Annotated in this window: 37 protein-coding genes and 1 pseudogene (1 of these 38 running past the window's edge); 15 read left to right on the forward strand and 23 right to left on the reverse strand. The window is 69.5% G+C overall.

Annotation, left to right across the window (positions count from 1 at the left end):
- On the forward strand, window positions 1–8,781 hold an 8,781-nt coding region (locus AC5Y5V_RS25945; RefSeq protein WP_499940825.1), incomplete at its 5' end, for an amino acid adenylation domain-containing protein.
- A gap of 44 nt (window positions 8,782–8,825) precedes the next feature.
- Window positions 8,826–11,861: an MMPL/RND family transporter gene (locus AC5Y5V_RS25950; RefSeq protein WP_499940886.1), complete on the forward strand. Its 3,036-nt coding sequence runs from the start codon at window positions 8,826–8,828 to the stop codon at window positions 11,859–11,861.
- Window positions 11,862–12,956: 1,095 nt separating this feature from the next.
- On the opposite strand, the gene AC5Y5V_RS25955 is transcribed toward AC5Y5V_RS25950, so the two are convergent.
- Window positions 12,957–14,192, reverse strand: coding sequence for an HNH endonuclease signature motif containing protein (locus AC5Y5V_RS25955; protein WP_499940826.1), 1,236 nt, complete (start codon window positions 14,190–14,192; stop codon window positions 12,957–12,959).
- 223 nt (window positions 14,193–14,415) lie between these two features.
- The gene (pks2, locus tag AC5Y5V_RS25960; RefSeq protein WP_499940827.1) at window positions 14,416–20,616 is read right to left on the reverse strand and encodes a sulfolipid-1 biosynthesis phthioceranic/hydroxyphthioceranic acid synthase; all 6,201 of its coding nucleotides are present in this window, start codon (window positions 20,614–20,616) and stop codon (window positions 14,416–14,418) included.
- Between the two features lie 152 nt (window positions 20,617–20,768).
- On the opposite strand from pks2, the gene AC5Y5V_RS25965 reads away from it, so the two are divergent.
- The 3 genes from AC5Y5V_RS25965 (at window position 20,769) to AC5Y5V_RS25975 (ending at window position 26,683) form a co-directional block, all read left to right on the forward strand.
- Window positions 20,769–22,499 (forward strand): AMP-binding protein, encoded by a 1,731-nt coding sequence (locus tag AC5Y5V_RS25965; protein WP_499940889.1) that lies wholly within the window; start codon window positions 20,769–20,771, stop codon window positions 22,497–22,499.
- Window positions 22,500–22,563: 64 nt separating this feature from the next.
- Complete coding sequence (locus AC5Y5V_RS25970; RefSeq protein WP_499940828.1) at window positions 22,564–25,188, forward strand: helix-turn-helix transcriptional regulator; 2,625 nt, start codon at window positions 22,564–22,566, stop codon at window positions 25,186–25,188.
- Window positions 25,189–25,252: 64 nt separating this feature from the next.
- Window positions 25,253–26,683 carry a cytochrome P450 gene (locus AC5Y5V_RS25975; RefSeq protein WP_499940829.1) on the forward strand — a complete coding sequence of 477 codons (1,431 nt, stop codon included), beginning with the start codon at window positions 25,253–25,255 and terminating at the stop codon, window positions 26,681–26,683.
- Here the strand turns inward: AC5Y5V_RS25975 and AC5Y5V_RS25980 are convergent.
- From AC5Y5V_RS25980 to AC5Y5V_RS26000, 5 genes are read right to left on the reverse strand one after another with little or no spacing between them, the layout of a single operon-like run.
- Window positions 26,632–27,531, reverse strand: coding sequence for an NHL repeat-containing protein (locus AC5Y5V_RS25980; protein ID WP_499940830.1), 900 nt, complete (start codon window positions 27,529–27,531; stop codon window positions 26,632–26,634). The genes AC5Y5V_RS25975 and AC5Y5V_RS25980 overlap by 52 nt on opposite strands.
- Before the next feature lies 1 nt (window position 27,532).
- Window positions 27,533–28,765, reverse strand: a complete 1,233-nt coding sequence (locus AC5Y5V_RS25985) for an SLC13 family permease (protein ID WP_499940831.1) — start codon at window positions 28,763–28,765, stop codon at window positions 27,533–27,535.
- Between the two features lie 4 nt (window positions 28,766–28,769).
- Window positions 28,770–29,690, reverse strand: coding sequence for an MBL fold metallo-hydrolase (locus AC5Y5V_RS25990; protein WP_499940832.1), 921 nt, complete (start codon window positions 29,688–29,690; stop codon window positions 28,770–28,772).
- Window positions 29,690–30,460, reverse strand: coding sequence for a LamB/YcsF family protein (locus AC5Y5V_RS25995; protein ID WP_499940833.1), 771 nt, complete (start codon window positions 30,458–30,460; stop codon window positions 29,690–29,692). The genes AC5Y5V_RS25990 and AC5Y5V_RS25995 overlap by 1 nt, the downstream gene beginning before the upstream one ends.
- A gap of 38 nt (window positions 30,461–30,498) precedes the next feature.
- Window positions 30,499–31,206 carry a sensor domain-containing protein gene (locus AC5Y5V_RS26000; protein WP_499940834.1) on the reverse strand — a complete coding sequence of 236 codons (708 nt, stop codon included), beginning with the start codon at window positions 31,204–31,206 and terminating at the stop codon, window positions 30,499–30,501.
- A gap of 78 nt (window positions 31,207–31,284) precedes the next feature.
- On the opposite strand from AC5Y5V_RS26000, the gene AC5Y5V_RS26005 reads away from it, so the two are divergent.
- A complete protein-coding gene (locus tag AC5Y5V_RS26005) occupies window positions 31,285–32,364 on the forward strand; it encodes an Rv3575c family transcriptional regulator (RefSeq protein WP_499940835.1) in 1,080 nt (359 codons plus the stop codon).
- Between the two features lie 4 nt (window positions 32,365–32,368).
- Here AC5Y5V_RS26005 and kstR read toward each other — a convergent pair whose 3' ends face one another.
- Window positions 32,369–32,968, reverse strand: coding sequence for a cholesterol catabolism transcriptional regulator KstR (kstR, locus tag AC5Y5V_RS26010; protein ID WP_499940892.1), 600 nt, complete (start codon window positions 32,966–32,968; stop codon window positions 32,369–32,371).
- Between the two features lie 283 nt (window positions 32,969–33,251).
- Here kstR and AC5Y5V_RS26015 point away from each other — a divergent pair, with 283 nt between their 5' ends.
- Window positions 33,252–35,345: an acyl-CoA dehydrogenase family protein gene (locus tag AC5Y5V_RS26015; RefSeq protein ID WP_499940895.1), complete on the forward strand. Its 2,094-nt coding sequence runs from the start codon at window positions 33,252–33,254 to the stop codon at window positions 35,343–35,345.
- Window positions 35,346–35,441: 96 nt separating this feature from the next.
- On the opposite strand, the gene AC5Y5V_RS26020 is transcribed toward AC5Y5V_RS26015, so the two are convergent.
- The 4 genes from AC5Y5V_RS26020 to AC5Y5V_RS26035 form a co-directional block, all read right to left on the reverse strand.
- Entirely contained in the window at window positions 35,442–35,975 is a 534-nt protein-coding gene (locus tag AC5Y5V_RS26020) for a hypothetical protein (protein WP_499940836.1), read from the reverse strand.
- A gap of 189 nt (window positions 35,976–36,164) precedes the next feature.
- On the reverse strand, window positions 36,165–36,437 hold the full coding sequence (locus tag AC5Y5V_RS26025; protein ID WP_499940838.1) for a chorismate mutase: 273 nt from the start codon (window positions 36,435–36,437) through the stop codon (window positions 36,165–36,167).
- 49 nt (window positions 36,438–36,486) lie between these two features.
- Complete coding sequence (locus AC5Y5V_RS26030) at window positions 36,487–37,764, reverse strand: aminotransferase class I/II-fold pyridoxal phosphate-dependent enzyme (RefSeq protein WP_499940840.1); 1,278 nt, start codon at window positions 37,762–37,764, stop codon at window positions 36,487–36,489.
- A 347-nt stretch (window positions 37,765–38,111) separates the two neighbouring features.
- Window positions 38,112–39,197, reverse strand: a complete 1,086-nt coding sequence (locus tag AC5Y5V_RS26035; protein WP_499940842.1) for a 2Fe-2S iron-sulfur cluster-binding protein — start codon at window positions 39,195–39,197, stop codon at window positions 38,112–38,114.
- A 261-nt stretch (window positions 39,198–39,458) separates the two neighbouring features.
- Here AC5Y5V_RS26035 and hsaA point away from each other — a divergent pair, with 261 nt between their 5' ends.
- The 5 genes from hsaA to AC5Y5V_RS26060 are packed head-to-tail and all read left to right on the forward strand — an operon-like array spanning window position 39,459 to window position 43,854.
- Window positions 39,459–40,643 carry a 3-hydroxy-9,10-secoandrosta-1,3,5(10)-triene-9,17-dione monooxygenase oxygenase subunit gene (gene hsaA / locus AC5Y5V_RS26040; RefSeq protein WP_499940844.1) on the forward strand — a complete coding sequence of 395 codons (1,185 nt, stop codon included), beginning with the start codon at window positions 39,459–39,461 and terminating at the stop codon, window positions 40,641–40,643.
- Complete coding sequence (gene hsaD / locus AC5Y5V_RS26045; protein WP_499940846.1) at window positions 40,640–41,515, forward strand: 4,5:9,10-diseco-3-hydroxy-5,9,17-trioxoandrosta-1(10),2-diene-4-oate hydrolase; 876 nt, start codon at window positions 40,640–40,642, stop codon at window positions 41,513–41,515. The genes hsaA and hsaD overlap by 4 nt, the downstream gene beginning before the upstream one ends.
- The gene (gene hsaC / locus AC5Y5V_RS26050; RefSeq protein WP_499940848.1) at window positions 41,512–42,423 is read left to right on the forward strand and encodes an iron-dependent extradiol dioxygenase HsaC; all 912 of its coding nucleotides are present in this window, start codon (window positions 41,512–41,514) and stop codon (window positions 42,421–42,423) included. The genes hsaD and hsaC overlap by 4 nt, the downstream gene beginning before the upstream one ends.
- Before the next feature lie 2 nt (window positions 42,424–42,425).
- Window positions 42,426–42,992: a 3-hydroxy-9,10-secoandrosta-1,3,5(10)-triene-9,17-dione monooxygenase reductase subunit gene (gene hsaB / locus AC5Y5V_RS26055; protein WP_499940850.1), complete on the forward strand. Its 567-nt coding sequence runs from the start codon at window positions 42,426–42,428 to the stop codon at window positions 42,990–42,992.
- 37 nt (window positions 42,993–43,029) lie between these two features.
- Entirely contained in the window at window positions 43,030–43,854 is an 825-nt protein-coding gene (locus AC5Y5V_RS26060) for a CHAD domain-containing protein (RefSeq protein WP_499940852.1), read from the forward strand.
- A gap of 65 nt (window positions 43,855–43,919) precedes the next feature.
- Here AC5Y5V_RS26060 and AC5Y5V_RS26065 read toward each other — a convergent pair whose 3' ends face one another.
- The 5 genes from AC5Y5V_RS26065 to AC5Y5V_RS26085 form a co-directional block, all read right to left on the reverse strand.
- Window positions 43,920–44,327: a hypothetical protein gene (locus AC5Y5V_RS26065; RefSeq protein WP_499940854.1), complete on the reverse strand. Its 408-nt coding sequence runs from the start codon at window positions 44,325–44,327 to the stop codon at window positions 43,920–43,922.
- Window positions 44,328–44,418: 91 nt separating this feature from the next.
- A complete protein-coding gene (locus AC5Y5V_RS26070) occupies window positions 44,419–44,562 on the reverse strand; it encodes a hypothetical protein (RefSeq protein ID WP_499940858.1) in 144 nt (47 codons plus the stop codon).
- A 154-nt stretch (window positions 44,563–44,716) separates the two neighbouring features.
- Window positions 44,717–45,130 (reverse strand): CDGP domain-containing protein, encoded by a 414-nt coding sequence (locus AC5Y5V_RS26075; RefSeq protein ID WP_499940860.1) that lies wholly within the window; start codon window positions 45,128–45,130, stop codon window positions 44,717–44,719.
- A 75-nt stretch (window positions 45,131–45,205) separates the two neighbouring features.
- A complete protein-coding gene (locus tag AC5Y5V_RS26080; RefSeq protein WP_499940862.1) occupies window positions 45,206–45,649 on the reverse strand; it encodes a YybH family protein in 444 nt (147 codons plus the stop codon).
- Window positions 45,650–45,658: 9 nt separating this feature from the next.
- Window positions 45,659–48,865 carry a Kelch repeat-containing protein gene (locus tag AC5Y5V_RS26085; protein WP_499940864.1) on the reverse strand — a complete coding sequence of 1,069 codons (3,207 nt, stop codon included), beginning with the start codon at window positions 48,863–48,865 and terminating at the stop codon, window positions 45,659–45,661.
- Window positions 48,866–48,971: 106 nt separating this feature from the next.
- On the opposite strand from AC5Y5V_RS26085, the gene AC5Y5V_RS26090 reads away from it, so the two are divergent.
- Entirely contained in the window at window positions 48,972–49,814 is an 843-nt protein-coding gene (locus tag AC5Y5V_RS26090; RefSeq protein ID WP_499940866.1) for an arylamine N-acetyltransferase family protein, read from the forward strand.
- Here AC5Y5V_RS26090 and AC5Y5V_RS26095 read toward each other — a convergent pair.
- Genes AC5Y5V_RS26095 through fadD3 form a run of 5 tightly spaced genes read right to left on the reverse strand, consistent with a single transcriptional unit; the run spans window position 49,779 to window position 55,489 of the window.
- Window positions 49,779–50,945 carry a pyridoxal phosphate-dependent aminotransferase gene (locus AC5Y5V_RS26095; RefSeq protein ID WP_499940868.1) on the reverse strand — a complete coding sequence of 389 codons (1,167 nt, stop codon included), beginning with the start codon at window positions 50,943–50,945 and terminating at the stop codon, window positions 49,779–49,781. The genes AC5Y5V_RS26090 and AC5Y5V_RS26095 overlap by 36 nt on opposite strands.
- Window positions 50,942–51,922: an acyl-CoA dehydrogenase IpdE2 gene (gene ipdE2, locus AC5Y5V_RS26100; protein WP_499940898.1), complete on the reverse strand. Its 981-nt coding sequence runs from the start codon at window positions 51,920–51,922 to the stop codon at window positions 50,942–50,944. The genes AC5Y5V_RS26095 and ipdE2 overlap by 4 nt, the downstream gene beginning before the upstream one ends.
- The gene (locus tag AC5Y5V_RS26105; protein WP_499940871.1) at window positions 51,889–52,821 is read right to left on the reverse strand and encodes an acyl-CoA dehydrogenase family protein; all 933 of its coding nucleotides are present in this window, start codon (window positions 52,819–52,821) and stop codon (window positions 51,889–51,891) included. Before AC5Y5V_RS26105 ends, ipdE2 begins: the two co-directional genes overlap by 34 nt.
- A complete protein-coding gene (locus AC5Y5V_RS26110; protein ID WP_499940874.1) occupies window positions 52,822–53,958 on the reverse strand; it encodes an acyl-CoA dehydrogenase family protein in 1,137 nt (378 codons plus the stop codon).
- Between the two features lies 1 nt (window position 53,959).
- Window positions 53,960–55,489 carry a 3-((3aS,4S,7aS)-7a-methyl-1,5-dioxo-octahydro-1H-inden-4-yl)propanoate--CoA ligase FadD3 gene (gene fadD3 / locus AC5Y5V_RS26115; protein WP_499940876.1) on the reverse strand — a complete coding sequence of 510 codons (1,530 nt, stop codon included), beginning with the start codon at window positions 55,487–55,489 and terminating at the stop codon, window positions 53,960–53,962.
- 106 nt (window positions 55,490–55,595) lie between these two features.
- On the opposite strand from fadD3, the gene ipdE1 reads away from it, so the two are divergent.
- Both ipdE1 and ipdF read left to right on the forward strand, forming a co-directional pair.
- Entirely contained in the window at window positions 55,596–56,750 is a 1,155-nt protein-coding gene (gene ipdE1 / locus AC5Y5V_RS26120; protein WP_499940880.1) for an acyl-CoA dehydrogenase IpdE1, read from the forward strand.
- On the forward strand, window positions 56,747–57,535 hold the full coding sequence (ipdF, locus tag AC5Y5V_RS26125; RefSeq protein ID WP_499940883.1) for a (5R,7aS)-5-hydroxy-7a-methyl-1-oxo-2,3,5,6,7,7a-hexahydro-1H-indene-carboxyl-CoA reductase: 789 nt from the start codon (window positions 56,747–56,749) through the stop codon (window positions 57,533–57,535). The genes ipdE1 and ipdF overlap by 4 nt, the downstream gene beginning before the upstream one ends.
- Window positions 57,536–57,555: 20 nt before the next feature.
- Here the strand turns inward: ipdF and AC5Y5V_RS26130 are convergent.
- Window positions 57,556–57,671: pseudogene (locus AC5Y5V_RS26130) on the reverse strand (hypothetical protein); its annotated part runs 574 nt beyond the window's last position; the annotation flags it as partial.

Here is a 57,671-nt window from a genome sequence, read left to right on the forward strand (position 1 = left end):
GAAGCCGACCCCGTCGATGCCCGCACCGCGCTGGGCCAGCGGCTACCCGGCTACATGGTCCCCGCCGCGCTCGTCGTCCTGGACGCCCTGCCCGTCACCCCCAACGGCAAGCTCGACAAACGCGCCCTGCCCGCACCCGAATACGCCGCCGGCGAATACCGGGCCCCGTCCAACACGGTCGAGGAGATCCTGGTCGGCATCTACGCCCAGGTCCTGGGCGTCGAGCGGGTCGGCGTCGACGACTCCTTCTTCGACCTCGGCGGGGACAGCATCTCCGCGATGAAGCTGATCGCGGGCGTCAACGACGCCCTCGACGCCGACCTCGCGGTCCGTACCGTCTTCGAGGCGCCCACCGTCGCCCGGCTGGCCCCCCGCATCGGCGAGGCCGCCGGCCGGCTGCCGCGACTGGTCGCCGGTCCCCGGCCGGCCGTCGTCCCGTTGTCGTTCGCGCAGAACCGGCTCTGGTTTGTCGACCAGCTGCAGGGTCCGTCGCCGGTCTACAACATCGCGTCCGCGTTGCGGCTGCGCGGGCCCCTCGACCCGGCAGCGCTGGGCGCCGCGCTCGGCGACGTCGTCGGACGGCACGAGAGCCTGCGCACGCTGCTCACCGCGCCCGACGGCGTACCGCAGCAGGTCGTGCTGCCCGCCGAGCGGGTCGACGTCGGCTGGCGGGTCGTCGACGCCGCCGGCTGGCCCGCGGACCAACTGGACCAGGCCATCGACACCGCGGCGAGCCACGCGTTCGACCTCGCCACCGAGATCCCGCTGCGGGCGACGCTTTTCCGGGTCGCCGAGGACGAGCACGTGCTGGTGGCCGTGGTGCACCACATCGCCGCCGACGGCTGGTCGCTGCGGCCGCTGGTACGGGATCTGGGGATGGCGTACGCCAGCCGTTGCGCGGGCGAGGCGCCCGGCTGGGCGCCGCTGGCGGTGCAGTACGTCGACTACACGCTGTGGCAGCGGGCCCAGTTCGGGGACCTCGCCGACCTCGACGACGGGGACAGCCCCATCGCCACGCAGCTGGCCTACTGGCAGGACGCCCTGGCCGGCATGCCCGAACGGCTGCCGCTGCCCACCGACCGCCCCTACCCGCTGGTCGCCGATCAGCGCGGCGCCAGCGTGGATGTGGCTTGGCCCGCCGAGATGCAGCGGCGGGTGGCCCGGGTGGCGGGAGAGCACAACGCGACCGCCTTCATGGTCGTGCAGGCCGCGCTGGCGGCGCTGCTGTCGAAGATCACGGCCAGCCCCGAGGTGGCCGTCGGCTTCCCGATCGCCGGGCGCCGCGACCCCGGCCTCGACGATCTGGTCGGCTTCTTCGTCAACACCCTGGTGCTGCGCGTCGACCTGGCCGCCGACCCCAGCTTCACCGAACTGCTCGCCCAGGTCCGCGCCCGCAGCCTGGCCGCCTACGAAAACCAGGACGTGCCGTTCGAGGCGCTCGTCGAGCGGCTCAACCCCACCCGATCCCTCAGCCACCACCCGCTGGTGCAGGTCATGCTGGCCTGGCAGAACTTCGCCGGACACACCGGCGATCCGGCCGCCGGGTTGGGCCTGGGCGAGCTGGACGTGACGCCGCTGCCGATCGACACCCAGTCGGCCCGCATGGACCTGGTGTTTTCGCTGGCCGAACGCTGGACCGAGACTGGCGAACCCGCCGGCATCGGCGGCCGCGTCGAGTTCCGCACCGACGTGTTCGACGCGGCCAGCATCCAGACGCTGATCGAGCGGCTGCACCGCGTGCTGGCGGCGCTCACCGCCGACCCCGCCCGGCCGCTGTCTTCGGTGGACCTGCTCGACGCGCCGGAACACGCCCGCCTCGACGCGATCGGCAACCGGGCCGCGCTCCGCGCCCCGGGAATGTCGCAGTCGATCCCCGAACTGTTCGCCGCCCAGGTCGAGCGCACCCCCGACGCGGCGGCCCTCAGCTGCGGGGACCGCACACTGACCTACCGCGACCTCGACGAGGCATCCGACCGGTTGGCGTGGTCACTGGCCCGCCGCGGCGCCCGCCCGGGCCGGTCCGTGGCGCTGCTGTTGTCCCGGTCGGCCGAGGCGATCGTCGCGATCGTCGCGGTGCTCAAGACCGGTGCCGCGTACCTGCCGATCGACCCGGCGCTGCCGTCGGCGCGGATCGGCTTGCTGCTGTCCGATGCCGCGCCGCTGGCCGTCGTCACCACCGCGGAACTCGCCGACCGGCTCGAGGGCCAGGACGTGCCCGTCGTCAACCCGGATGACACGGCGCCCGCCACGGCGCTGACCGCCCCGGCGCCCGACGATCTCGCCTACCTGATCTACACCTCGGGCACCACCGGCATCCCCAAGGGCGTCGCGGTGACCCACCGCAACGTCACGGGACTGCTCGCGTCGGTCGGCGCCGATCTGCCCCGCCCGGCGGTGTGGTCGCAGTGGCATTCGCTGGCGTTCGACGTGTCGGTGTGGGAGATCTTCGGCGCCCTGCTCGACGGCGGGCGGCTGGTGATCGTGCCGGAGTCGGTGGCGGCCTCGCCGCAGGACCTGCATGCGTTGCTCGTCGCCGAACGGGTCGGCGTGCTGAGCCAGACCCCGTCCGCGGCGGCGATGCTCGCACCAGACGGGCTGGAGTCGACGGCGCTGGTGGTGGCCGGGGAGGCCTGCCCACCCGAGCTGGTGGACCGCTGGGCCCCCGGCCGGGTGATGCTCAACGCCTACGGCCCGACGGAAGCCACCATCTACGCGGCGGTCAGCGCGCCCCTGACCCCGGGGCCGGTGCCGATCGGTTCGCCGGTGCCGGGGGCCGCGTTGTTCGTGCTCGACGCCTGGCTGCGGCCGGTGCCGCCCGGAGTGGTCGGCGAGCTGTACGTGGCCGGCGCCGGGGTGGCGGCGGGCTATGCGCGGCGGGCCGGGCTGACGGCCGCGCGGTTCGTCGCCTGCCCCTACGCACCGCCCGGACAGCGGATGTACCGCACCGGCGACCTGGTCTGCTGGCGGCCCGACGGGCAGCTCACCTACCTGGGCCGCGCCGACGAGCAGGTCAAGATCCGCGGCTACCGCATCGAGCTCGGTGACGTCCAGGCCGCGCTGGCCGCGCTGGACGGCGTCGAGCGGGCCGCGGTGGTCGCGCGCGAGGACCGCCCCGGCGACAAGCGTCTCGTCGGATACGTCACCGGCACCGCCGAGGGACTAGACCCCGCCCAGGCGCGCGCCGCGCTGGCGCAGCGGCTGCCGGTCTATATGGTCCCCGCGGCCGTCGTGGTGCTGGACGCTCTGCCGCTGACGCCCAACGGGAAACTCGACAAGCGCGCGCTGCCCGCGCCGGAGTACCGGGACGCCGACCGCTACCGCGCCCCCGCCGGCGCCGTCGAGGAGACCCTGGCCGCCATCTACGCGCAGGTGCTGGGCCTGGACCGGGTCGGCGTCGACGACTCCTTCTTCGAACTCGGCGGCGACAGCATCCTGTCGATGCAGGTCGTCGCGCGGGCGCGGGCCGCCGGCCTGACGTGCCGGCCGCGGGATGTGTTCGTCGAGCAGACCGTGGCCCGGCTGGCCCGGGTGGCCGAACTCGCCGCGGGGGCCGCTGAGGGTGCGGCCGGCCCCGCCGACGAGGGCGTCGGGCCCGTCACCGCGACCCCGATCATGCGGTGGTTGCAGGAAGTGCCCGGCCCCGTGGACCAGTTCAACCAGACGGTGCTGCTGCAGGCGCCCGCGGGAACCACCGAGGACGACGTGGCGGTCGTGCTCCAGGCGCTGCTCGACCGGCACGGCATGCTGCGGCTGCGGGCGGATGGCGGCTTTACCGTCCCCGAGCCCGGCTCGGTGGACGTCCGCTCCTGCCTGCACACGGTCGACGCCCTGTCCGACGAGGCGGTGATCGCGGCGCGGTCGCGGCTCAACCCGGCCGACGGGGTGGTGCTGAGCGCGCTGTGGAGCACCGACACCGGCCAACTCGCGCTGATCGTGCACCACCTGGCCGTCGACGCGGTGTCGTGGATGATCCTGCTGGAAGACCTCAACGTGGCCTGGGTCCAGCATCGCGCGGGCCTCGAGGTCGCGCTGCCGACCACCGGTACGTCGTTCCAGCGGTGGGCGTCGCTGCTGACCGAGCACGCCCACGCCCCGGCCGTCGTCGCCCACGCACAGGCGTGGCGGCACTTGGCGGCGACACCCGCGCTGCTGCCGCCGGTCCAACCCGCCGTCGACACGTACGCCAGCGCCGGGCACCTGTCGGTCTCGCTCGACGACGTCGAGACGACCCGGACCCTGCTGGGTGAGGTCCCGGCCGCGTTCCGCGCAGGCATCCAGGACATCCTGCTGATCGCGTTCGGCCTGGCCGTCGCGGAATTCGCCGGGGGCGACGGGCCGATCGGCATCGACGTCGAGGGCCACGGCCGCCACGAGGAGCTGGGCCGCAACGTCGACCTGTCGCACACCGTCGGATGGTTCACCACCAAGTACCCGGTGGCCGTGCGGTTCGGTCGGCTGTCCTGGGCGGACGTCATCGCCGGCGACGCGGCGCTGGGGCCGGTACTCAAGGACGCCAAGGAACAGCTGCGTGCCCTGCCCGACGGCCTGACCTACGGCGCGCTGCGCTACCTCAACGCCGACACCGACCTGGCCGGGCCCGACCCGGCGATCGGCTTCAACTACTTCGGGCGCCTCGGCGGCGCCGCGGCCGACCTCCCCGAGGATGCCTGGCGGATCTGCCCCGACGGCGCGTCGACTACCGGGGTCACCCGGCTCGCCACCGCGGTGCCCATGCCGCTGATGCACACCGTCGAGGTCAACGCCGGCACCCTCGACACCGACGCCGGCCCGCGGCTGTACGCCGACTGGACCTGGGCGCCGTCGGCCCTCGACGAGGCGCAGGTCGAGCGGCTCAGCCGGTTGTGGTTCGAGGCCCTTACCGGCATCTGCGCGCACGTGCGCGCCGGGGGCGGCGGGCTCACACCGTCCGACGTCGCGCCCGCGCGGCTCAGCCAACCGCAGCTCGACGAGCTGGCGCGCCGGGACCGGATCGCGGACGTGCTGCCGTTGACCCCCCTGCAGCAGGGGCTGCTCTTCCACGCCGGCACCGCGCGCTCCAGCGACGACATCTACGCCGTGCAGCTGGATTTCGCCGTCACCGGCTGGCTCGACCCGCAGCGCCTGGACGACGCGGTGCACACGGTGGTGCGGCGGCACCCGAACCTGGTCGCGCGATTCAGCCAGCAGTTCGACGAGCCGGTGCAGATCATCCCCGCCGCACCCGAAATGGCCTGGCGCTACCTGGAACTCGACGCCGACCGGCGGATCGAGGAATTCCGCGCCGACGAGCGCGCCGCAGTCTTCGACCTCGCCGACCAGCCCCCCTTCCGGGCGGCGATGATCCGCACCGCTCCCGACCGGCACCGCTTGGTGCTCACCATCCACCACATCGTGCTCGACGGATGGTCGTTGCCGATCCTGCTGGCGGAGATCTTCGCGACCTTCAACGGGCACCGACTGCCCGCGCCCGTCCCGTACCGGAGCTTCCTCACCTGGCTGGCCGACCGGGACTCCGATGCCGCCCGCGCCGCCTGGTGCGACGTGCTCGACGGGTTCGACGCGCCCACCCTCGTCGGCCCGCCACAGCGTTTGCGGTTGGGCCGACGCGGCGTGCGGTCGTTCGCGGTGTCCGCGGATACCACCCGGGCCCTCGGCGAGTTGGCCCGCGCGCACCAGAGCACAGTCAACATCGTGCTGCAGGCCGCGTGGGGGCAGCTGCTGTCCTGGCTGACCGGCCACAACGACGTCGCATTCGGCACCACGGTGTCGGGCCGCCCGACTGAGTTGCCCGGCGCGGAGTCGATGGTCGGCCTGCTGATCAACACCGTGCCGGTGCGCGCGAGGATCGCGGCGACCACCACTACCGCTGATTTGCTGGACCAGCTGCAGCGCGCGTACGCGCACACCGTCGAGCACCAGCACCTGGCGCTCAGCGAGATGCACCGCATCACGGGCCAGGACAAGCTGTTCGACACCCTGTTCGCCTACGAGAACTATCCGATCGACACCGGCGCCTTCCTGGGCGACCACGAGCTGACCATCACCGAGTCCACGGTCCGCGAATACAACCACTACCCGCTGACCGTGCAGGCCCAGCCGGGCGAGGAGCTGGGCTTCCGCGTCGAATTCGACACCGATGTGTTCGACGCGGCGGGCATCGACGCGCTGATCGAGCGGTTGCGGCGGGTGCTGGCGGCGATGACGGCCGATCCGGAGCGGCCGCTGTCCTCGGTGGACGTGCTCGACGCGGGCGAGCACGCGCGGCTGGACGAGATCGGTCAGCGCGCGGCCTTGAACCCGCCGGCGGGCGCGGCGGTGTCTTGGTCGATTCCGGCGCTGTTCGGCGCGCACGTCGAACGCATCCCCGAGGCGGTGGCGGTCAGCGGCGCGGGCCGCTCCCTGACCTACCGGGAACTCGACGAGGCCGCCAACCGGCTGGCCCACCGGCTCGCCGCCCGCGGCGCCGGCCCGGGACAGCGGGTGGCGCTGCTGCTGCCCCGGTCGGTCGACGCGGTCGTGGCGATCATGGCGGTCCTCAAGACGGGTGCCGCCTACCTGCCCGTAGACCCCACGCTGCCCGGCGAGCGCATCGAGTTCCTGCTGGGTGACGCCGCGCCGGTGGCGGTGCTCACCCTCGCCGACCTGGCAGCCTTGGCCGACCCGGGCGACTGGCCTGCCACCGCGCCGCCTGTCGGGCCGGGTCCGGACGATGCCGCGTACCTGATCTACACCTCCGGCACCACCGGACTCCCCAAGGGCGTCGCGGTCACCCACCGCAACGTCACCGCGCTGCTGGGGGCTCTGGACGCGGGGCTGCCGGCGGCGGGGGTGTGGAGCCACAGCCACTCGCTGGCCTTCGACGTCTCGGTGTGGGAGATCTTCGGGCCGCTGCTGCGCGGCGGGCGGGTCGCCGTCATCCCCGACGTGGTCGCTCGCTCACCTCGGGACTTCCACGACGCGCTGGTCGACGAGCGGGTCAGCGTGCTGACCCAGACCCCGTCGGCGGTCGCCGCGCTGCCGCTGGGCGGGCTGGATTCGCTGGCGTTGGTGGTGGTCGGTGAGGCCTGTCCGCCCGAGGTGGTGGATCGCCTGGCGCCGGGACGGGTGATGGTGAACGCCTACGGGCCGACCGAGACCACCATGTGCGTGGCCATCAGCACGCCCCTGAAGGCGGGGTCCCCGGGCACCCCGCCCATCGGTTCGCCGGTGCCGGGCGCCGCCTTGTTCGTGCTCGACGGGTGGCTGCGGCCGGTGCCGGTCGGCGTGGTCGGCGAGCTGTACGTGGCCGGCGCCGGCGTCGCCGACGGATACGTCCGCCGTACCGGGTTGACCGCGTCGCGGTTCGTCGCCTGCCCGTATGGACCGGCCGGACAGCGGATGTACCGCACCGGGGACCTGGTGCGGTGGCGCGACGACGGGCAACTGGACTCCCTCGGCCGCGCCGACGAGCAGGTCAAGATCCGCGGCTACCGCATCGAGCGCGGCGAGGTGCAGGCCGCCCTGACCGCGCTGGACGGCGTCGACCAGGCAGTGGTGATCGCCCGCGAGGACCGTCCCGGCGCCAAGCGCCTCGTCGGATACATCACCGGCACCGCCGAACCGCTCGCGGTGCGGGCCGCGCTGGGCGAGCGGCTGCCGTCGTACCTGGTCCCCGCGGCCGTCGTCGTCCTCGATGCCCTGCCGCTGACCCCCAACGGCAAACTCGACGCCCGGGCGCTGCCCGCGCCCGAGTACGCGGCCGGCGAGTACCGCGCCCCGGCCAACGCCGTCGAGGAGCTCCTGGCCGGCGCCTACGCCCAGGTGCTGGGCGTCGAGGTGGTCGGGGTGGACGACTCCTTCTTCGACCTCGGCGGCGACAGCATCTCCGCGATGCGCCTGATCGCCGCCGTCAACGCCCGCCTGGACGCCGGCCTCGCCGTGCCCACCCTGTTCGAGGCCCCGTCCGTGCGAGAGCTGAGTCAGCGCCTGCAACCGAATGGCGTTGCGCTGCAGCAGATCGTCCCGGTGCAGACCCTCAAGAAGGGTGACGGCGCACCGCTGTTCTGCATTCACCCCGTCGGCGGGGTGAGCTGGCCGTACCAGATCCTGCGCAACTACCTGGACTGCCCGATCATCGGCATTCAGCAGATCCTGCGCGACGACGAACCCGAACCACAGTCGATCCGCGACATGGCCGGCAACTATGCCGACCGGATTGAAGAAATCCACCCGGCCGGCCCGTACGGCCTGCTCGGCTGGTCCTTCGGCGGCGTCGTCGCCCACGAAGTCGCCATCGAGCTGCAGGCCCGCGGGCGCGACGTCGCGCGCCTCATCCTGCTGGACGCCCAGCCCGGGATCGGCAGCACCGTCACACAGCCGAGCCATGCGCTGGGCGACAAGAAGCCGATACTCGAGGAGATCCTGCGGTTCGGCCGGCTCGCCATCCCTGAACAGGACGGCGCGCTGAGCTATGAGCAGATCGAAGAACTCGTCAGCCGGCGCGGTGCCGCCGAATTCCCGCGCTACCACCAGCTTTTGAACCTGATCGTGCAGAACCTCAACACCAGCGTCCGGTTCTACCGGACGCATGAGCCGCGCGTGTTCGACGGTGACGTGGTCATCTTCTCCGCCGCGCGCGATCAGAGCGATCGCGCCTCTTTCCTAGAGCGGAGCTGGCGGCCGCACGTCGCCGGCGAGATCACCGTGTACCCCACCGACTGCACGCATCAAGAGATGCTGAGCGCCGAATCGCTCGACAGGTACGGCAGACAACTGAGGCGACTGGTCGGTGAGGCAACGTGAAAGTGAAGTGGCCGCGGCGGCTTTCCGGCTCGTCGCTGGGCGGCATGTCTCTCGGCGGCGGGTTCCTGCGGTTGGCCCGGGTGGTGGCGCGCCGCCCGTGGCTCGTCATCGCCGGCTGGGTGCTGCTGATGGCGGTGCTGGGGGGCATGTTTCCGCCGGTGACCAAGATCGCCCGCGAACACACCCAGGAACTCCTGCCGAGCGACGCGCAGGTGATGGTGGCGACCCGGAAGATGACGGCGGCGTTCCACGAGCCGGGCATCCAGAACGTCGCGCTCGTCGTGCTCACCAACGAGCACGGGATGACCAAGCCCGACGAAGACGTCTACCGCACCCTGGTCGACAGGTTGCGCGCCGACACCCACGACGTCGTCATGGTGCAGGACTTCATCTCCAAACCGCCGCTGCGGGAGGTGATGGCCAGCAAGGACAACAAGGCGTGGTTCATCCCCGTCGGCATCGCGGGCGAATTGGGTTCGCCCGCTTCCAATAAGGCTTACGAACGCGTCGTAGACATCGTCAACAAGACGCTCAAACAGGCGCCCCCGGGCTCGGGGGTCACCGCGCACATGACGGGGTTGACGGCCACCGTCTCCGAACTCGCCGAGATCGGGGAACGCGACCTGCGGGTGATCGAGAGCGCGACCCTGCTCATGGTGTTGTTGATTCTGCTTGTCGTATACCGCAATCCCGTCACCATCCTGCTTCCGCTGGTGACCATCGGCATATCTCAGGCCGTCGCGGCCCAGGTGGTCTCCGGCCTCGCGATGGCCGGACTGGGCATCTCCCAGCAGACCGTCATCTTCATGACCGCCATGATGATCGGCGCCGGCGTCGACTATGCCGTGTTCCTGATCAGCCGATATCACGAATACCTGCGGCAGGGGATGGATTCCGACGAGGCCGTCGCGCGCGCTTTGGCCGCTATCGGCAAGGTGATAGCCGCCTCCGCGGCCACCGTCGCGGTCACCTTCCTCGGGATGACCTTCACCAAGCTGCTGGTGTTCTCCACCATCGGTCCCGCCCTGGCCGTCTCGATCGCCGTGGCGTTCCTGGCCGCGATCACGCTGCTTCCGGCGATGATGGTGATCGCCGGGCGCCGCGGCTGGATCAAGCCACGGCGCGACCTCACCACCCGGTTCTGGCGTCGGTCCGGAATCCACATCGTCCGGCGCCCCGTCGCGCACCTGGCCGCCAGCCTCGTCGTGCTGATCGCGCTGGCCAGCTGCGTGGCCGTCATGCACACTAGCTACGACGCGCGCACGACGCTGCCGCCAAAAGCCGAGAGCAACATCGGATTTGCCGCGATACAACGTCACTTCCCGGCGAGTTCCACTGTGCCGCAGTACATTTTCATCCAGTCGCCGCACGACATGCGCAATACCAAGGCGCTGGCGGACTTGGAGCAGATGGCGCAGCGGGTCAGCGAGCTGCCGAATATCGCGATGGTCCGCGGCGTCACCCGGCCCACGGGCGCCCCGCTGGAACAGGCCACGTTGAGTTACCAGGCGGGGGTGATCGGCGACCGGCTGGCCGACGTGTCGTCGAAGATCTCCGGCAGCAAGGACCAGCGCGACGCGCTGACGGGCGGGGCGCGCAAACTCGCCGACGCGCTGGCCGCCGTCCGCAGTCAGCTGACGCAGGCCACCGGGGTGATCAATGGCCTGGCCAACCAGCTGACGACCATGAAGAACCAGCTCTCCAACTCCGAGGCGCTGCGGGACCTGCAGGCGCGGCTTGCCAGCCAGATGAACGCCGGCGACTCGATCCAGCCGGCGGCCGGAAACCTCAACGACGTCGTGAAGCTGGCCGACAACGTGCTGGGCGGCCTGGATACCAACCCCGCCTGCGTGAACGATCCCAACTGCGTCCAGCTGCGCGACCAGCTGCGGCGCCTCGTCGAGACGCTGCAGAGGCTGCAACCCTCGATGGAGGCGGCCTCGAAATCGATTCGGGCGCTGGGCCTGAACAATCCGGGCGGTCTGCAGCAGAGCATTTCGCAACTGACTCAAGGCGCCAACCAGCTGGCGGACGGCAGCCGCCAGATCGCCGACGGGGTGCGAACCCTGGACGACCAGACCAGACAGCTGGGCGAGGGCCTGTCGCACGCGGCGGCCTTCCTGCTTGCGATGAAACTCAACGCGTCCCAGCCCGGCGCGGCCGGCTTCTACATTTCGCCGGAGATCCTGGGCAACGACCAATTCAAGGATCTCGCCGCGGTATTCATGTCGCCCGACGGGCACGCGGTGCGCTACCTGGTCCAATCGAAGCTGGACCCGTACGACTCGAAGGCGATGGATCAGGTTAAGGCGATCCTGTCCGCGGCGCGTGGGGCACAGGCCAACACCTCGCTGGCCGACGCGCAGATATCGATGTCGGGCCTGACGCCCTACTACAGCGAAATGCGCGACTACTACAACCAGGACCTGCGGTACATCGTCATCATGACCGTCGTCGTCGTGTTCCTGATCCTGGTGATGCTGCTGCGGGCGGTCGTGGCACCGCTGTATCTGGTTGGCACGGTGATCCTTTCGTATCTGTCATCGTTGGGCATCGGGGTCATCGTGTTGCAGCTAATCGGTGGTGAGCCGTTGAACGCGAGCATGCCGGGGATGGCTTTCATCGTGCTCGTGGCCGTCGGCGCGGACTACAACATGCTGCTGATCTCCCGAATACGCGACGAATCCCCGCATGGGATCCGATCCGGCGTCATCCGGACTGTGGGCACGACCGGCGGCGTGATCACTTCCGCTGGAATCATTTTCGCCGCGCCGATGTTCGCGATGCTGTTCAGCAGTGTCAGTTCCGTGGTACAGGCCGGCTTCGTCATCGGTGTGGGGCTGTTGCTGGACACCTTCGTCGTGCGCACCATTACCGTGCCGGCGCTGGCGGTGCTGGCCGGCAAGGCCAACTGGTGGCCGTCGGGGTGGCGGGGTCGGCGACGTCCGTCCGGACGTTCGCCCGCGCGTTCGGCGGTGCAGCGTCCCGAGGCCCGTCCGCGGGCGGCGTCGGGATCGGCCGGTCAGACCGCGTGGCTGTGGACGCCGTGGTTCGAGAATCGTTGGTTGCGGGGGAGTTAGCAGCGGCGTTCCTGCGTCGCAGGAAGTCGGCGTATGGAGTTTTGCCCGCGTCGTAGTGCACCAGTGAGCGACAGCTTGGCGCGCGGGCAGATGCTGACCGTCGCGTGCCCGCGCGTGCGCGTAGACGTACGGCCACCGCTGTGGCCGGCGTGTCGTGCACGGCCGCGGGGGTCCGGATGGCCGCCCGCCCGCCGCCCAGCCCGCGAGGGCGCTCAAACTTGCGCGAAATTGCGGGTGAGGTCTCGAATTTGGGGTCGCTCGCGAGTCCCAGACGTCACAAGAAAATCAGCATATGGACTTTTGCCCGCCTCGTAGCGACAGCCTGTCGCGCGGAGGCGGGCAAACCGCCACATGCCGGCGGCCGCGTGTCCGCGAGGGCGCTCAAATTTGCGTGAAGTGCGGGTGGGGCCTCGAATTTGGGGTCGCTCGCGGCGGCGCCGCCCGCCGCGTCCTTGCTCGCGGGTCCCCAGGCGTCGCAAGAAAATTGGCATATGGAGTTTTGCCCGCCTCGTAGCGACAGCCTGTCGCGCGGAGGCGGGCGAGCAGGCACATGCCGGCGGTCGCGTGTGTCCGCGAGTGTGCGCCGATGTACGACGACATGCCGTACTGACCGGCATGTCGTGCACGTGCGCGGGGGTCCGGATGGTCGCCCGCCCGTCCGCCGCTGGCCCGCGAGGGCGCTCAAATTTGCGTCAAATTGCGGGTGGGGCCTCGAATTTGGGGTCGCTCGCGGCGCCGCCGCTCACCGTGTCAGGCTGGCGAGTCCCCCGGCGTCACAAGAAAGGGCATATGGAGTTTTGCCCGCCTCGTAGCGACAACGTGTCGCGCGGAGGCGGGCGACCCGCCACATGCTCGCCCCGTCGCCTGCCCGTGCACGCAGATGCACAGCGGCACGCTGCGCTGGCCGGCGTTTCGTGCACGGCCGCGGGGCCCCGCCCGCCCGCTGGCCCGCGAGAGCCCTCAAAGTCACGTCAAATCGCGGGTCAGGCCTCGAATTTGGGGACTCTCGCGGAGGCGCCGCCCGCCACAGCGCCAACAACCGACAACCCCTGTGCCGCAGAGCCATGCGGCTGCCAAGGCATCGATCACGGTGCGCTACGTTCCGGTCTTTTTGGGTTCGTAGGGTGTGTACCACCACCAGTCGGCGCGTTCGCCGAGAGGCCCGTTCCAGGGCGGAACATCGGGTGGGGGTTTGTTGGGTGGTCGGGCCAGGGAGCGGTTGTCCAGGGTGTGGCCGTCGCTGTCGGTGACGCTGAGATCCTCGGCGGTGCCGGAGATCGTGATGCCGCCGCGGTGATGCAACCGGTGGTGATACGGGCATAGCAGCACCAGGTTCGAGAGCTCGGTGGGGCCGCCGTCTTCCCAGTGCACCAGGTGGTGGGCGTGCAGGCCGCGGGTGGCCCCGCATCCGGGTACTGCGCAGGTGCGGTGGCGGTGCTCGAGGGCGCGGCGCAGCCGGCGGCTGATTTGACGGGTCTCCCTCCCCGCCCCGATCGGCACCCCGTCGCGCTCAAACCACGCCTCAAAGGTGGCATCACAAGTCAGGTACTGCCGTTCGGCGTCGGAGAGCAGCGGGCCCAGATGCAGGGCGGCGGCACGCTGGGCGACATCGAGGTGCACCACCACCGTGGTGTGTGCCCCATGCGGGCGCTGGGCGGCATCAGCGTCCCAGCCGGCCTCCACCAACCGCAGAAACGCATCCACTGTGGAAGGGATCGGGGGCCGCTGCTCCTCGCTACTCTCAGCGTGATCGCGTTTCCACTGCGCGATCAGCGCATCCCGATGGGCGGCCAGCGCGGCATCGAACGTCGCCGCCTCCACAGGGCCCAGCGTGATCCGGTAACAACTGCCCGCCTCGGTGCCGGTCTTGCGGAACGAGGATTCCGGTGCCGGGCGCGGCTCGGGGTCGGGGCGGGGCTCCAGCTTGACGGCGGTGCGTAACTGGTTGACCGTGGCCACCGCCGCCAGCTCCGCATAATGCTCATCAGAACCCGCACCCGCCCCGGCGGCGATCACCCCCACCTGATCCAGCGACAACCGGCCCGCCGCCATCCCCGCGGCACACAACGGGAACTCCCCGATCCGGCCCGCCACCGTAGTCAGCGTGGACGCGGTCGCCGAGGACAACCCCAGCCGCCAGGCCACCAACGCCTTCACCGACCGCGCCCCGGTCATCCCACACAACCCGTCGCGCTCAATCTCAGCCACCCGCGCCACAATCTGGGCATCAATCGCATTACGCTGACCCGCCAACTCCGCGAGCTCCTCAAACAACACCTCCAAACGATCAATCGGTCTGACCGGCGTGACAGGCAAAGCGGACGACGACATAACCACATCAAAGCAGCGACCTACGACAACTTTTCCCGCCAAACGCCACGCGGTGGGGCCGGAAAGCTAAAGCCTTGTGTGGCAGCTCATTGTCGCTAAAAGACGGGCAATTCGGCACATACCTTCCCGCGGAGGCCGCGGTGACGGGTGAGCAGGGCCCGACGGCTCACTCCGCAGGCGACGGCTCACTCCGCAGACGACGGCTCGCTCCGCAGGCGACGGCTCACTCCGCAGGCGCCAACTTCTCGCACAGCAAGTCCGCCAACCCGCGAATCGTGGTGACTTCGGACGACGTGATGCGGACGCCCGTCTCGGCCTCGATGCGGGTGCCAAGCTCCAGCGCGCCCAGCGAGTCGATCCCGCACTCCGGCAGCGGCCGATCCGGATCGATGCTGCGACGCACGATCAGGGTGACCTGATCGGAGATCAGCCGCCGCAGCCGCACGGGCCACTCGTCGCGGTCCAGAGTCTCCAGCTCGGCACGCAGTTTGCTTGTCCCCGAGCCATTTTGACGGTTGGGCCGGAACGCCTCGGCGAACGGGCTGCGTTGGGCGAAGGCGGCCAGCCACGGGGCACCGGTAAGAGGGGCATAACCGGTGTACGCGCGGTCATGGCGCAGCAGCGTGTCGAACGCGTACGCGCCCTCGTCGGGAGCAATCGCGAGTCCCGTACTCTCGGCGAGCGCGGTCCCACGGCCGATCTGCCCCCAGGCGCCCCACGCGATCGAGGTGGCCGGCAGGCCCTGCGCCCGGCGCCACCACGCGAACGCGTCCAGCCAGCTGTTGGCCGCCGCGTAGGCGCCCTGCCCGGGCGCGCCGACCAGCGCCGCCGCCGAGGAGAACGAGCAGAACCAGTCCAGTGGCTGACCGGACGTGGCCTCGTGCAGGTTCCACCCGCCGTAAACCTTTGGTGCCCAGTCATGCTCGAGGACCTCGTCGGTGATATTGGCCAGGGTGGCGTCCTCGATCACGCCCGCGGCGTGCAGCACGCCGCGCACGGGCAGCCCAGTGGCGGTCGCGGCGGCCACCAGACGCTCCGCCGTTCCGGCCACAGCGATGTCGCCGCACGAGACCACGATGTCGGCGCCGACGGCGCGGATGCACTCGATCGTTTCCAGTGCCTTCACCGTGGGCTCCGAGCGCGAGGACAGCACGATGCGCCCGGCCCCCGCCGCCGCCATCTTCTCGGCCAGGAACAGTCCCAGGCCGCCCAGCCCGCCGGTGACAATGTACGAACCGTCGGAGCGGAAGGGCCGCGCCTGTGCCGGCGGCACCGTGACGCGGCTCTGGCCGGTGTGCGGGATGTCGAGCACCAGCTTGCCGGTGTGTTGCGCGTTGCTCATCACCCGAATCGCGGTGGCGGCGTCGGCAAGTGGATAGTGCGTGCACTCCGGCATCGGCAGCGAGCCGTCCGCGGTGAGGCGGTACACGGTGTCGAGCAGATCGCGCAGCCGGTCCGGGTCGCTGTAGGACAGCAGCCCCAGGTCCAGGCCGTAGAACGCGAGGTTGCGGCGGAACGGGAAGAGCCCCAGCCGGGCGTCGGCGTAGATGTCGCGCTTGCCGATCTCAACGAATCGTCCACCGAGCGCAAGCAATTCGACGCCCGCCCGCTGGGCTGCGCCGATCGCGGAGTTCAACACGATGTCGACGCCGTAACCCTCGGTGTCGCGGCGGATCTGGTCGGCGAACTCCAGGGTGCGCGAGTCGTACACGTGCTCGATGCCCATGTCGCGCAGCAGTTGTCGGCGCTGCTCGCTGCCCGCGGTCGCGAAGATTTCGGCCCCGGCGGCGCGGGCGATGGCGATCGCTGCCTGCCCCACCCCGCCGGTCCCGGAATGGATCAGCACCTTGTCGCCGGCCCTGATGTGCGCCAGCTGGTGCAGGCCGTAGTACGCGGTGGCGGTCGCGGTCGTCACCGCCGCGGCCTGGTCGTCGGACAGCCCATCCGGCAACCCCACGGCCAGGCGCGCGTCGCACGTCAGGAAGGTGCCCCAGCAGCCGTCGGCGCACAACCCCGCGACGTGATCGCCCACCCGATGCTCGGTCACGTCGGGCCCGACGGCGGTGATGACCCCGGCGAAGTCGGTGCCCAACTGCGGCAGCCGCCCCTCAAAGGAGGGGTAGCGGCCGAACGCAACCAGGACGTCGGCGAAGTTGATGCTGGACGCGCTGACCGCGACCTCGATCTGGCCCGGGCCCGGCGAAACCCGCTCGGATGCGACCAGTTCCATCGACTCCAGGTCGCCCGGTGTGCGGATCTGCAGTCGCATTCCGTCACGCTCGGGATGCACGACGGTCGTCTGCCGCTCCTCGGGACGCAGCGGAGCGGGATACAGCCGTGCCGTATACCACTGACCGCCACGCCACGCCGTCTCGTCCTCCTCGGACCCGCCGAGCAGTTGCCGCGCCAGCTGATCGGCGTCCACATCGAAGTCCACATCGATGAGCGTGGCGCCCAAATGTGGCTGTTCCGTGTCGATTACCCGTAGCAGCCCACGCAGTCCGGCCTGCTCCAGGTTGGGGCGCTCGCCGGCCGTCACCGCTTGGGCGCCGCGGGTCACGACGTACAGGCGGGGCGGATCGCCGGGCAGTTCCGTCAATGTGCGCGCGATGCGCACCACTTCGCGGACATGCGACGGGCTCCGTGAGTCCGACTGCTCGACGGGGCACACGACCACACCGGCGAATTCCCCGCCACGCAGCTCACTTTCGAGCCGGTCGGCATCGCCCGGCGAGGGCAGGCCGACGCAGTGCGCGCCGTGTTCTCCCAGCGCGGCGCGCAACGCATCAAAGCCTGCGCCGATCAACAGCCACTTTCCCGCGTCGGCGTTGGGCAGTTCGGGCAGCTCGCGTTGCTGCCATTCGACGGTGAGCAGCCGTTCGGTCAGCACCCGGTCGTCGTTGCCGCCCTCGGCCGTCGCGGTGCCAAATCGCAGTCCCTGCACCGCGATCAGCACGTTGCCCTGTTCGTCGAGGAGGTCGATGTCGGTCTCGATGCCGGTGGCATCGCTGCCGGTGGCCCGCAGGTAGCTGTAGCGCGCGTCGCGCGCCGGGCCGTAGGCGCGGATCCGACGGACACCGACCGGCAACGCCAGCCCGCCGATGCCTTGAACGTCCGGCAGCGCGGCGGCGGCCTGGAAGCAGGCGTCCAGCAACGCGGGATGCGCGTGGTAGGCGGCCTGCTGGGTGCGGATCGGGCCCGGCAGCGCGACCTCGGCCAGCACGCTGTCTGCACCGGGGTACACGGCGGCCAGCCCGCTGAACGCGGGCCCGTACTGAAGGCCGTACTGGTCCAAGCGGTTTCGCAGGTCGGCCCCGTCCTCGCGGCGCGGGTGCGCCGCCAGCAGTGCCGTGATGTCCCGTGCCGGCGGCCGATCGTCGGGCGCGGCGCGCAGCGCGGCGGCTGCGTGTCGCGCCTGCCCGGCCTCGACGACCAACTTGGCCGCCTCCGCCGTGTCGACCGTCGCGACGGCGCCGACGGTGGTTTGCGCGTCGAGCAGCAGCGCCTGCTCGAAGCGGATGTCACGCGCCTCGCTGTCCTCGCCGAAGACCGCACGCGCCGCGGCCAGCGCCATCTCGCAGTAGGCCGCGCCGGGAAGCACTGAGACATTGTGGATTTGGTGATCGCCCAACCAAGGGTGCGCATCGGTGCCGACCTCGGACTGCCACGCGTGGCGCTCCGGTTCCTCCTGCAGGCGCACGTGTGCCCCGAGCAGCGGGTGAACCGCGACCGTGAACGCAGTGCGGGACTGGCCCTCGTCGCTCAACCATAGCCGCTGGTGCGTCCAGGTCGGCAACGGCGCATCCACCAGTCGGCCGTCCGGATACAGCGCCGAGAAGTCGATCGCCGCGCCCGCACCATGCAGGTCGGCCAGGAAACCCTTGAGCCCGTGCGGCAATTCCTGCTCGCGACGCATGGCGGCCAGCGCGGCCAGCGGCGTGTCGAGGCTGCGGGCGGTCTGCCCGACGGCGTGGGTGAGCAGCGGGTGTGGCGACAGTTCGGCGAAAACCCGGTGGCCGTCCTCCAGCGCGGCCCGCACCGCCGCGGAGAATCGCACCATCCGGCGCATGTTGTCGGCCCAGTAGCGGGCATCGCACACCGGCTCTTCGCGCGGGTCATACAGCGTCGCCGAGTAGAACGGAATCGCCGGCGACGCCGGACTGAGGCCGTCGAGCATCCCGGTCAGCTCGCCGACGATCGGGTCGACCTGCGGCGAATGGAACGCGACGTCGGTGGGCACCTCGCGGGCCAGCACCCCCCGCTGCTCCCAGGCCGCGACCAACTCGTGCACAGTCGCGGCGTCGCCCGCGATCACCGTCGACTCCGGCGACGCCACCACCGCCACCACGACGTCCTTGATCCGCCGCACGGTCAGTTCCGAGAGCACCTGCTGGGCAGGCAATTCCACCGATGCCGTGGCGCCGGTGCCCGCTACCCGCGACATCAGCTTCGACCGGGCGCAGATCACCCGCAGCCCGTCTTCCAGCGTCAGCGCCCCGGCGACGACGGCCGCCGCGGCCTCACCGACGGAGTGCCCGATGACGGCGCCCGGCCGCGCCCCGTACGCCGTCATGGTGGCGGCCAGCGCGACCTGCATGGTGAACAGTGTGGGCTGGATCCGGTCCTGGCCGGTCACGGTCTGCGGCGCCGACATCGCCTCGGTCACCGAGAAGCCGCACTCGCGCAAGATGATCGGCTCGGCACGCGCCACCGTCGCGGCGAACGCCGGTTCAGTCGCCAGCAACTCGGCGCCCATCCGGGCCCACTGCGAACCCTGGCCGGAAAACACCCACACCGGTCCGCGGTCGTCGCGGCCGACCGCGGCCTCGTGCGGGGTATCGCCTTGCGCCACAGCGTGTAACGCCGCCGCGAGCTGCGGATGGCTGTCGGCGACGACGGCAGTGCGCACGGGGCGATGCGCGCGCCGACGGGCCAAGGTGTACGCCAGATCCGGCAGCGCGACGTCGTCGTGCGCCGTTACCCAGTCGGCGAGCCGGCCGGCAGTGCGCCGCAGTTCGTCGGCCGAGGTGGACGACAACGTGAAGAGCAACGGGCCCGTCGCTGCAACCGGAACACGCTGCGGCGCAGCACTTTCGGGTGCCTGCTCGAGCACACCGTGCACGTTGGTGCCGGACAGGCCGTACGACGACACCGCGGCCCGACGCGGCTGTCGCCCGTCGGTGGTCCACGGCATGGTCTCCTGTGGCACAAAGAGGTTGGTGTCGATGCGCGCGAGCTCGTCGGGAAGGCGGGTGAAGTGCAGGTTCGGCGGTACCACGCCGTGCTGCAGCGCGAGGACCGCCTTCATCAGGCCCAGCGTCCCGGCGGCGGACTGCGTGTGTCCGAAGTTGGTCTTCAGCGACGTCAGCGCGCAGCGGTCGTCGGTGCCGTAAACATTTGCCAGGCTGGCGAATTCGATGGGGTCGCCGACCGGGGTGCCGGGCCCGTGCGCCTCGACCATGCCCACCGTGGCGGCCTCGACGCCGGCCGCGGCCAACGCCGACTGGTACACCGCGGTTTGCGCGTCCTCCGACGGCGTCGCGATGTTCACGGTGTGGCCGTCCTGGTTGGCGGCGGTGCCACGCACCACCGCCAGGATCCGGTCACCGTCGCGCAGCGCGTCGGGCAGCCGCTTGAGCAGCACCACGGCGCAACCCTCACCGGACACGAAGCCGTCCGCCGCGACGTCGAACGCGTGGCAGCGTCCCGTCGGCGACAGCATGCCCTGCGCCGACCCCGCCGCGAACTTTCGCGGCTCCAGCATCACCAGCGCGCCACCGGCGAGCGCGAGGTCGCTCTCCCCGTCGTTCAGGCTGCGGCAGGCCATGTGGACGGCGAGCAGGCCGGACGAACACGCGGAATCGACCGTGAGGGCGGGGCCTTTGACGCGCAGCGCGTAGGCGATCCGCCCGGAAGCCATGCTGAATCCGTTGCCCACGAAGCCGTATGGCCCTTCCATGGCGGGAGAGTCGGCGACACGGATCTGGTAGTCGAAATGCGTGAGCCCGACGAACACTCCGGTCAGCGAGTCGGTCATCATTTGCGGGGTCAGGCCGGCGTGCTCCACGGCCTCCCACGAGGTCTCCAGCAACAACCGGTGTTGGGGGTCCAGCGCTGTCGCCTCGCGCTCGTTGATGCCGAAGAACTCGGCGTCGAATCCGGCGACGTCGTCGAGGAACGCGCCCCACTTGCAGGTCGACCGGCCCTGCACGCCGGGCTCGGGATCGTAGTAGTCGTCCAGATCCCAACGATCAGAGGGGATTTCGGTGACCATATCGTCACCACGTAGCAACGCTTCCCACAACCGCTCCGGCGAGTCGATGCCGCCGGGCAGGCGGCACGCCATGCCGATCACCGCCACCGGAGTCACAGATGCGGTCGAATCCTTTTTTACGCCAACGTCGATTGTCTCGATCGAGACCATGCCGCCTCCCCCACAACTCCCCCGGGCCCAAGTGATAACGATTGACCACGGGGTGACGGTTCAAACCTCCGCCGCCTGTGGGATCCACGCGGGCTTCCTGAGATTTCGCTCCCAGACGTTTCAACGGCGATGGCCGAGGGAACATGGGGCAGGTGATTGCGGAGTCCATTCCATTTGTGCTGCGCGAACGCGCCAGCCTGCAGCCCGACGATCCAGCGGTCACTTTCCTGGATTACGACCGTGATTGGAACGGTGTCCCCGAGACCCTGACCTGGTCGCAGCTGTACCGGCGAACGCTGGGGGTGGCGCGCGAGCTGGACCGCTGCGGGTCGCCGGGGGATCGCGCCGTCATCCTGGCGCCGCAAGGGCTCGACTACTTCGTCGGGTTTCTCGGCGCACTGCACGCGGGGCAGATCGCGGTTCCGCTGTCGGTTCCGCTAGGTGGCGCCATCGACGACCGGGTTGGCTGGGTGCTTGAGGACGCGACACCAGCTGTCGTGCTCACTACGTCCGCCGCGGCGGGCGCGGTCGCCGAGCACGTGGGGCCGCGGGCCGGGGGGCCGGCTCCGTCACTCGTCGAGCTCGACCTGCTGGACCGCGACGTGCGGGGCGGGCCCAGCGCCAGGGCGACCGACGGCCCGGAAACGGCGTATCTGCAGTACACCTCCGGCTCGACTCGTCAGCCGGCGGGCGTGATGATGTCGCACAAGAACATTCTGGGCAACTTCGAACAGTTGATGTCCGGCTATTTCGCCGATTACGGCAACGTCCCGCCGCCGGACACCACCATCTTGTCGTGGCTGCCGTTCTATCACGACATGGGTTTGCTGTTGGGCATCTGTGCGCCAGTGCTTTTGGGGCTTCCCGCGATCCTGACCAGTCCGGTTGCCTTCCTGCAGCGACCGGCGCGGTGGATGCAGCTGATGGCGGACAATAGCCACGCCTACACCGCGGGTCCCAACTTCGCGTTCGAGCTGGCGGCGCGCAAAACGTCCGACGACGACATGGCCGACCATGATTTGTCCGACGTCCTGATCATCGTCACCGGCAGCGAGCGGGTGCATCCGGCGACGCTGCGGCGCTTCACCCAGCGGTTCGCGCGTTTCAATCTGCGCGAGAGCGTGATTCGGCCGTCGTACGGACTGGCCGAGGCGACGGTGTATGTGTCGACGCGCGCGCCCGGGGCCGCCCCGAATGTCGTCCACTTCGACGCCGAGAAGCTGTCCGAGGGGCATGCGAAGCCGTCGGCCGGCGGCACGTCGCTGGTCAGCTACGGCGTGCCGCAGACGCCGTTGGTGCGGATCGTGGATCCCGACACCCGCACGGAGTGCCCGGCGGGCACGGCGGGGGAGATCTGGGTGCACGGCGACAACGTCGCCGCAGGCTACTGGCAGAAGCCGGAAGAGACCCAGCGCACTTTCCGCGGCGCGCTGGTCGGGCCGTCGGACGGCACCCCCCATGAGCCCTGGCTGCGCAGCGGGGATCTGGGCTTCGTCTCCGACGGCGAGTTGTTCATCGTCGGCCGCATCAAGGACCTGTTAATCGTGCACGGGCGCAACCACTCGCCCGACGACGTCGAGGCGACGATCCAGGAGATCACCGGGGGCCGGGTCGCGGCGATAGCCATTCCGGATGGTCACACGGAGAAGCTCGTCGCGATCATCGAGCTGAAGAAGCGCGGCGAGACCGAGGAGGAGGCGACGGACAGGCTCGTCGCGACCAGGGGCGAGGTCTCGTCGGCGATATTCAACGCGCACGGCCTGAGCGTCGCGGATCTGGTGTTGGTGCCGCCGGGTTCCATACCGATCACCACCAGCGGCAAGGTCCGGCGCGCGGCGTGCGTTGAGCAATACCGGCACGGCCAGTTTGCCCGCCTGATGTAGGCTCGCGCGGGCTCGCGGGGTCAAATCCTCCCGCTAAAGGCGCACCCCCCGATATATTTGCCGAGTGATCGGCGCAGAGCCGCTGACCGGGCGTAGCAGCGAACTGGGGACTATTCGCCGCGCCCTGACGGGGACGGGCAACTACTCCGGCGTGATGATCGCCGGAGCGGCCGGGGTGGGCAAGACGTGGCTCGCCCGCGAGGTGCTGCGGCGCGCCGAATCCATGGGCGAGCGCACGAAATGGATCGTCGGCACCGACTCGGCGCAGGCGCTGCCCCTCGGCGCGTTCATCGGATCCCTGGGTGATGCGATGTCGGACCCGCTGACGAACGTGCGGCGGGTGATCAATTCGTTTGTCGCGCAACAGCGCCGGAGCCGTGTGGTGATCGGGGTCGACGACGCGCACCTGCTCGACGGGCTGTCCGCGCTGGTCGTTCATCAGCTGGCCCAGTCGGGCGGCGCCCGGCTGGTGGTCACGGTCCGCACCGGCGCCGACGAGCCCGACGCGGTGACGGCGCTGTGGAAGGACGGGCTGCTGGCCCGCCTTGACCTCGAACCGCTTTCGGACGCGGCGACGCGCGAGGTCATCGAGAGCGCGGTGGACGGTCCCGTCGACGCGCGCAGCGCGGCCCGATTCCGCAAGCTGACTGGGGGGAACGCCCTGTTCCTGCGCCAGTTACTGGCCGACCAGGTGGCGGCCGGACGGATGCGCAAGCTGGCCGGGGTGTGGATGTGGGACGGCGACGTCGCCGTCTCGCCGAGCCTGTCCGACATGATCGGGCGCCAGGTCGGCCGGCTCAGCGCGCGGATGGCAAAGGTCGTCGACACGCTCTCGCAGTGCGAGCCGCTGGCCGTCGACGTGCTGTGCGACCTGGTGCGTCGCGCCGACCTGGCGGCCGCCGAGCAGATGGGTCTGGTGAACGTCGAACGCACCGGCTCCCGGCTGATGGCGCGACTGGCGCACCCGCTGTTCGGCGAGCTGCGCCGGGCCAGCGCCGGCGAGATGTACCTCTCGGAGATCCGCGGCCTGCTGGCGGCGCGGTTGGCCGAAGACGACGACGCCGACATGCAGGCCACCGTGCGCCGCGCGCTGCTGCGGCTGGAGTCCGATCTCGATCCGGATCCCGAGCTGTATCTGGACGCCGCTCGGCACGCGATGACGCTGCTGGACCTGGACCTGGCCGACCGGCTAGCCACCGCCGCGACGCGGGCCGGCGCCCCGGGGGCGGCCGGGGTGCGGGCGATGAACCTGGTGCTGCTCGGCCGCGGGGAGCAGGCCGAGGCGGCGCTGCAGGACATGACCGGCGCGGACCTGCCCGACGGGCATCACTGGGCGACGGTGCGCGCGGCCAACCTGATCTGGATGCTCGGCCGGCCCGGCGATGCGGCGGTGATCCTGGAGGGCCTCGCCGGAGCCCCCGAAACCCCGGCCCAGACCGCGGAGCGACTGGCGGTGCAGGCCTGCCTGGACGCCGCGCTGGCCCGATGCCAGGTCGCGGCCGAAAACGCCCGGGCGGCGCTCGAGTTCGCGGATCTTTCCGGCTTCCACGCGATGATGGCGTCGCTCGCGTTGATCATGGCGATGGGCGCCCTGGGCCAGGTCGACGAGCTCGCGGCGGTGGCCCAGCGTGCCCTGCGGGGCGCGACGACGTCGTTCCAGGCTTCCCACCTGCGGTACTGGTTCGGCGCCGTGTACGGCCGCGCCTGCCGGCTGACCGGTCGTATCGATGAATACGTCGCCACGGCAACGGAACTGGCCGAATCGGCCCGCGACATCCCCGGCCTGGCCTATGCGAACCTGGCCTTCCTGATGGGCAACGTCGAGCTGGTTCGCGGGTCGGTGGCCGAGGCGGCGCGGCTGGTGCACGAGGCGCTTGCGGGCGTGCAGATCCATTCCGTCACGACGGGTTTGCAGCCGGCGAGCTACTTCGCGCTCGCCGAAGCGCACGCCAAGCTCGGGCAGGCGACCGAAGCGAACGTCGCTGTCGCCGTGGCACGGTCGTGCGTCCCGCCCGATTTCCTGTTCATGCAGACCGCGTTGGCGCTCGCGGGCGGCTGGGCGACGGCGGCCAGCGGCAGCCTGACCGAGGCGGTGGCGAGCGCGCACGAGGCGGCCGAAATCGCCCGCGACCGTGGGCAACCCACCCACGAACTGGCCTGCATCCAGGCCGCCGCGCAATGGGGCGACACCACGCAGGCGGCCCGCGCGCGGGAACTCGCCGACGCGTTGGCGCTGCCGCTGGCCGAGGCCGTCGCGCTGCACACGGCGGCGCTGTCGGCGGGCGACGGTGAGGGCCTGCTGTCGGCGTCGGTGAAGTACCGCGAGATCGGTGATCGGGCCGCCGCCGCCGACACCGCGGCGCAGGCGTCGGTGGCGTTCGACGCGGACCAGCAGCACAAGCGCGGGTTGTATGCCGCGGCCCTGGCCCGCGAATTGGCGGACGAGTGCGGCGGTTTGCGCACGCCCGCGATGCGGACGCCGTCGGGCCTGAAGCTGTCGGGTCGGCAGCGCGACGTCGTCGAGCTCGTCGTCGCCGGCCTGTCCAACCGCGACATCGCCGAAAAGCTGGTGATGTCGGTGCGCACGGTCGAGGGCCACGTATACCGGGCGTGCCAACGCGTGGGGGCCCAGTCCCGCGAGGAACTGGCGTCGATCATCCGGTCCGGGCCCGGCGGCGGGATGGTCTGACCCACGAAAGTTACGTAGTGGACTACGCATGCGCAGGTCCGCACGTCGGCCATACCGTGCCTGCATGGCTGAGATGCTGGATCAGGCCGAAGTCCGCGAGATGAGGCTGGCACCGAAAAATCCGCTTCCGCTTTGGCGTCAGCTCAGGTCGGTGCGGTCGTTCATCGAGGGCTTTGCTGACCTGCTGGATGCCGGAGGTCCGGTCACCCGGCTGGTCCTCGCGCCGAGGTGGCTGCTACCCAACGTGGTTCTGATCGCCACGCCGCAGGGCGCCCGGGATCTGTTGGGCCACAGCGATGAGATCGCCGACCGGGGCCGGGTCCGGACCATGGTCGAGATGCGCGCGCTGATGGGCGGCAACCTGCTCAATCTGCCGCACGAGCAGTGGTTGCCGCGTCGCCGGACGGTGCAGCCGATGTTCACCAAGCGTCACGTCACGCGGTATGCGGGGCACATGGCCGCGGCCGCCCGGGGGCTGGTCGACGGTTGGCGCGACGGCGCTTTCGTCGACCTGGACGCCGAGTGCCGCAAGCTGACGCTGCGGGCGCTGGGGCGATCGGTGTTCGGCGCCGACCTCGACGAGCGCGCCGACGAGATCGGCTGGGCGCTGCGCACTTCGCTGGAGTGGGTCGCTGACCGTGCGGCCCGGCCGGTCAACCCGCCGCGTTGGCTGCCCACCGCGGGTCGGCGGGCCGCGCGCAAGGCCAACGACGTGTTGCACCGGCTGGCCGCCGACATCCTGCGCGAGGTTCGCACCGACCCCGACCGGGACGCGCCGCTGGTGCGCGCGCTGATGCGAGCGGTCGACGACGAGACCGGTCGCTCGCTCACCGATGACGAGATCTGCCACGAGCTGGTGCTTTTCATGCTCGCCGGCCATGACACCACGTCGACCACGCTGACCTACGCGCTGTGGTCGCTGGGTCACGACCACGGCCTGCAGGAGCGGGTGCGCGCGGAGGTTGCCGCGCTGGGGTATCGGGAGCTGACGCCGGACGACGTGGTCGGACTCGACCTCACCGTGCGGGTCCTGCACGAGGCGCTGCGACTGTGCCCGCCCGGGGCCGCGACGACGCGTTCGCCGACCCGCGACCTCGTCGTCGACGGCTACCGGGTCGAGGCGAAAACCATTGCGATAGTGAGTTTTTACGCGCTGCACCGGGATCCGGCACTGTGGTATGACCCGCTGACCTTCGACCCGGACCGCTTCCTTCCGGAACGTTCGAAGGGCCGAAGCCGTTGGCAGTTCCTGCCGTTCGGCGGCGGCCCGCGCTCCTGCGTGGGCGATCACTTCGCGATGCTGGAGGCCACGCTCGCGCTGGCCACGATCGTCCGCGCCGCCGAGGTCGAATCGCTCGGTTTGACGTTCCCGCTGGAGACGCCGTTCACCGTGGTGGCCTCCGCGCCGGTCCGCGCGCGGGTGCACAGGGTCGGCTCGTCCGCTCACCGGACCGGCAGCTTGAGCACCCGGAATTTCGCCGCGTCGAGCACGTAGACGTTGCCGGCGGTGTCGACCGCGAGATCGTCCGGTTGATTCAGATCGGTGAACGGCAGCGCAGTCGGATTGCCGCCGCCCGCAGGAAATTTCAGCACCTTGTTGTTCGCGTAGTCGCTGACGTAGAGGTTTCCCGAGGTGTCCGCCGCGAGGCCGGCGGGCTGCTCGACGCCGGTGAGGGGCAGCGCCGACGGGCTGCTCGCGCCTGCCGGTAGTTTCCTCACCTCGTGGGTGGACAGCTGTGCCACGTACACATTGCCGGCGGAGTCCACCGCCAGGGAGGTGGGCTTGCCGGTATCGGGAAACGGCAGCACGGTGGGACTGGTCGCACCCGCCGACAGCTTGAGGATCCGGTCGGTCGCCAGTTCAGTGGCGTAGACGTTGCCGGCGCCGTCGACCGCGACATCGCCGGGCTGTTGGAGTTCACCGAACGGCAGCACGGTTGGCGTGGTCGACCCGGGGGCCAGCCGCAACACCCGCCCGCCGTGGCCGTCGAGCACGTAGAGGACGCCACCCGCGTCGACGGCTACGTGGAGGGGCTGTCCGAGGTCGGTGAAGGGCAGCGGGGTGGGGTTGGTTCCCGGTGTGGACTTCCAGACCTTGCCGTAGTGGGAGTCGAGGACGTAGACGTTGCCGCCCGCGTCCACCGCCAACCCGGCCAGATGATTGATGAAGTCGCCGAACGGCAGCACGACCTGTGCCGCATACGACCGCGGGGCTGTCGACGACGGGGTGGCCGTCGCGCCGCTCGGCGGCCGACCGGGCGGGGAGTGCGCACAACCGGCCACGGCCGATGCCGCCAGCCCCGTGGCGAGGACAAGGGCACCCGCCGCGCGCCAAAGTGTCACGCTACATAGCCAACCGCATGCTGACCCAGAGTGCGAGCACCGCCGCCACCAGCGCTAGCGGCACGGTGCACAACCCGAGCGCCGTGTACTCGCGGACGCCGGCCTCGACGTCGTACTGCCGCAGCACCCGCCGCCACAGCAGGTTCGACAGCGAACCGACATACGTCAGATTGGGGCCGATGTTGACCCCGATCAACACCGCCAGGATCGCCGCGGGCCCGCTGGCCGCGACCAGCGGCAGCAGCGCCAGCGTGGCCGGCAGGTTGTTGACGATGTTGGCCAGCACTGCGGCCACCGCGGCGATGGCCAGCAACGACACCAGCCCGGATCCCGACGGCAACACCGCCGACATGCGCCCCGCCATGCCGTTGACCATCACCGCCTGCACCACCACGCCCAGCGCCAGCACGAACACCAGAAACGACACGTTCACCGAGCGCACGATCTCCAGCGCCGAGGTGCGCCGGTGGTAAAGACTGCGCACGGCCAGGACCGACGCGCCGGCCAGCGCCGCCCAGGCCGGCGCCACCCCCAGCGATTCCGCGACCGCGAACCCGGCCAGCGTCAGCCCCACGACCGTCAGGACGAACACCGGCGGCCGCGGAGGGGCCTCGGCGTGTTCGGGGTCCGGCGGCACGCGCAGATCGCGGGCGAAGAACAACCGGAAGACCACGTACAAGACGGCGATAGTCACCAGCCACGGCAGCGCCATCACCAGGGTGAACTTGACGAACGAGAGGCCGGCGAGGCCGAACGCCAGCAGGTTGGTCAGATTCGACACCGGCAGCAGCAGCGATGCCCCGTTGGCCAGGTGGGCGGTGGCATAGGCGTAGGGCCGCACCGGAGTTCGCAACCGGCGGACCGTCGCCAGCACCACCGGCGTCAGCAGCACCACGGTGGCGTCCAGGCTCAGCGCGGCGGTGATGGTCGCGGCGATGACGAACACCTTCCGCAGCAACCCCCGCGACCCCACCCGCGCCATCGCCGCGCCCGCCGCCTCGAACAGGCCCTCGTCGTCGCACAGCTTGGCCAGCACCAGCACAGCGCCCAGGAATGCGACGACGTGCGCCAGGCTCGCTACCTGCGCATAAGCCTGACGTGCCGAGATCGCCCCGGTCGCAATCAGAATCAGCGTCGCGGGCACCGCCGCCACCGCCTCCGGCCAGCCCCGCGGGCGGGCGACCGCGAACGCGAGCACGACGGCAAGCAGCAGCAACGCAAGAAGCAGGGTCAACGTCTCAGATCCAGGGGTCCTCGCGCCGCCACACCGTCGGCATGTGCAGCGAGACGCCGTCGGACACGGCCAGCTCGTCGAGCGTGCGGATCGACATGTCCAGGTCGTCGGCGGCAAAAGGGATGGCCCGCAACGGCTCCGACAGCGGGCGGAAGAAGTCGTCCCAATGGATCAGGACCACCCGCCGAGCGCCCACGGCGAGCACGACCTCGGCCCAGTAGTCCAGCAGATACGACCGCGGCTGCAGCCCCAGCTGCCCGACGCCGAGGTACACGACATCCGCGCGCTGCCCGTCCAACGCCCCCTTGACGAAGCCGGCGCTGCCCTGGATCAGTAGCCGCCGCCCGGACGGGCGGTGGTGGATCAGCGTCGACCACGCCTCGCCGCAGCGATACGCCGACGCTCTGACCGGCGGCACCACCGGCTCGTCGATGACCCCGGGGAACCGGTCGGGCGGGCAATGATGCGACTCCACCAGCGTGAGGTCGTAGGCGCCCAACGCAATTGGCTCACCGGAGACGGCGACGGTGATGCGGTCCTCGGGCAGCCCGTGGCCGCGACCCACGTTGGCCGCGGACTCGCCGCCGACCAGCGGCGCCCCGGTGCGCTCGGCGACCAGGGCCGAGTCCAGTGCGTGGTCGAAGTGGGTGTGCACCGGAATGACCGCCTCAAGCCGCGAAACCCCCACGCGGGAAAGGCATTCGTCCACGCGCGACGACGACGGCGACACCTTGCCCGCTGCCACCTGCGCCAGACCGGGGCGGGAGAAGAAGCCGTCGGTCATCAACGCCGACGACCCATCGTCGAGCAGCAGCGTGGACACCCCGATCCACGTGACCGACAGGGGCGCATCGGGTTCGGCGGCGGGGACGTCGAAACGGTCCGAATAGCGTTCAATGTCGGGACGGCCCAGTTTCAGTCGCATCAGCAGAACGCCTTCACGTCGGATCCGGCGGCCTTCAGCGCATCGCGCACCGCCGCCGCGATCTGTACCGCTCCGGGCGAGTCACCGTGCACGCACACGGATTCCACGGTCACCGCGATGCGGCTGCCGTCGACCGCGGTGACCTGGCCGTCGGTCACCATGCCCACCACCCGTTGCGCGATCCGATCCGCGTCGTGCAGCACCGCGCCCGGTTCCCGACGGGACACCAGCTGCCCGTCCGGCCGGTAGGCACGATCGGCGAATGCCTCTGCCACCGTGCGCAACCCGGCATCGCGGGCTTCGTCGAAAAACGCCGAACCCGCCAGGCCCAGCACCGGCAGCGTGGCGTCCACCAGGCGCACCGCCTCCGCCACCGCCGCGGCCTGGCTGCGGTCGGTGGCGATCGTGTTGTACAGCGCCCCATGGGGTTTCACATAGGACACGGTAGAGCCACCGGCGTGCGCCAGCGCCTGCAGCGCGCCGATCTGATACACCACGTCCGCGGTCAGGTCCTCGGGAGCGACGTCGATGTAACGCCGGCCGAACCCGGCCAGGTCGCGATAGCCCACCTGCGCACCGATCCGCACGCCGCGCTCGGCGGCCGACCGGCAGACCCGCAGTAGGCCGGCCGGGTCGCCCGCGTGGAAGCCGCACGCGACGTTGGCGCTGGTGACGATCCCCAGCATGGCGTCGTCGTCACCGAGTCGCCAGACGCCGAAACCCTCACCCAGGTCGGCATTGAGGTCGATGCAGCGGTCGGTGCGGCCCACGCGACCAGCTTATGGGCTACTGCGGGCGGCGTGTCGGCCTACTTCTGGTTCACCTTGGCGGCGATCTGGATCCCGATGTCTTTGGCTGCGGAACCGGGTGCGGAGCTGCACGCCACGATGTCGATCGCGACGTTGTTGCGCACGGTCAGCGCGCGCTGGCAGGTCCAGCCGCTGCCGCCCTCCTGGGTTTCGGTCGTGCTGAGCGTGCCGTCGACGTTGGTCACCTCGGCCACCGACCACACGGTGTCCGGCTGATTCGGGCTGTGCTCGGAGAACGTGCGGTTCGAGCAGGCGGGCCAGTTCTGCGTCGAGGACTTGTAGAACGCCGCGGCCTCACGTCCGGACGGGAAGGCGACCACGGCCTGAATGGCGTAGTGCTCGCGCTTGCGGGAGCCGTCGACGCTGTCGTCGAGCCGCTGCCCGCGGACGGCGGTCCAGCCCGTGTGCGCGTACACCTTGTCCTGCGCGGGGCCGTCGACCCCCAGGCAACCCGCGTCGCTCACATCGCCGCTCCAGTCCCACATCTTCCTGGAGTCGAACCAGACCTTCACCGACGATGCGCCCAGCGCGGTGCTGATCTGGTCGGGGTCCAACAGCAGTCCGTCGAGCGCCGAAGCCGGCACCGCAGGCACGCCGTAGGGTCCGGATTTGTCCGCGGGAACCGCAATGCCGCCGATGTTGGCGGTGCAGCCGACGGCGACCGTGCAGAGGCAAGTCAGCAACAGCCTGGCGAGGTGCTGACGCACTGTTGCCCCCTACCTTCGGCCGCTGCGTTGGATCAGCTTAAGCGCTCGAACAGCGGCGTTCGAGTAGCCTGACCGAACGTGAGTCCCACTCCGCGCCGACGTGCCACTCTGGCGTCGTTGGCCGCCGAGCTGAAGGTCTCGCGCACCACCATCTCCAACGCCTTCAACCGGCCGGATCAGCTGTCGCCCGAGCTGCGGGAACGGGTGCTCGCCACGGCCAAGCGGCTGGGCTACGCCGGACCGGATCCGGTGGCGCGCTCGTTGCGGACCCGCCGGGCCGGCGCGGTCGGCCTGGTGATGACCGAGGCGTTGACCTACTCCTTCAGCGACCCGGCTGCGCGGGATTTCGTTGCGGGAGTTGCGGAGTCGTGCGAGGAGCTGGGGCAGGGACTGTTGCTGGTGGCGGTCGGGCCCAGCCGCAGCCTGGCCGACGGCACCTCCGCGGTGCTCTCGGCAGGAGTGGACGGCTTCGTGGTGTATTCCGTGCGCGACGACGACCCCTACCTGCAGGTGGTGCTGCAGCGGCGGCTGCCCGTCGTGGTCGTCGACCAGCCCATCGACCTGCAAGGGGTATCGCGGGTGGGCATCGACGACCGCGCGGCGATGCGCGGGATCGCCGACTACGTGCTCGGGCTGGGGCACCGCGAGATCGGCCTGCTGACCATGCGCCTCGGCCGGGACCGGCGCCAGGGCCTGGTGGAGAAGGACCGGCTGAAGTCGCCGACCTTCGACGTGCAGCGCGAACGCATCATCGGGGTCTGGGAGGCGATGGCCGCCCATGGCGTCGACCCGGATTCGCTCACAGTGGTCGAAAGTGACGAGCACCTGCCGACGTCGGGCGGCACCGCCGCGAAGGTGGCTCTGGAGTCCAACCCGCGCATCACCGCGCTGATGTGCACCGCGGACATCCTGGCGCTGTCGGCCATGGATTACCTGCGCGGACACGGCATCTACGTGCCCGGCCAGATGACCGTCACGGGATTCGACGGCGTGTCGGAGGCGATCAGCCGGGGTCTGACGACGGTGGCGCAGCCCAGCCTGCAAAAGGGCCGTCGGGCCGGTGAGCTGGTGCAGAAGCCGCCGCGGTCCGGCCTGCCGGTGGTCGAACTCCTGGACACCGAGCTCATCCGGGGCCGCACTGCCGGGCCGCCGGCCTAGTCCGCTAGCAGTTCTCGTGATTGCCGATCAGCAGCCGCACGGCCAGCTCCAGCCGGTTGCTGACGTCGGTGGCCGAAGCCCGCCGGGTGAGCCAGGCCAGCAGGTTGTTCGTCCAGACGTCGGAGATCACGCGTGCAACCTGGTACTGGTGCTCGGTCGGTTCGCCGTCGGCCATCGCGCGCGCGAACATGCCGTCGATCAGCTTCTCGACGTGGTCGACCTCGCTGGCCGCCGACGCGTCGGCAAACACGTAGGCGCGCGTCATCGCCTCGGTCAGCAGCGGATTGCGCTGCATCGCGCGGTTGAGCTTGCCCACCATGAAATTCAGCCGCTGAAACGGTGTGCCACCGGCCACCGAGGAGCGGTCCGTCTTGGCGTCGATGCGGGTGAACTCGCGGCCCAGCGCCGACACCAGCAGGTGCACCTTCGACGGGAAGTACCTGTACAGCGTGCCGACCGCCACGTCGGCCCGGTCCGCCACGGCGCGCATCTGCACCGCCTCGTAGCCGCCCTTCGACGCGATTGCCATGGTGGCGTCCAAGATGCGCTTGCGGCGCTCCCGCTGTGCCTCCGAACCCAATTCCGACTCAGCCAATACCGCCACGTTCACCACCTCGCGCGGCTGCGCGTCAGTGGCGCGGCCCTGGTTAGTGTTCGCTGGCGACATCTGGCGGGTAGCTCCTTCTCCTGGCGCTTCGTTCGCAAACGATACGCATCTCGAGTGTGAATTTCTCACCTCCCGGTCGCCAAGACAACCACGTGTGCTGCTGGAATGGGTTCGACTTGAAGGTCGACCACTGGCACTATTAGAACACGTTCTAGTCTGTTTTAGGGCTGGGCGGAACCGCCCATTGTCAGGCCGAATCCAGGACGTGGAGGACTCACCCGTGGTAGCGACCGTCGCCGACGAACAGACCGCAGCGCGTGAGTTGGTGCGCGACTGGGCCCGCAAGCTCGGTACCGAGGCGATTCGCGCGACCGAACAGGGCGACGCCGACGCCTGGCGGCCGGTGTTCGCGGGCCTGGCCGACCTCGGGCTGTTCGGTGTCGCCGTCGCCGAAGACCAGGGCGGCGCGGGCGGCCGCATCGAGGACCTGTGCGCGATGGTCGAGGAAGCGGCCAAGGCGCTCGTGCCCGGCCCGGTGGCGACGACGGCGCTGGCCACGCTGGTTGTGCCCGACCCCGAGCCGCTGGCATCCGGCGCACGCTTCGCCGGCGTCGCCCTGGACGCCGACGTGCGGTTCGACGAAGGGTCTTCGCGGGCGTCGGGCACCGTGCCGTATGCGCTCGGTGGCGCAGCCGGGGGCCTGCTGCTGCTCCCGGCCGACGGGACCTGGCTGCTGGTCGACACCGACGGCGACGGGGTTTCACTCGAGCCCTTGGCGGCCGCCGACTTCTCCCGGCCACTTGCTGGGGTCACGCTGGACGGCGCGGCGGCCGTACCGGTTCGGTCCGAGCGGGTCGAGAATCTGGCCGCGACGTTGCTGGCGGCCGAGGCGGCCGGGGTGACCCGGTGGGCCCTGGACACCGCCGTCGCCTACGCCAAGGTGCGTGAGCAGTTCGGCAAGCCGATTGGCAGCTTCCAGGCCATCAAGCACCTGTGCGCCGAGATGCTGTGTCGCGCCGAGCAGGCGGAGGTGGTCGCCGCCGATGCCGCCCGCGGCGCGGACGAGTCCGACGAGGACCAGTTCGCCATTGCCGCGGCGGTGGCCGCCGCCACGTGCATCGCCACCGCGAAGGCCAACGTCAGGGATTGCATCCAGGTGCTCGGCGGCATCGGTTGCACCTGGGAACACGACGCGCACCTCTACCTGCGGCGAGCCCACAGCATCGGCCGATTCTTGGGGGGCGCCGAACGCTGGCTGCGCCGCGTCACCGCGCTGACCCAGCGCGGCGTCCGTCGGGAACTGGGCGTCGACCTGTCCGAGGTGGAAGGCCAGCGGCCGCAGATCGCCGCCGCCGTCGCCGAGGTCGCCGCGCTGCCCGAGGACAAGCGGCAGGTGGCGCTGGCCGAGGCCGGGTTGCAGGCGCCGCACTGGCCGGAGCCGTACGGACGCGACGCGTCGGCGGCCGAGCAGCTGCTGATCGATCAGGAGTTGGCGGCCGCCGGTGTCGCGCGGCCGGACCTGGTGATCGGGTGGTGGGCGGCGCCAACCATCCTCGAGCACGGCACGCCCGAACAGATCGAGCAGTTCGTGCCGGGCACCCTGCGTGGCGATTTCCTGTGGTGCCAACTGTTTTCCGAGCCGGGAGCCGGTTCGGACCTGGCGTCGCTGCGCACCAAGGCAGTGCGGTCCGACGGCGGCTGGCTGCTCACCGGTCAGAAGGTGTGGACGTCGGCGGCACACAAGGCCCGCTGGGGCGTCTGCCTGGCGCGCACCGACCCCGATGCGCCGAAGCACAAGGGCATCACCTACTTCCTGCTGGACATGAAAGCGCCCGGCATCGAGATCCGCCCGCTGCGCGAGATCACCGGCGACTCGCTGTTCAACGAGGTCTTCCTGGACAACGTCTTCGTGCCCGACGAGATGGTGGTCGGCACGGTGAACGACGGTTGGCGGCTGGCCCGCACCACCCTGGCCAACGAGCGCATCGCGATGGCCAGCGGAACCGCGCTGGGCAACCCGATGGAAGAGCTGCTCGCGATGCTGGCCGAGCTGGATCTCGACGCCGCCGAGCAGGACCGGCTGGGACGCCTGATCGTCACCGCGGCCACCGGCGCGCTGCTGGACCAGCGCATCGCTCAGCTGGCCCTCGGCGGCCAGGATCCCGGCGCGCAGTCCAGCGTCCGCAAGCTCATCGGGGTCCGCTACCGGCAGGCCCTCGCCGAATTCACGATGGACGTCTCCGACGGCGGCGGTCTCGTGCGCAACCGCGCGGTGTTCGACTTCCTCAACACCCGCTGCCTCACCATCGCCGGGGGCACCGAGCAGATCCTGCTCACGGTCGCCGCCGAGCGGCTGCTCGGCCTACCGCGCTAGGCAAGGCCCCTTCGCCGAACGTGAAACCACTGCGAAATCACGCGCGAGTTTTCGCATTGATTTCACTTTCGACACACCAGCGCGCCAAGCCGGCGATCAGCCGAAATTCGTCTGCGCGCAGGTGCTGGGCGAGGTGATGTTGACCCCGGGGTAGACCACCTGCACGTGCGTGCACGCGATGACGTTTGTGTCGGTCATCGGCTGCCCGGTCGACCAATTGGTCGAGTCGATGCGGCCGGTGGTCTGGTACTTGTCCGGAGGGCCCTCGCCGAAGTAGACGGTGGTGATCTCGATGGACCCCATCGACTTCATCACCCGCTCGTGCTCCCCGTTGGCGTGCGCGTCCATGTACGCCAACCGATTCGTCCCTCGGATTTCGGTGGTCTGCCGGGCCCAGAGTCCGGCGGGGAAGCCCGTCACGCCGTCGGGCGTGCGCGTTTGGGCGCCGGCGACGAAGTCGCAGTGGCCGTCTGCCTTGAAGCAGTTGAGGAACATATGGGTCTCGAGCTGATTCGGGCCGTCCAGCGGGAAGAGGGTGGAGGCGGTGTTGCTCGCCGCCTGCGAAACCCCGGCGGGCGCGAACGGAAACATCAGCCCGACGACAGCCAAACCCATCACCAACCGCTTCATCCCGCCGCCCTTCCCTCGTGGACCTGACGCAGAACTTAACGCTGCGACGACACGTCGCAGGTCTCTTCTACCGAACCAGATTCCGTGAGCGATTGACAGGCCGAGTCGGGTGACGCGTCTTCCGCTGCGCCCGACGTGCTCTGAGGGCGAAAACCGGCGGGGAAAATCGCCCTCAGAGCAGTCGTGCCACTAGCGGCCGAGTCGTCCCCTGCCCAATTGGAGCAGCAGCAATGCCAAGTCCCTACCTTCGGGTCCGAGCGCGCCGTAGCGCTGGATGACCTTGATCTCGCGGTTGTACACCAACCGGGTGCCACCGCACGCCATGCGAACCCTGCCGATGATCCGGGACGCTTCCGCTCGCCGCTTCACCGCGGCGAGGATCTGCGCGTCCAGCCAATCGACCTCTCTGACTAGCTCTTCGATGTTCTCGGGCAATTCGCAATCGACCATTTCAGTCGTCATGTCGACAAATTCTCGTTTCTATTCAGGTGGCGTTGGGGTAATTGCGGACCTATGCGGCGAGGTCGACGTTGAGCCTCGAGCGGATTCGCGCGAATGCGCCGTCGATCTCGTCGACTGTGCTGCCCGATTCGCGCAGGCACGCGGGCAACAGAATCGCCATCGTGGTGAGCAGTTCGTCGATGTCCTCAAACGTCTGATCGCTGGTAATGGTGAATCGCACGCCCGCGCGCCCCTTCGGTACCGCGGGAAACCCGGCCACATTGGTCCAAAAGCCTGCGACGATAAGCTGGCGAACCAATTTGTGCGCCACCGCCTCCTGGCCCACCCCGAGGAAGCGAACCGGTGAATCGGGCGAGCTGATAATCGGCAACCCGAGTTCCAGCCCGCGCCGGTTGGCGTGCGCCAGGCGGGAGACCAGCGCCCGCTGGCGTTCCACATGCTCGCCGGACAGGTGCAACTTCGCCGAGGCGACCAGCGAGCCGAGGATCGCCGGCTGCAGCGGGCCCGAGAACGTCATCGGCCCACCGCAATTGCGCACGCGGCGACGGTCGTCGGCGTCGGCGATCACCATCGCCGCCCCACCGCCGGCGAACGATTTCGCGAAGCCCGCGGCCACCACCACCCTGGGGTTCAACCCCGCGCGGTCCAGCGCGTATCCGCGGCCGTGCCGGCCGAACCAGCCGACACCGTGCGCGTCGTCGACGTACAGGTGAAGTTGCGGAATCTCGTCGAGCAGGTCCATCAGCGGCCCCATCGGGGCGAAATCGCCGAACATGCTGTAGATGCCGTCGCACAGGTACCACACCCGCTTGCGCTCTTTCGCGAGTTCGAGGGCGCGAATCCGCACCGCCTCGACGTCGTTGTGGCTGACGGTCTCGACATGGGCTCCTCGCGCCGCCGAAAGCGCCACCGCCATCTGTGCGCTGTTGTGTAGCTGCTTGTCGACGAGTGCCGCGTCCTCTGCGGTTACCAGCACCGGCATCGCGGCCACATGACCCAGAGTCGTTGTGGGTGCCACGATTACGGGTACGCCGAAAATGTTGTGGAGGAGTTGCTCCAATTCGTTGTAGAGCGTCACCGATGCGTACGCGCGTGACGACGAGAACTGCGTGCCGTACCGACGGACCGCGTCGATCGCTCCCTCGACCAGCGCCGGGTGCTGTTGCAGCCCAAGATAGCTGCATGAGCCGAAGTTGCGCAGCGCCCGACCTCGGATATGCACGACGTTGCCGACCAACTGCGGATCCTCGATGGTCAATTGAACGGTGCCCATTGCCACGGCGTCGTTAAACAAGGCGTCGACCATCTCGATTTCGGGAGTGCTCACGCGAACCACGGTCCTTTCGGGTTTTGCTAATGCTCTGTCCGGTATTTTCTGGCCATTCTTGCGGCCTGCGTAACAGCAGGGACGCAACCACGGGTGACGGTAATTAACTAAGCCAAGAGCAGGTTAAGAAGTTCCTGGAAGGGTGCTGTGCTGGTTGCGAATCTCTGGGCGTGGCGCACCATTGGTCCGGCGGAAATGGCCGGGCACCTGGGTGTTAGGACAGGTATGACATCCGACACCCCGCCGAGTAAAGAACGCGGAGCGCAACGAATCGGGTGCGCTCAGGCTGGCGAAGGTATTTTTGAAATTACCGACAATTAGTTCGACGGGCGCAGAGCCGACGAGCGTTACTCGTCGTAGGTCACTTCCACCGATTCGGTGTCCGGGTGCGACTGACACGCCAGGATCAGCCCGTCGTCGAGGTCCTGCTGTTCGAGCACGTCGTTGACTTCCATCGTGACTTTGCCGCCCTTCAGCGTGCAGGCGCAGGCGCCGCAGTGGCCCTCCCGGCAGGAGAACGGCGCATCGAGCCCGGCGGCCAGCAGCACGTCGAGCAGTTTGGCGTGCCGCGGCCAGGCGACGCTGTGGGTTTCCCCGTCCAATTCGACCACCGCGGTGGCCGGCGCGGAGTCTTCTCCGTCGGGCGCGTCTTCGATCTTCACCGCCGCGAACGGGTCGGAATCCAGCGACTTGAACACCTCGATGTGCACCCGCTCCGCGGGCATCTGCAGCGTCATCAGTGCCTCCCGGCACGCTTCCATGAAGGGCCCGGGCCCGCAGATGAACGCCTGCCGTTCGCCGTACGACGACGCCAGCCTCGCCAGCGCGGCTGCGCTGGGCAGTCCCTGCAGCGATTCCAGCCAGTGCACCACGGTGAGGCGGTCGGGATATTTGGCCGCGAGCTCGCGCAGCGCGTCGCGGAAGATCACCGAGCGGTCGTCGCGGTTGGCGTAGAGCAGCGTGACCTGTCCGCTGCCCTCGGACAGCGCCGATTTGGCGATCGACATGATCGGGGTGATCCCGCTGCCCGCCGCCAGCAGCAGGAAGTCGTCATCGAGCGTCTTGGGCACGAAGTTGCCCGACGGCGCCAGCACGTGGATGCGCATGCCCGCCTGCGCGTTCTCGCACAGCCAGTTGGACGCGTATCCGTCGGCGGTGCGCTTGACGGTGACGGTCAGCGCGTCGTCGGTGTAGGGCGAGCTGCACAACGAGTAGCAGCGGGCGACGGAACCGGTGCGATCGCTGGGGACGCGCAGTGTCAGGAATTGCCCGGGCGCGTAGCGCAGCCGCTCAGGTGGGACGTCCGGGTCTCCCGAGCCGTCCGGAACCGAGAAGACCAGCGACCGCGCGTCGTCGGTCTCGGCGACGACCTCGGCGATCTGCAGTTCAAGGACATGATCGCCGAGCGGCTCGTCGGGAATCGCGTCGGTCAACGCCTCGTCCTCTCTTCGTTTAATCCACTGCGACCGGCTGCGCCGGTCTTGCGATCGCCACGTTCGTTTTCGTGGCGACCCGCTGCGACCGGCTGCGCCGGTCTTGCGATCGCCACGGGTCTCACAACTAGAACATGTTACAAAAACCCCGATTCCTATCGCTACCAGCCGCAGGATTACCCTGCTCGACACAAATCGGAACGTGTTCTAGTCTTTCGTGTAAATCCGCTGTAGTTAGTTCGGCCCAGGAGGCAAACGTAAGTGACGTCCATTCAACAGCGTGACGCGCAGTCGGTGTTGGCCGCCATCGATGATCTGCTGCCGCGGATTCGGGAGCGCGCCCAGGCGACGGAGGAGCTGCGTCGGCTGCCCGACGAGACCGTTCAGGAGCTCGACGAGGTCGGCTTCTTCACCCTGTTGCAGCCCGAGCAGTGGAACGGCCTGCAGTGTGACCCGGCGCTGTTCTACGAGGCGGTGCGGCGCATCGCCAGCGCGTGCGGGTCCACCGGCTGGGTGAGCTCGATCATCGGTGTGCACAACTGGCACCTGGCGCTATTCGACCAGCAGGCGCAGGAGGAGGTCTGGGGTGAGGACCCGCGGACCCGGATCTCGTCGTCGTACGCCCCGATGGGCGCCGGCGTGGTGGTCGACGGCGGCTACCTGGTCAACGGCTCGTGGAACTGGTCGTCGGGTTGCGACCACGCGTCGTGGACGTTCGTCGGCGGCCCGGTCATCAAGGACGGCCGGCCCGTGGACTTCGGCAGCTTCCTGATCCCGCGCACGGAGTACCGCATCGACGACGTCTGGCACGTCGTCGGACTGCGTGGCACCGGCAGCAACACGCTGGTGGTCAAGGACGTGTTCGTGCCCCGCCACCGGTTCCTGTCCTACAAGGCGATGAACGACGGCACCGCCGGTGGATACCAGACCAACACCGCCGCGGTCTACAAGATGCCGTGGGGCACCATGCATCCCACCACCATTTCGGCGCCGATCGTGGGCATGGCCTACGGCGCCTACGACGCCCACGTCGAGCACCAGGGCAAGCGGGTGCGGGCCGCGTTCGCCGGCGAGAAGGCCAAGGACGACCCGTTCGCGAAGGTCCGGATCGCCGAGGCGGCCAGCGACATCGACGCGGCCTGGCGGCAGCTCAGCGGCAACGTCGCCGACGAGTACGCCCTGCTGTCGGCCGGCAAGGAGATCCCGTTCGACCTGCGCGCCCGCGCGCGGCGCGACCAGGTACGGGCTACCGGCCGGGCGATCGCTTCGGTGGACCGGCTGTTCGAGGCGTCGGGCGCCACCGCGTTGGGCAATGACCAGCCGGTGCAACGCTTCTGGCGTGACGCCCACGCCGGCCGCGTGCACGCCGCCAACGACCCCGAACGCGCGTACGTGATCTTCGGGAACAACGAGTTCGGGTTGCCGCCCGGCGACACGATGGTATGACCGCAACCGAGGAAATCACGTTCGAATCCACCTCGCGCTACGCGGAAGTGGATGTGGACGGGCCGCTGAAGCTGCACTATCACGAGGCCGGTGTAGGCAACGACCAGACGGTGGTGCTGCTGCACGGCGGCGGCCCGGGCGCGGCCAGCTGGACGAACTTCTCCCGCAACATCCCGGTGCTGGCGCAGCACTTCCACGTGCTGGCCGTCGACCAGCCGGGCTACGGGCACTCCGACAAGCGCGCGGAGCACGGTCAGTTCAACCGGTACGCCGCGCGGGCGCTCAAGGGACTGTTCGACCAGCTGGAGCTGACGCGCGTACCGCTGGTGGGCAATTCGCTGGGCGGAGGCACCGCGGTCCGATTCGCGCTGGACTACCCGGAGCTGGCCGGCAAGCTGGTGCTGATGGGCCCCGGCGGGCTGAGTGTCAACCTGTTTGCGCCCGACCCGACGGAGGGCGTCAAGCGCCTCGGCAAGTTCTCCATGGAACCCACCAAGGCGAACCTCGAGGCGTTCCTGCGGGTCATGGTCCACAACCAGAAACTGATCACCCCCGAGCTGATCGACCAGCGCTTCGAATTGGCCAGCACGCCGGAATCGCTGACCGCGACGCGAGCGATGGGAATGTCGTTCTCCGGCGCCGATTTCGAGCTCGGCATGATGTGGCGCGAGGTGTACAAGCTGCGCCAGCCCGTGCTGCTGATCTGGGGTCGCGAGGACCGGGTCAACCCGCTGGACGGCGCGCTGGTGGCGCTGAAGACCATCCCGCGGGCCCAGCTGCACGTATTCGGGCAGTGTGGGCACTGGGCGCAGGTCGAGAAGTTCGACGAATTCAACAAGCTGACGATCGATTTCCTGGGAGGCACGCGATGAGCAGCGCGGAGGGCATCCGGTCGCTGGGCTATCTGCGCATCGAGGCCACCGACATGGCCGCCTGGCGCGAATACGGCCTGAAGGTGCTGGGCATGGTCGAGGGCAAGGGCACCGTCCAGGGCGCGCTCTACCTGCGGATGGACGACTTTCCGGCGCGGCTGGTGATCGTGCCCGGTGAGGCGGACCGGCTCGCCGAGGCCGGCTGGGAATGCGCCAACGCCGAAGGCCTGCAGGAAATCCGGAACCGGCTTGACGTGGAGGGCACGCCCTACAAGGAGGCCACCGCCGCGGAGCTGGCCGAACGCCGGGTCGACGAGATGATCCTGTTCAGCGACCCGTCGGGCAATCCGCTGGCCGTCTTCCACGGCGCGGCCCTCGAGCACCGCCGGGTGGTCAGCCCGTACGGCCACAAATTCGTCACCGAAGAGCAGGGCCTGGGGCACGTGGTGCTCACCACCCGCGACGACGCCGAGACCCTGCACTTCTACCGCGACGTGCTCGGCTTCAAGCTGCGTGACTCGATGCGGATGCCACCGCAGGTGGTGGGCCGGCCGGCCGACGGGGCTCCGGCCTGGCTGCGCTTCCTGGGCTGCAACCCGAGGCACCACTCGCTGGCCTTCCTGCCGCTGCCGACGCCGTCGGGCATCGTGCACCTGATGGTCGAGGTGGGCAACGCCGACGATGTGGGCCTCTGCCTGGACCGCGCGCTGCGGAAAAAGGTGCCCATGTCGGCCACGCTGGGGCGGCACGTCAACGATCTGATGCTGTCCTTCTACATGAAGACACCCGGTGGTTTCGACATCGAATTCGGTTGCGAGGGCAGAAAAGTCGACGACGGCGACTGGATCGCCCGGGAAAGCACCGCCGTCAGCCTGTGGGGCCACGACTTCACCGTCGGCATGCGGTAGCCATGAATGCCCCGGCGATCGACCCGCGCGCGTTCCGCAGCGTGCTGGGTCAGTTCTGCACCGGGATCACGATCATCACCACCGTGCACGACGACGTGCCGATCGGGTTCGCCTGCCAGTCCTTCGCGGCGCTGTCACTGGATCCGCCGCTGGTGCTGTTCTGCCCCACCAAGGTGTCGCGATCGTGGCAGGCCATCGAGGCCAGCGGCCGGTTCTGCGTCAACGTGCTGACCGAGAAGCAGAAGCACGTGTCGGCGCGCTTCGGCTCCAAGGAGCCGGACAAGTTCGCCGGAATCGACTGGCATCCCTCGGAACTCGGCTCGCCGATCATCGACGGATCGTTGGCCTTCATCGACTGCACGGTCGCGTCGGTGCACGACGGCGGTGACCACTTCGTGGTGTTCGGCGCCGTGCAGTCTCTGTCGGAGGCGCCGAAGATCAAGCCCCGGCCGCTGCTGTTCTATCGCGGCGACTACACCGGCATCGAGCCGGACAAGACCACGCCGGCGCAATGGCGCGACGACCTGGAGGCGTTCCTCACCGCCACCACGCAGGACACCTGGCTCTGACGGTTTGACGGCCGCGTGCGCGGCAATGCTTTCAGACATGCGGGGAACACAGGCGTTTGGCGACTACGTCAATGCACAGATCGACCAGATCGTCGCGGGCGACGCCGGCCTGCGTAGCGGCGAGGATCCCATTCATGACACGCGCGTGGCGATCCGGCGGCTGCGCAGCACGCTGCGCGTCTTCGGCAAGGTGCTCGACGGCGATGCCGTGGGCGACCTGGACGAGGAACTGAAGTGGTATGCGGGCCTGCTCGGCGAGGTGCGCGACTGCCAGGTCCAGCAGGGGCGGTTCAGCGACGCGCTGGACGCCTTGCCCGACGACCTGATCCTGGGTCCTGTCCGGTCGCGGATCCGCAACGAGCTGCGGGCGATCGAGCTGCCGGCGCGCTCCCGGGTGAGCGAGGCGATGGACTCGCAACGCTATGTCACCGTCATGGCGGCGTTGCGACGGCTTCGCGCCGAACCGACCGTCGGGCGGGATCTTTCGGGCACCGCGCTGCGGAAGCGGGCCCGACGGGCGCGACGCAAGGCCGACCGCCGGCTGGCCGCGGCGCTGGAGTCCGGAGATGACGGCGCCATGCTGCACCGCGCCCGCAAAGCCGCCAAACGCGCCCGCTATGCGGCCGAACTGTGCGAGTCGCTGGACTCGAGCGCCAGGCGAACGGTGAAGCGCTACAAAAGCATTCAGACAGTATTGGGCGACCATCAGGACACCGTGGTCGCCACCGATGTCCTGCGGCGGCTCGCGGTGACGGCTGGAACGACGCAGGGCGAGAACGGATTTACCTACGGCCTGCTATACGCGCGTGAGCAGCAGATCGCCCGGAGGTGTCGTCGGGATGTCCGGCGCTATCGTCCGTAGCGCGACGCTACCGCGAAATATCAAGGGGGAAAATTCCGCGGTAGCGTCACGCACCCGGGGCAGTATCAGGTGGCGGTGTCGGCGTTCGTCCGCTCGGCGTTCTCCCGCTCGGCGTTCTCCCGCTTGACGGTCGGGTCGATCTCGTCTGCGCGGTCCCAGTGCTCCTGCAGCTGTTCGCGTGAGGTGGCGGCTTCGCTTTCGTGCTTGGCGGCCCGGTCCTGCAGCCTGGCGGCTTCGGCGGCCTTGACCTCGGCCTCGGCTTGCGCGGCTCGGGCCTTGGCGGCAGTTTCTTCGGCCAGCGCTTCGCGCCGTTCCAGCTTGGCGGTTTCGAGGCGGGCCTGCTCGCGGATTTCCTCGGCCTGTCGCTGGCGGCGGCCGCGGCGTGCCCTGCTGGCCGCAAAGGCCAGCGCGGCCACGACCAAGACGGCGGCTACGGCGACGACGATCCAGACGACAGTGCTGTTGTTACCCATGATGAACTCCGTTGGTGCGACGGTGTGTCGGTTGTGCTGCAGTCGTCCCTACCGGGTCCCCATATTGGACAGGGATCAAACAGCGCGCCGGCTACGGCTGCGCGCCGACACCGAGGCCGCCTGCACCGCCGGTCCCGCCGGTTGTGCCATTGGGCCCGCCGCCCGTGCCCGGGGCGCTGGTGGGGTCCGACGCGGCCGCCGTTACCGTTTCCGGCGTTATAAACACATAGGCCATAGCAACCTCCTCGGCTCCGAATGCGGGAGCGTCGTGGCCACATTCTGGCAGCTGACCGCGGTGGCCAAGGTCAGATCAGCAAACAATGCCGAGAGTTGATGCGACGGCACAAGCCCCCGGTCGCCATAAGGCTGCCGGGGGCTTTGCTGCCCGCTCATCCCAGGTGGCCCGGCTCGTCGTGCAGGACGGTGCTCGGCCGTACCGGATAGGTGTCGCTGCTGATCAGCCGCTCGGGGACGAAGTATCCGCCCGAGCAGTTGCTGCTGGAGTACCTGTCGTAGCTGCGGCCGTAGCAGGACATCGAGGTGGTGTGCGCGGGCGCCCAGAAGGTGCGCTGGCGGCTCCAGCTGCCGTCGGGGGCGACCGGGCCGTCGCACAGGGTCCGCCGTTGTGAGCCGAGGAAGCCCCACGCCTCGGTCTTGCAGACGGCGTTGGGGGGCGTGCCAGGGTCGGCCTGGCCGGTGGCGGCGAAGCCGGCGGCGGTGCCGGTGAGGGCGGCGGCCAGCAGGGTGCCGGCCATGATGCGCCGGAGGATCCCGGCGGCCTGGGTGTTCGTTGAGGTGTTCATGCCATTGATTTTTGGCGCGGCGAGGGCATGGCAGTAGGGGCCGCATCCTTGTGGGGGTACAACCGTGGGTTGTGGTCAGTGCGCGTAGGTGGTCTCGGTGTTGGCGTCCTGGAACATCTCCGACACGATCAACCAGGACCCGTCGGCCTGCCGCTGCAGGGCGCGCAGCGAGAAGTTGTCCCGGTCCAGCGTGCCGCCGCCCACCAGGCCCTGCCCCGTGACCTGCAGGTGCGCCGACACCAATACGACTTCGGGGGTCAGCACCTTGAAACTGGTCTCCGGCGGACCGGCCAGCTCGCCGCGATTGAAGTTGTCGTCGTTGAACAGGCCGCGCAGGTACTCGACGATGTCGTCACGGCCCCGCTTCACCGTGCCGAACGCGTTGACCCAGTCGGCGTCATCGGAATACACCCCGAGCAGCGGCTCGGCGTCGCGTTCGTCGAACGCCTTCAACAACGTCAGCAGCGTCTTGCCGATCGCTTCCTGATCGGCCGACGGCAGGTCCGAAAAGCTGGTCATGCCTGCAAGTTACATGAAGTCCAGCGCCTCGACGGTCGCGATCGGGCCTTCGTGCGACGGCCGGTTCGCACCGCCGATGACGTACACCGTGTTGCCGACCGTGGCGACCACCTCGGCGTGCCGTGCGACCGGCATCGGGGGCAACGTGCTCCACTTCTTTTCCGCGATGTCATACATCTCGACCACGTTCAGCACCTGCGTCGGCGCCTCGCCGCCGACCGCCACGATCCGGCCGTCGATGTAGGCGGCGCCGTAGCTCCCGCGCGGGGTCGGCATGCCCACCAACTTGGTCCATTTCCCGCTGGCCGGGTCGAACCGTTCCAGCGCCGCGGAGTTCTTCGAGGCGGACAGGAACCGGCCGCCCACCGCGTAGGCGAAGGTGCCGTCCGACACCGCCGCGAGGTGTTCGCGCGGCGTGGGCATGTCTTCGGCGTCCTTCCACGAATTGCCGTCGAACACCTCGGTCTGCGGGACGAGCTTCTTGGCGTTCTGGCCGCCGAACGCGATGAGTTTGTCCCCGACCACCACCGCCGCCGGCGCCGCACGACCGTGCTTGAGGCTCGGCAGCTCCACCCACCCGTTGCCGCGCAGCGCCCACACCTTGTTCGACCCGTCCGCCAGGCTGGCGGTGGCGCCGCCGAGCACCACCACCTCGCCGCGGTAGGCCGCCGCCGCCGCGTGATGCAGTGGCACCGGCAGCGGCGGCCCGGTCTCCCAGGCGCCCGTCTTCGGGTCGTAGCTTTCGACCGTCTGCAGCGGCTCCTCCGAGCTGTGCAGCCCGCCGACGATCCAGATCTTGTCGCGCAACACGGCCCACGCCATCATCAGCCGGGGGGTCGGGGCGTCCGGCAACGTACGCCACTGCGGCGCGGGCTGCAGCCTGCGGGCCGGAAGCTTCAGCACCTCCGCGGTCGACACCGTCTGGGTGTCGTCAGCCGCGGTCGACCCGCCGATCGCGTAGACCGACTTGTCCACGGCGTCGACGGCCATGCCGTGCCGCGGTGTCGCCATGTCCGGCAGGCTGTCCCAGGTCTTCGTCGTCAGATCGAGCACGGAAACGCTCTTGAGGACCTGTCCGCCCGACACGCCGCCGACGGCCACGAGTCGCCTATCGGCGATCGCCACACCGAGGTCGCTGCGGGGCTGCGGAAGGTCGGCCACCGGCGTCCAGGCCTTGGTGGTCGCGTCGTAAGCCTCGACGGTCGCCAGGTCTGTCTTGCCGTTCGAGCCGCCGACCGCATACAGCACCTTGCCGTCGGAGGCCGCGGCCAGCAGCTGTCGCGGGGTCGGCAGCGGGGCGCCGAGAGTCCAGGCGGTGCCGTCGAAGACCTCGGTCGTGTTCAGCAGTGCCCCGTTCGCGTCCACACCGCCGGTCACGACGATGCGCTCGGCCGGGCCCGTGCCTACCGAGGCAGCGGCCCCCGCCGCCCTCGGCTGCAACAGGTGCGGAAGTTCCACCCACTGGCCGTTGACTACCCGCCAAACCTTGTCCGTCGCAACCTTTTTACCGCTCTCCATCCGCCAGCCGCCGAGCACGATCGGATTGTCCTGCCACGTCACCGCCATGGCGTGCTGAACTCCGGCCGGAAGATCCGGGCCGGTCTTCCAGGTGTCGATCGGGGCGGGGTCGTATCCCTCGTGCAACGTGGTCACGTTGCCGTCGCTGCGAATGCCGCCGAAGATCCAGATGGTGCCGTCGGTCTGGGTGGTCGCCACCGCGTCGCGCGCGACGGGCGCGTTCGTGATCGGCTTCCACTGGGCCGGCGCCTCGGTGCTGGGCTGACTCGCGACCGGGGCGTTGGTGCCCTTGTCGCGCGTGAAGAAGTAGATGCCGCCGACGACCAGCAGGATGGCGGCCAGGGCCGCGACCGCCGCCAACGCGATGCGGTTACGCCCGGTGAACCAGCCGCCGCCACCCTTCTTCCCCTGCGTGCCGCCGGTGGGCGGAACCGGTCCCGACGGCGTGCGCGGCGGTGGGGGCGGGACGGGGGTGATGCCGGTCGCGTGGGGTGCGATCACGTCGGTCGCGCGCGTGGGGGGCGACACCGGCCTCGGTGGAGCCGGGGGCGGCTGTGTACCGGGCCCGCCGCGCAGGATGTTGGCGGCCTGGGAGAACTCGTCCGTGCCCGCGGGCGCGGCCTCCCGGGCGGACGGGGGCGAGATGGCGGAGGTGGCACCCGTCGGCTCCGAAAGCTGTTGCGTGGAAGCGTGAATGCTGGACGTCGCGGGGCCGGGCGCCGGCATCGCGGCGGTCTGGCCGCCGGGCGACTCGGGGGCGGCCGCCGACGTGGCCGCGCGGACCGACTCGACGGACGTGCTGGTGATGGCCATCGAATCGGGCTTCAGGCCGTTGTGGCGTTGCGCCTGCTGCAACTCGCGGCCGAATTGCTCGGCGGACGCCGGCCGCTCCGCGGGGTCGATCGCCATCGCCCGCTCGATCGCCGCGCACACCGCATCCGGGATTCCCTCCGGGCGCATGTCGGGGACCCGGGTGGTGCTGATCCGAAGGTACTGGGCGATCAGATCTTCGCCGCTCTTGCGAGCGTGCGCGGCGCTGCCCGCGATGAGCGCATACATGGTGGCGCCCAGCGAGTAGACATCGGAGACGACGGTGGCCGGGTTGCCGGTCATCACCTCGGGCGCGGTGTAGTCGATGGTGCCGGAGAAAAAGCCGGTCGCGGTTTCGTATCCGCCTTCGATGTGGGCGATTCCGAAGTCGCTCAATAATGGTTCGCCGTAATCGTTGATGAGCACGTTCGCGGGCTTGATATCGCGATGCAAAGTGCCGGTCTTATGCGCGGTTTCCAATGCACCGCAAAGCTTTACGACGATCCGCAGAGCCTCGTGCCAAGGCAGCGGCCCCTCTCGGCGCAGCCGCACCGCCAGCGAATCCGCGGCGTGATAAGGCATCACGATGTAGGGCTTGCCGCTCGGGGTCACGCCGACGCGCAGGATGTTGACGATGTTCGGGTGCCCGGAAAGCCCGCCCATCGCGTAGCCCTCACGCAGAAAACGCTCCCGGCTTTCCTCGTCGAAATGCGATGGCAGGACCTTGACCGCGACGTTTCTGCCAAGCGCCGTCTCGTGACAGCGGTAGATCACCCCGGCCCCGCCGCGGGCCACCTGCTGGGCGTTCTCGAATCCGGCGGCGGCAAGCTCCTCGGCGAGCCCGCTTGACGGACGCCCTGGGCCGTCGGGCGTGGGTCCTGTTGTCATAGGTCGCCGTCCACCCTCCCCAGCGATAGATTCTTCGCGAGGTCAAGAGTAGCGAACGTCTACTCACCGGTACACCATTCGGCGAACGTTTCGACAGAATGGCGTTATGGCATTGGATCTCACCGATTACTTCGCCCGCATCGACTATCACGGCAAACTCGAACCAAGCCTGGAGGTGCTGCAGGATCTCGTCACCGCGCACACCCGCAGCATTCCGTTCGAAAACCTGGATCCGCTGCTGGGAGTAGCGGTCGACGACCTCGGTCCGGCGGCCCTGTTCGACAAGCTGGTACGCCGGCGGCGCGGCGGCTACTGCTACGAGCAAAACGGCCTGATGGGTTATGTGCTGACCGAGATCGGCTTTCGGGTGCGCCGGCTGGCCGGCCGGGTGGTCTGGATGGCGCCGCCCGACGCGCCGCCGGCGGCGCAGACGCACACCGTATTGGCGGTGACGTTCCCCGGCTCGCGCGGACCGTATCTGGTCGACGTCGGCTTCGGCGGCCAGACCCCGACGTCGCCGCTTCGGCTCGAAACGGGCGGCGTCCAGCAGACCGCCCACGAGCCGTACCGCCTCGAGGACCACGCCGACGGGCTGGTGTTGGCGGCGCAGGTGCGCGGCGAGTGGCAGCGGCTGTACGAATTCACCACGACGACCGCGCCGATGATCGATCTGCAGGTCGGCAGCTGGTTCGTCTCCACCCACCCGTCGTCGCATTTCGTGACCAACCTGATGGCGGCGATCGTCACCGACGACGCCCGATGGAACCTCGCCGACCGGAACCTGACCGTGCACCGCGCCGACGGCACCGAGAAGATTCGCTTGGCCGACGCCGCCGCGGTGGTCGACACGCTGCGCGACCGATTTGGGATCGACGTGGCCGAGCGCGGAGCGCTCGAGGCACGCATCGACCGGCTACCGACCGGGCAGCCAGGGACCGATACGCCGTAGCGCCTCTTCGATATCGCTGGTCGGCCCCGCGAACGACAGGCGGACAAACGAATTGCCACGCGCGGTGTCGAAGTCGATGCCCGGCGCGATCGCGACCCCGGTGTCGGCCAACAGCTTTGAACAGAAGCCCAGCGAATCGCCGGTGAAGTCCGAGACGTCGGCGTACACGTAGAACGCGCCGTCGGTGGGCGCCAGCCGGTCGATGCCGATCTGGCGCAGGCCGTCCAGCAGCAGCGCGCGGTTGACGCTGTAGTGCTGCAGGTTCCCGTCGGCCTCGGCGGTGGCCTCGGGGGTGAAGGCCGAAACGGCGGCGACCTGCGACAGCACCGGCGGACAGATGGTGAAGTTGCCGGTCAGGCAGTCCACCGCGCGGCGCAGCTCGGTCGGCACCAGCAGCCAGCCCAGCCGCCAGCCAGTCATCGCGTAGTACTTGGAAAAGCTATTGACCACCACCGCGTTTCGCGATGTCTGCCAGGCGCAGCTGGTCTGTGGCGCCCCCTCGTAGACCAGGCCGTGGTACACCTCGTCGCTGATCAGCCGTACCCCGGAGGCGTCACACCAGGTCGCGATCGCGGCCAGTTCGGCGGGCGGGATGACGGTCCCGGTGGGGTTGGCCGGGCTGGCGACGATCACGCCCTGCACCGGCGGGTCGAGTTCGGCGAGCATCTGCGCGGTGGGCTGGAACCGGGTCTCGGGTCCGCAGGGGATCTCCACGACCTCACATCCCAACGCCGACAGAATGTTTCGATAGCACGGGTAGCCGGGGCTGGCCAGCGCCACCCGGTCACCCACGTCGAAGCACGCCAGGAAGGCGAGCAGGAAGCCGCCCGAGGATCCGGTGGTGACGATCACCGCGTCGGGCTCGACGTCGATTCCGTGCTGGCGCTGGTAAGACGCCGCGATCGCCGTCCGCAGCTCCGGAATGCCCAGTGCCACCGTGTATCCGAGCTGATTGACATGCAGCGCGGCGGCGGCCGCGGCCCGAACCGGCTCCGGCGCACCGACACTGGGCTGGCCCGCGGACAGGTTCACCAGGTCACCGTGGGTGCGCTGGCGTTCGGCGGCCGCCAGCCAGACGTCCATCACATAAAACGGTGGGACGCCGGCGCGCAGGGCGACACGATCGTTCACTGTGTCGAGAGTACTTGGGACTCCAGGAGGGTCAGCAGCTCGCGCGGCGACCCCAGCAGATGGGCGCTGCCGTGCGCCCGCTTGAAGTACAGATGCATGTCGTGTTCCCAGGTGATCGCGATGCCGCCATGCAGCTGGATGCCCTCCGCGGCCACGGTGTTCAGCGCCTCGGTGGCGGCCAGGCGCGCGGTTGCGGCGTTGGCGGGTGTGGGCTCGGTGCAGGCGTCGTCGACCACGGCGCGGGCCGCCGCGACTTGGACATACAGGTCGGCCATGCGGTGCTTGAGTGCCTGGAAACTGCCGATCGGCCGGCCGAATTGCACGCGGCTCTTGGCGTATTCGACGGTGAGCTGCAGGCAGCGTTCGGCGGCGCCGATCTGTTCGGCGGCCAGCAGGATCGCCGCGAGGTCGGCCACGCCGGGATCGGTGCCCAGCGACTCCGTGTCCTCCGGCTGCATTCGGGCCAGCCTGCGGGTGGGGTCCATGGTGGTCACCGGCTGGGCGCTGAATCGCGTCCACCGGTGCACCTCGCCGTCCACCGCCGCGACGACGACGTCGGCGACATCGCCGTTGACCACATAGTCGGCGTCGAGCACCAGCGCCCCGATCGACGTCCCGGCGGCCAGCGCTTCCAGCGTCTGCGTGTCCGGTTCGGACGCGGACAGCAGGGCCAACTCGGCCAGCGTGGTGCCCAGCAACGGCGAGGGCACGAGCGCGCGCCCCAGCTCCTGTAAAACCGTTGCGGCATCGGCGAGTTCACCGCTCGCGCCGCCCAGCTCCTCGGGCACCACCAGCGCCGCCGCGCCGACCTGCTCGCACAACAGCTGCCACAGCGACTCGTCATAGCCGCGGTCGGACTCCATCGCCGCGCGCACCGCGGCCGGGCTCGCGTGCTTGGCCACCAGGGCCGCGACGGTCTCCCGCAGCATTTCCCGTTCTTCAGTCACAGTGCCTCCAGCACTCGGCGTCGGTGCGATTCCGGGGTACCCCACGCGGATCGCAATGCCTGTACCCGCAGCAGCAACAGCGACAGGTCGTGTTCCTGAGTGAAGCCGATCGCGCCGTGGGTCTGCAGTGCCGAGCGGGCGGCCAGCAGGCCCGCCTCACCCGCCGCGACCTTCGCCGCGCTCACGTCGCGCGGCTTTAGCGTCAGCGCCGCCCCGTAGACCAGGGGCCGGGCCAACTCGATCGCGATGTGCACGTCGGCGAGCTTGTGCTTGATCGCCTGATACGAGCCGATCACCCGGCCGAACTGGGTTCGCTGCTTGGCGTAGTCGACGCTGCCGGCCAGCAGCGCCCCGGCCGCGCCGACCAGCTGCGCCGCGGTTGCCAGCGCGCCGAACTCGTAGGCGCGCTTGACATCTGCCTGCCACGCAGCGCCGGACGCCGTGACGTCGTAGAGCCGCCGGCTGGGGTCGACGGACTCGTGGCGCTCACCCACGGCGGCCGCGGTCACATCGGATCCGGCCAGCAACACCAGCCCCGCCGTGTCGGCGTCGACGGCGCGCGGCACATCCGGCGGCATGGCGACAGTGGCGATCAGCTCACCGGACGCCAGACCCGCGCTGCGCTGATCCTCGGCAAGCAGGATCGGTGCGACGGCAATGGATTCGGCGACGGGCCCTGGGACGCACCAGTGCCCGAGCCGCTCGCATGCGACCACCAGATCGACCGGGGAGGCGTCGATGCCGTCGAATCTCTCCGGCACCATCAACGCGGTGACGCCGAGGTCGGCGAGTTGCTCCCACACTTTGAGTCCCGGGGCGGTGTCGCCCGCCGCCCAGGCACGCACGGCGCCCGGTAGGTCCGCGGCGCCCAGGGCGGCGTCGATACTGGCAGCGAAGTCACGCTGCTGTTCGTCGAGTGCGAAGTCCATCTACGCCTTCTTTTCTCGAGGCAGACCCAGCAGCCGTTCGGAAATGATGTTGCGCTGAATCTCGTTGGTGCCGGCGTAGATCGGACCACCCAGCGCGAACAGCAGGCCCTCGGTCCACCGCCCGGCGAGTTCACCGTCGGCGCCCAGGATGTCCAGCGCGGTCTGATGCAGTTCCACGTCCAACTCGGACCAGAACACTTTTGTCACCGACGATTCGGCGCCCAGTTCGCCGCCGGCGGCGAGCCGAGTGACCGTGCCGAAGGTCTGTAGCCGGTAGGCCTGCGCCTTGATCCAGCCGTCGGCGACCCGCTCGGCGAACGCCGGGGGAGACCCGCTGTCCTTCCACAGTTGCACCAGCCGCTCGGCGGCGGAAAGGAATCGGGCGGGGCTGCGCAGCGACATGCCCCGCTCGTTGCTCGACGTGCTCATGGCCGCCCGCCAGCCCTCGTTCGGGGTGCCGATGACGTCCTCGTCGGGCACGAACACGTCGTCCAGGAAGATCTCGCCGAAACCGGTGTCCCCGCCTAGCTGGACGATCGGGCGGACCGTGACGCCCTTTGCCTTCAGGTCGAACATGAAGTACGTCAGCCCGTTGTGCCGCTGCGCCGAGGGATCGGACCGGAACAGCCCGAACCCCATCTCCGCGAAGGGGGCTCGCGAGCTCCAGATCTTCTGGCCGTTGAGCAGCCAGCCGCCGTCGGTCCGGGACGCGGTGGACCGCAACGATGCCAGGTCGCTGCCGGACTCCGGCTCCGACCAGGCCTGCGCCCAGATCTGCTCGCCGCTGGCCATTTTGGGCAGGATCCGGTCCAACTGCTCCTCGGTGCCGTGCGAGAACAGCGTGGGGGCCAGCATCGAGGTGCCGTTGGCGCTGGCCCGCCCCGGCGCCCCGGCGCGGAAGTACTCCTCCTCGTAGACCACCCAGTGCAGCAGCGGGGCGTCGCGGCCGCCGTACTTCTTCGGCCAGGTGATGACGGACAGGCCCGCGTCGAACAGCACCCGGTCCCAATGCCGGTGCTGGGCAAATCCTTCGGCGTTGTCGTAGGACTTCGTCGGGACCGATTCCCGGTTGGCCGAAAGGAATTCCCGCACCTCCGCCCCGAAGGCGAGCGCTTCTTCGTCCAAGGTCAGGTCCAATTCAGGCCAACTCTCGCAGTTGTGGTTTGACCACCTTGCCGCCGGGGTTGCGCGGCAACGCGTCGACGAACCGCACCGATCGCGGTGCCTTGAAGTTCGCCAAATGTTCACGGGTGTAGGCGATCACCGACTCCTCGTCCAGTTCCGCTCCGGGACGGGTGACCACGAACGCGCGTCCCACCTCGCCCAGTCGATCGTCGGGGACCCCGATCACGGCGGCGTCGGCCACCCCGTCCAACCGGGCCAGTACCTGTTCGATCTCGGCGGGGTAGACGTTGAATCCGCCGCAGATGTACATGTCCTTCAGGCGGTCGGTGATGCGCAGGTTGCCCGCGTCGTCGACGGCCCCGATGTCGCCGGTGTGCAGCCAGCCCGCGGAATCTATTGCGGCGGCGGTCGCGTCGGCGTCGTCGAGGTAGCCGAGCATCACGTTCGGCCCGCGCAGCAGCACCTCACCGGTGTCGTCGATGCGTAACTCGAAGTCCGCGAACGGGCGTCCGCAGGTGGTGGCCACGGTCACGGCGTCGTCCTCGGCGCGGCACATCGTGCCCATGCCGTTGGCCTCGGTCAGGCCGTAGGCCGTCAGCACGATGTCGATGTCGAGTTCGGACTGCATGCGTTCCACCAGCACCACCGGCACGATCGCCGCGCCGGTGACCGCGAACCGCAGCGAGCTCAGGTCGTAGTCGCCGCGGGCCGGGTGGTCCAGCAGCGTCTGGTAAATGGTCGGCGGCCCGGGCAGCACGGTGATCCGGTGTTGCTCGATCGCCTGCAGTGCGCGCAGCGGATCGAACGTCAGGTGCGGGATCAGCGTCGCCCCGGTCTGCAGGCACGCCAGGATGCCGGCCTTGTAGCCGAAGTTGTGGAAGAACGGGTTGATGCACAGGTAGCGGTCGTCGCTGGTGATCTTGCCGTTGGCGGCCCACGCGGCCGACGCGCTCAGCGACTGCCGGTGCGCGCACAGCACGCCTTTGCTGCGGCCGGTGGTGCCGGAGGTGAACAGGATGTCGCTGACATCGTCGGGGTCGACGGCCGCGGCGCGGGAACGGGCCTCCTGCACGGCCGCCGGGTCGTCGCCGCGGGCGATGAACTCGTCCCAGGTGCCGTCCTGCGCTTCGATGGGGATGCGCACGATGTGCCGCAGCGCCGGCAGGGCGTCACGGTCCAGGCCGGCGGCCCGGTCGACGCCCAGGAACCGGCCCGCCGCGAACAGCACTGGGGCGTCGGTGCGCGCGATGATGTCGGTGGCTTCCTCCGCGGTGTAGCGCGTGTTCAGCGGAACCATGGCGGCGCCGACGTGATGGATGGCCAGGCAGGCCACCACCCAGTGCCAGGTGTTCGGCGACCAGATCGCCACCCGGTCCTTTGCCGCGACACCCATCGTGACCAGCGCGGCCGCCGCCCGGTGCACCCCGTCGCGCAGTGCGGCGGCGGTGAAGCTGCGGTCCTCGGTGACCAGCGCCTCGTGATCAGGGTGCAGGCGCGCGAAACGATCCAGCGCCGCGGGAACGGTGCGGGGAGCGCTGGTCACGGGGATACTCCTGGATCTCTCGCCCGGCCTCCTCCTCGCGCGGCTACACCGCGCGCATCGTCACCGGGCGAACAAAGCAAGTGCTTGGTAGGTTAGCCTACAGGGCATGCAGGACGTCGAGGAGTTCCGGGCGGAGGTCCGCAATTGGCTCGCCGACAATCTGGTCGGCGAATTCGCAGCGCTCAAGGGCCGTGGCGGCCCGGGACGCGAGCACGAGGCCTTCGAAGAACGCCGCGCGTGGAACCAGCATCTCGCCAAGGCGGGGCTGACGTGCCTGGGTTGGCCCGTCGAACACGGCGGGCGGGGGCTGTCGACGGCGCATCGGGTGGCGTTCTACGAGGAGTACGCGAAGGCCGACGCTCCCGACAAGGTCAACCACTTCGGCGAGGAGTTGCTGGGGCCGACGCTGATCGCATTTGGCACCAAGGAGCAGCAGGAGCGCTTCCTGCCGCGGATCCTCGACGTGACCGAGCTGTGGTGTCAGGGGTATTCCGAGCCCGGCGCCGGCAGCGATCTGGCCAACGTCGCGACCACCGCCGAACTCGACGGCGGGGGTGAGCTGTGGCACATCAATGGGCAGAAGGTGTGGACGTCGCTGGCGCACCTGTCGCAGTGGTGTTTCGTGGTGGCGCGCACCGAGAAGGGCTCCAAGCGGCACGCCGGGCTGTCGTATCTGCTGGTGCCGCTGGATCAGCCGGGCGTCCAGGTCCGGCCGATCGTCCAGATCACCGGCACCGCGGAGTTCAACGAGGTGTTCTTCGACGACGCCCGCACCGACGCCGGCCTGGTGGTGGGCCAGCCCGGTGACGGGTGGCGGGTCGCGATGGGCACGCTGACCTTCGAGCGCGGCGTCTCGACGCTGGGCCAGCAGATCGTCTATGCCCGTGAGCTTTCCAACCTCGCCGAGCTGGCGCAGCGCAACGGCGCCGCCCAGGATCCCGCCATTCGGGAGCGGCTGACGCGGGCGTGGACGGGGCTGCGGGCGATGCGGTCCTACGCCCTGGCCACCATGGATGTCGAGCAGCCGGGTCAGGACAACGTGTCGAAGTTGTTGTGGGCCAACTGGCATCGCAGCCTGGGCGAGCTGGCGATGGACGTCATCGGCAAGCCGGGCCTGAGCCTGACCGACGGGGACTTCGACGAATGGCAGCGGCTGTACCTGTTCACCCGCGCCGACACCATCTATGGCGGATCCAACGAGATCCAGCGCAACATCATCGCCGAGCGGGTGCTCGGACTGCCCAGGGAGGTGAAGGGTTGAGTCTTTCCGAAGTGCCCGAAGAGATTGCCGGACACGGTCTTCTGAAAGGCAAGGTCGTGGTGGTGACTGCCGCCGCGGGCACCGGAATCGGGTCGGCGACCGCGCGCCGCGCCCTCGCCGAGGGTGCCGACGTCCTGGTCTCCGACCACCACCAGCGTCGATTGACCGCGACGGCCGAGGAACTGTCCGCGCTGGGGCTGGGCCGCGTCGAGAGCGTGGTGTGCGACGTGACGTCCACCGCACAGGTCGACGCTCTCATCGAATCGACCACCGCGCGGATGGGCCGACTGGACGTGCTGGTCAACAACGCCGGCCTGGGCGGGCAGACCCCGGTGGCCGACATGACCGACGACGAATGGGACCGCGTCCTGGACGTCACGCTGACATCCGTGTTCCGCGCGACCCGGGCGGCGCTGCGGTACTTCCGCGAGGCCACCCACGGCGGGGTGATCGTCAACAACGCCAGCGTGCTGGGGTGGCGGGCCCAGCACTCGCAGTCTCACTATGCGGCGGCCAAGGCCGGCGTCATGGCGCTAACCCGGTGCAGCGCAATCGAAGCCGCCGAGTACGGGGTCCGCATCAACGCGGTGTCGCCCAGCATTGCGCGGCACAAGTTCCTGGAGAAGACATCGTCGGCAGATCTGCTGGACCGGCTGTCGGCCGGCGAGGCCTTCGGTCGGGCCGCCGAACCCTGGGAGGTAGCGGCCACCATCGCGTTCCTGGCCAGCGACTACTCGAGTTACCTGACCGGTGAAGTGATCTCGGTGTCCAGCCAGCACCCTTGAGCGGTGGTTTCGGCCCAGCGCTACAGCAGTTTCCTGATGCCCAAGAGGCCCGCCAGGTACGAGCCGTTGTTCAACATGCCCGTGACGGCGCCGCCGCCAAAGAAGGGACCCGGGGGGTTCTGGACGCCGGTGTTGA

This window comes from Mycobacterium sp. NGS68, from assembly GCF_059812195.1.

Coding starts and splice junctions, on each gene's coding strand:
- AC5Y5V_RS26025 (WP_499940838.1), bottom strand. CDS start 36,437: ATGACGACTGAAATGGTCGATTGCGAATTGCCCGAGAACATCGAAGAG.
- hsaD (WP_499940846.1), top strand. CDS start 40,640: ATGACCGCAACCGAGGAAATCACGTTCGAATCCACCTCGCGCTACGCG.
- AC5Y5V_RS26075 (WP_499940860.1), bottom strand. CDS start 45,130: ATGAACACCTCAACGAACACCCAGGCCGCCGGGATCCTCCGGCGCATC.
- AC5Y5V_RS26065 (WP_499940854.1), bottom strand. CDS start 44,327: ATGGGTAACAACAGCACTGTCGTCTGGATCGTCGTCGCCGTAGCCGCC.
- hsaB (WP_499940850.1), top strand. CDS start 42,426: ATGAATGCCCCGGCGATCGACCCGCGCGCGTTCCGCAGCGTGCTGGGT.
- AC5Y5V_RS25975 (WP_499940829.1), top strand. CDS start 25,253: ATGGCTGAGATGCTGGATCAGGCCGAAGTCCGCGAGATGAGGCTGGCA.
- AC5Y5V_RS25955 (WP_499940826.1), bottom strand. CDS start 14,192: ATGTCGTCGTCCGCTTTGCCTGTCACGCCGGTCAGACCGATTGATCGT.
- AC5Y5V_RS26090 (WP_499940866.1), top strand. CDS start 48,972: ATGGCATTGGATCTCACCGATTACTTCGCCCGCATCGACTATCACGGC.
- AC5Y5V_RS26070 (WP_499940858.1), bottom strand. CDS start 44,562: ATGGCCTATGTGTTTATAACGCCGGAAACGGTAACGGCGGCCGCGTCG.
- hsaC (WP_499940848.1), top strand. CDS start 41,512: ATGAGCAGCGCGGAGGGCATCCGGTCGCTGGGCTATCTGCGCATCGAG.
- AC5Y5V_RS26085 (WP_499940864.1), bottom strand. CDS start 48,865: ATGACAACAGGACCCACGCCCGACGGCCCAGGGCGTCCGTCAAGCGGG.
- AC5Y5V_RS26105 (WP_499940871.1), bottom strand. CDS start 52,821: ATGGACTTCGCACTCGACGAACAGCAGCGTGACTTCGCTGCCAGTATC.
- AC5Y5V_RS25990 (WP_499940832.1), bottom strand. CDS start 29,690: ATGCGACTGAAACTGGGCCGTCCCGACATTGAACGCTATTCGGACCGT.
- AC5Y5V_RS26060 (WP_499940852.1), top strand. CDS start 43,030: ATGCGGGGAACACAGGCGTTTGGCGACTACGTCAATGCACAGATCGAC.
- ipdE1 (WP_499940880.1), top strand. CDS start 55,596: ATGCAGGACGTCGAGGAGTTCCGGGCGGAGGTCCGCAATTGGCTCGCC.
- AC5Y5V_RS26020 (WP_499940836.1), bottom strand. CDS start 35,975: ATGAAGCGGTTGGTGATGGGTTTGGCTGTCGTCGGGCTGATGTTTCCG.
- pks2 (WP_499940827.1), bottom strand. CDS start 20,616: ATGGTCTCGATCGAGACAATCGACGTTGGCGTAAAAAAGGATTCGACC.
- AC5Y5V_RS26080 (WP_499940862.1), bottom strand. CDS start 45,649: ATGACCAGCTTTTCGGACCTGCCGTCGGCCGATCAGGAAGCGATCGGC.
- AC5Y5V_RS25950 (WP_499940886.1), top strand. CDS start 8,826: ATGTCTCTCGGCGGCGGGTTCCTGCGGTTGGCCCGGGTGGTGGCGCGC.